Below are 52,000 nucleotides of genomic sequence, written 5' to 3'. Positions count from 1 at the left end.
CTTCAGCCGCTTGATCTCCGTGTTCTCCTCACTGCTGACACCCGGCCGCTGCCCGGCATCGATCTCGGACTGCCGGACCCACTTCCGCAGGGTTTCCGCCGACCCGATCCCCAACTTCGAAGCGATCGACTTGATCGCCTCGAACTCAGATCCATAGTCATCCCTGTGCTCAGCGACCATCCGCACCGCGCGCTCACGCAGCTCAACAGGATACGAAGACGAACGTGCCATGAGAGTCATCCTTCCAAGGAATGAGCTCTCCGGACACTCCGGGGCGATTCAGTTCGGAACTGGTCCAGGATCGGAATTCGGCGGGATGTGGTACATCCACAACTACGTACTGATGCAGCTTGCACACCGCTACGCCGACGAGTTGCTGCTGTGGGACGGTTGGGGTGCCGTGAGCTTGCCGGGCGGGCCCGACGACGCCACGCTGGACCTCGTCGACGACATCGCCAACCTGCTGATCGCGGTCGAGTCCGCCGCTTCACCTGCGGAAGCGAGTCTGCTGGATGCCGTGTTGCGCAAGCGGTACGACGATGACGAGCGGCTGCACCCTGGCACGTCCGTGACGCAGTATTCCCCGTACGGCGGTCCGCCAATGACCGTGCCGATCGCGCAGGGCCCAGCGCACCATCCGATTCGTGGGGGGTCTCTTGATGGGTGATGGCAAGCTGACGGAGGTCCAACTTTCTGCGGGTCGTGTCATCTCTCGACGCTTTGGCGAGCTTGCAGACGTTTGGCCGCACTTGACGTGGGGCGAATCAGTCGTGGTCGGCGCTCGACTCACGAACGACGAGGAAGTCGTTCTGAAAGCGAGTGGAGAGCATTCGGTCGCCGCAGAGGCCAACACACTCCGGATGGCCGCTGATGCCGGGGCTCTGGTACCACCCATCTTGGCTGAGGGCGAAGATGAGCATCTTCCCGGTGGCCATTGGATGATTCTCCGCAAGGCTCGAGGGCAGCCTTGGGCGCTGCCAGACCGCACAGCGGACGCCTCTCCTCGCACACAGGACGATGTTGGGCGGGTGTTCTCGCTGCTTCATGCTCGGGAGCTACCTGGCCGTGGTCCGCTTACCAAGAATGGCGAGGGCAGTTACGTACGATGGTCCGACTGGCTCCGCGAGTCGCTGGACCCTTGGTTGCGATTCCTGCAGTCGGGCGGACACTATGACCGCGGGCTTATCCTACGAGTGAGCCGCCTCTTCTCCAGCCGAGCAGCGATGCTGGACGAGAGGCCCGGTGTTCTTGTCCACGGTGACCTGGGAAACATGGAGATCTTTGTCGACGAGAGCGATCGGGTTGTTGACATCGTGGACTTCGGGAAATCCGCTGTCGGCGACCCGGTTTTCGATTTCGTTCGTTTCTGCGGCGGCGGTCCAATCGATGATCCGCGCCCGGACGCGCTCCTTCCGAGAGTACGGCGGTCCTACGTGGCTCACGGTGGTGTCGAGCCGGAGAACTGGGACGAACTGTTTTGGATCTACAGCGTCTTCAATGCCGTTGACAACTCGGCGTGGAGTATTCGCGAGGACTTTCCCTGGCTCCCGGGCCTTCAGAAGAAGGTCTCCTATCTGCTGGACCTTATCGAAGGTGGCCTGGAGTAACCCGGATGATCCCTCTCTGGACCGTCGTCGCTCGCCGGTGCAGGTCGTTGGGGTCGCGCGCTGGGGTCAGCCCGCCGGGGTCGGCCAGGTCGTTGCGTTCACAGGCAGGGTGGGTAGTTGCCAGTGCGCCTCTCGCCGCCAGGACCGCCAGCGTTCATCGAATGGCCCGGTCCGCTGGTCGAGCAGCGCGAGCACTTGCTCACGTGCCTGCTGCACTTGATGGTGTTCGTCATCGGTGATGATGCCGAGCTGGCGGGCCTGTGTGTACTCGCCTTCGTCCTTCCACCGATAGGACGTGTCTGGCTCGATGACCAGATCTAACATGAGGTCGAAGGTGTCGATCCCGATCGGGGTGCGCTGGAAGGGACGCTCAAAGTTGACGTACCACATCACCAGGTCGCCAGGGTCACGGAAGAAGAGGTCGACACTGAAGTAGGCGCCGGGTACCAGGAGAGTCAGCTTGGTGTTGGTCTCCCAGGTCCAGGCGGCCAGCTCCCACTTCCCGGCGGCCAGGTTAGGTAGCACGAGATTGCGAACGGTCTCCTCCCTCCGAGACGAGGAAAGGGCTGGCTGATGAGTGGGAGCGAGCCTCTCCACCCCAGGCCAGAGGGCTAGTGCGAGGAGATCGCTGCTATCACTCACGACTCGGAACGGTGTAGCCGTCCACACCTTGCCGCGGAAGATGTCACGACGCACGGCCGTGCTTCCCGCCGCGAACGTCATGTCTGTGTGCCTCATGGCGAGCCACCCTAGCGATGCGATAGCAACGGCCATCTGAAGTCGAGGGATGTTGTCGGTGGTCGCCGGTAGTGTTCGGGCAGGGAGCTTGAGGTGCTCGACGACCACGAGCCTGGCCACTCATGACCCAAGTGGCCTGAGGGCCTTCTGCCTGAGATGGACTTCAACTCGTCATCCCCTCATGGCCCGTTCGTATCGGGTGCCGCGTTCTGAGGGAGTAGCGGCACGAGCGTGAGCGCGAGCCTTCCTACTTTTCCTGCTGTCGGCGCACCATCGCGGTGATCCAGATGGGCACGAACGGAGACGTGCAGCCCGGGGGAGTCGGGTAGTCCTTGAGCACTTCCAGGCGCTCACCGATGTCGATTGCACGGGCGCGGTGCTCGGCGTGCTCGATCCCGATATGACCCAGGCACTCGTTCATCGCCCACTGCAGGCGATCCGGGGCGTCTTTCATCTCCGCCTCGATGACGTCGAGCAGTCCTGCGAGGTCGAGGCCCTCGGGCTTCTTCGTCACGCGTTCGGTGGTCAGCGCCCAGCCGGCACTCGCGACCACTGGATCCGGATCGGCGAACCAGGCCAGGCGCAGTTCTTCGGAGTGCGGGTTCTTCTTCACCACATAGTTCACGAGCCAGTCCTGCACCTTGGGTGTGCGCGCCTTGCGCAACATGACGTCCAACTCGTCACGTTCGAACGCCTTCGGGCGGCAGATCAGGATCGCCACCAGTCTCGCCGCGGTGTCACCCGTCTCCCAGAGCTGGCACGCGAGTTCCTGCTGCGTCTTCAGCCGCTTCGCGAGCGCGCGCAGCTTGCTGAGGTTCACACCGTGATCGTCACCGTGTCTCTCGTTCACCTCGCGTATCTTCGGGTCCTCGAGCTTGGTCAGCTCGGCCATCACCTCGGCCACCATCGTCTCGGCCACCTCTGCCTCCTGTCCATCACGTGCGAGATTCAGCCTACGACGGAGTCATACGGGCGACGTTGCGGGATCTCATGGCTAACACGCGACGTCGGACCCCGGAGGGAGGTCTCAAAACCGAAGGTCCACTGAGGTGAATCCGATTGAGTTGACGTGAGACGTGACAGTACATTCCAGCGATGCGAGAAGGACAGAGCTACGAAGACCTGGTGTCCGAGGCCCTCGCGGCGCCGTTCACTGGCTGGGACTTCAGCTTCGTCGAAGATCGCCTGCGCGGCGGCGATCTTCCCTGGTGCTACGACGACATGGCCAGTGCCGAGATCTCGGAATCAACCCGGCTGCTCGATCTGGACACCGGCGGCGGTGAGACGCTGGCCGGTGTGCTGGCATCGATGCTGGTGTCCGGTCGTCGTCCGGCACACGTCGTCGCCACCGAGTCGTGGCTACCTAACGTCCCCCTCGCTCGTGAACGCCTCGAACGGCTTGGCATCGCCGTACGACAGAGCACCTCAGGGTCGCCGCTGCCGGCCGACGACGCGGAGTTTGACCTCGTACTCAACCGGCACGGCGGATGTCCCCCGACCGAGCTACGCCGGGTCCTCGCGCCGGGCGGGGTCTACCTGACCCAGGGCGTGGGCCGACGCAACGACATCGAATTCAACACCGCACTCGGTGGACCCCCACCCCGATATTCCGAGACCGCCACGCTTGATCATGCGGTCACCACACTGGAGCACCACGGTTTCGAGATCGCCGAGGCTGAGGAGGTGTTCGTCGAAGTCGGCTTCCGCGACATAGGAGCGGTCGTCTTCCATCTCAGTGCCGTGTCGTGGCAGGTACCTGGATTCGATGTGACGACGTACGACGGTCCGCTGCGAGAGCTCGATGCCCGGATTCGCAGGGAGGGACCGTTCGTCGTACGAAATCACCGCTTCATGGTCAAAGCGATTCGGCGCTGAACTCACCTGGGACTCCTCGTGCCCACGCGATCGGTTGTCTGAGGGGTCTATCGGCGGACTGGTCGAGGACGGCCGTTCATGTGTCCGTCACGTCATCTCGGGTCGCCTTGGCCGGCAATGGTTGCTGGCGTTGCTGTGCTTCGTTGCTGTACGGACCCCTGCCTTGCAAAGAACCTCGCAGGCTCCCGCTCGGCTGAGCGCAAATCGTCGCCGCCACCGGGTCTGCGCGTTCTGACGCCATTGACCGCAGGGACCATGATCGGCCCTGGCTTGGGGCACGCGGAGGGCACGTCGTGGCTTCGCGGTTCGAACCACAGCGGACAGAAGACGACCGCTCACCTCGAGCAGCTCGAGCACGTCCGACGGCGTTGCGTCCTCCAGAGCGCGGGAGAAGAAGCTCACCTGGTGTGTCCGTGTCTTGCTGACGAGCTGGATCGCGTACGCCGGCAGGCAGTGCGCGGTGTGATCGGCGGTGAACCGGCAGGTCCACTCCAGGGGACCGGCCGTTGTCTGCCAGTTGTGGCTCGTTCCTGATCGCAGTGCGGCGACGGCGCTGCCGACTGCCCGATCGAGATGATCGGCTGACTCCATGGTCACTCCTCGATCGATGCGTTCGGCCCATCCCCCGACCTGGAGGCCAACTAGCTCGGCCAGACATTTGCTGGCCAGGAAAGGGCCGCCCCGCGTGGCTCGTCTGTTGTTACGGCCTCGACTGTCCCCGAGCGCACGATCCTGATTGGCCCCATGCTCGGGGACGCGGAGGTGTGAGCGACCAGGCTGCCCCGTTCGTCCTCGCAACCAGCCAGATTGACGGCCGGAGTGGCGGCCGGAGACTGGCGTGCGTGGATGAGGCGTGCACTTTACGACCCCTCGGTTATTGGCTGGCGCTGTCGGATTCTTGGTTTGTAGCGTGCCGGGATGCTGGTTCGGGACTGCACCGCTGATGACGTGGAGGCGTTGGAGCAGACATCGCCGACGGGTCCGAACCGTCACCATGCGCTGAAGGTGGAGCGGCAACGGATGGGTGAGTGCACCTACCTGGTGGCATGGGATGGTGGCGTTCCGCTCGGGCACGGCGAGGTTCTCTGGCAGGGGTGCAAGAGCGCGGAGGTCCGGGACGCGTACCCGGGCTGCCCGGAGATCAACGGCCTGCTCGTCTACTGCGCCGAGATGCGGGGCAGAGGCATCGGCTCGGCGCTTATCCGCACCGCCGAGGACCGTGCCCGGGATCGTGGCTTCAAGTGGATCGGCGTCGGCGCAGGTGACGACAATCCCCGCGCCATGGCGTTGTACGAGAGGCTCGGCTACAGCGCAGGCATCCGCTATGTCGACGTGTGGAGCTACAAGGACGATGCCGAGGTCAGGCACGTCGTCGAGGACCCGTGCACGTTTCTTGTGAAGGACCTACCCGGATAGCGCCGGGCCCTGTGCTGTCCGCTCGGCAAGCCCGAGGACGGCGCCCCGGCTACCGCCCTTGCGGGCGGCCCTAGGTCGTGCACACCACCAGGGACCCGCGGGCCGGCTAATTGACAAACTGATTTTTCTAGTGGCACCGTGAGGCCATGACCAAGGGACTTGACGTCCTGCGCGGGGCCGACTTGCGTGGGGCGCTGTCACCGCTGCGCAGGCGGATCCTCGCCGAGGTGCGAGAGCCCGCGTCAGCGACCGTGGTGGCCGCCCAGATCGGCGAGAGCCGGCAGCGGGTCAACTACCACCTGCGCGAACTCGAGAAGGCCGGGCTCGTCGAACTGGTCGAGACCCGGCAGCGGCGGGGACGCACCGAGCGGGTGGTACGCGCCACGGCGCGGACCGTGGTGGTCGCCCCGGAGGTCCTTGGCGACCTCCCGACCGACGACCAGGACCAGTTCGCCGCCGAGACCCTGCTCGCGACAACCGCCCGCACGTTCCGCGAGGTCGCCGCGATGCGCGACCAGGCCAGCGATGCTGGCAAGCGACTGGTGACCTTCACGATCACGGCCGACGTCGGGTTCTCCGAACCGGCCGACATCGCGCGGTTCGCCGAAGATCTCGCGGCGCGTGTCGCCGACCTGGCGGCCGCGTACGACGCACCACGGGCGCGCCGGCGGTACCGCGTCATCATCGGCGGCCACCCCGCGGCCAACCCGACCGAGCAACCTGACCCGAACCCCACTGGGCGCACCTGACCCGAACCCACCGACATACCCGAGTCGAAGTCACCTAAGGAGGTACCTGATGAACACCAGTAGCCCGAAAGGCGACACCAAGCGACCGATCCTCGAGTTGGTGGTCAACGCGTCACAGGGCGAGGTCTGGCGGGCGGTGAGCACCGCCGAAGCCCTACGTGAGTGGTTCGGCTACGACTACGACGACCGACACGGTGGCCGTCCGGAGCGTCCCGCCGCCGGGCTCGATGACGAGGTACGCGCCTTCGTGGAAGACTCGACGCTCTTCCCGCCCGGACGCATCGTGTTCGACGACGACACCGAACTCACCCTCACCGCCGACGGACCGCGCACCATCGTGCGCCTCGTGGTACCCGAGGTCGCGGACGCGACATGGGAGGAGCTGTACGAGGGCGTCGCAGAGGGCTGGCGCTTCTACCTGGAACAGCTGCGCTTCTGGCTGGAGGCGGCACCCGAGGGCGCTCGCCGCACCGTCTACCTGGCCGGCGAGGCGACGGGACCAGAGGTGATCGCGCTGGTCGGTCCGGGCACTCCGTGGTACGAGGCCAGCGTGGTCACCCGCGACGGCTGGCTGGTTTCCGTCGGCGCCGATCCGAACGCTGTGGAGCCCGCCCAGGTCAACGTGATCGTCTCCACCTACGGTCTCGATGACACTGCTTTCGCCGCTGTCCGGGAGGGCTGGGCGACCCGGTGGCGCACCGCGGTCAAGAACCCCGAGGTCATCACCGTGGAACGCACGACGAGCTAGCGCAGCTTCGCGGCGTTGGCTGATCAACGGCGGCGGAATCGGACGTCCCAGGCGCGGAGTGTCCGATTCCGGGATACGGCGGCCGCGCTCGGCCAACGGCGAACCCCCAGGTCAGAAAGTTGGCTCTGACGGCGTGGCGGCTTCCGGCTTCGGAGACTCCAGCAATGCCGTGACCTCATCTGGCGTTGGGCAGTACCCGTTTCGGTAGCAGGCCCGCCAAGGCCTGTAGCCACGGTCGTAGCCGGCGCGCATAGCGGGATCTTGGGGATTGAGGCCGGCGAACAGCACCTGCGGCGTCTCAGCCGTGCCAACCTGCGATCCGTTCCATCATCTGGTACGGATAGTTCGGCGTCAGCGGCGCGCTGACTTCGGTGAGCCGGGTAGTCGCCTTCTCGTCAAGGTGCAGCGCGGCTGCGGCGAGCGACTCGCGCAACTGCGCGACGGTACGCGCGCCAACGATCGGCGCTGTGACGCCCGGACGGTCGGCGACCCACGCGAGTGCCGCCTGGCCGGGCGTCACCCCGTGCGTGTGGGCGACGTCGCGGAGCACGTCGATGACTGACCACACCTCCTCGGTGTTCCTCCGGTGCCACGCCTCACTCGTCGATTCTCCGGCTTGGGCGACACGTGTGCCGGCCGGTGGCTGCTGGTCGCGCTGGTACTTCCCGGTGAGCCACCCCTGCGCCAGCGGGCCATACAACAACGTGCCCAGGCCGGCGTCCACACCAGCCGGAAGGACCTCCCACTCGACCGCCCGGGCCAGCAGGCTGTATTGGATCTGCTGGGAGACCAGAGGCGGGCCGCCCTGCTCTCCCAGTAGCCGCGCGAGCTTGGCGACCTGCCACCCGGCAAAGTTGCTGACGCCGACGTAGCGGGCCTTGCCCGCGGTGACGATCTCGGCGAGAAACTCTACGATCTCGTCGACCCGGTGCTGGTCGTCTGGACCGTGCAGCTGGTAGAGATCGACGTGATCGACGCCGAGCCGGGAGAGGCTGGCGTCGATCGCGGTGCGCAGGTACGTCGGCGTCAGGCTCGCGCCGGGATATCCGAAGCGGCCTTTGGTCGCGAGCAGTACGCGCTCGCGCACGCCGGGCCGGGCACTCAGCCACCGGCCAACGATGCGCTCCGACGCGCCGCTCCCGTAGTTGTCGGCGGTATCGATCAGAGTGCCACCCGCATCGACGTACACGTCGAGCACCTCGTGGCTCGCCGCCTCGTCCGTGTCACCACCGAACGTCATCGCCCCCAGCGCGAACCGGGACACGGCCGGACCCGAACTGCCTAGCTGACGAGTCTCCATCTGCACACCCTTTCCGTCGTCGCCGCGATACTGGCAGTTAGAGTGCGCTCGAAGTCAAGGCCGAACCCGTACCGGGGCAGGTCCCGCTCGGCTGGCCGTCGGACGCTCATGAGGGTGGCCCGTGAGTAGCCGTGTCTGCCCTTCGAAGCCGAGGCGAACAGCACGCAGATAGCACGACGGCGCGTCCACAGCGTTCGTCTGCCGTGGCAGTCTCCTTAGGGTCTGCGCGGGAATAACTTGGTTATCCCTGCGTTTGGCCGTCTCGTGTGGCCTCGGAGCCGACCCGGCCCCGGTCGTGCTGTATCGGTTCAAGCGGGCGCCAGCCGGGGTCGCGCTGTGTCGGTTCGCCGCCGTCGTAGACGTGGGCTAGGTCGTGGTAGCGGTGGTGAGCCAGCTTGGCGCCACGCGGTTTCGCAGGCTCGGGCCCGGTCGGCGATGTTGGCTGCGGCGTTGAGGTCCGCATGCGCGGTATGCGCGCAACGCTGGCACACGAACACGTCTCGGCTCTGCCGGTTGTTCTTGTCGGTGTGGCCGCAGCGGGCGCATTGCTGGGAGGTGTGCGCGGGGTCGACCAGCCAGGTGCGGCGTCCAGCTTCTTCCGCTTTGACGCACACCCATGTCGCTAGCCGTCCCAGCGCCGCGTCCTGCAGCGCGCGGTTCAACCCGGACTTGGCGGCTACGTTGCGGCCCGGGTTGTCGATCGTTCCCTTCGCCGAACGGGTCATCGACGCCAGGTCGAGGTTCTCCAACGCCATAACCTCAGCCTGTGCGACCAGCTGCCGGGCGGTCTCGCGGGCCCAGTTGTCGGTGCGCTGGGCGACCTTGCGGTACTCCCGAGCGATCCTCTTCGCCAGTGCACGCCAGGACCGCGAAAACTTCACCTTCCGGGCCTGGCGTCGCTGCAACGCGACAATCCTCTCTCGGCTCTGCCGCATCCAGGCCGGCATCACCAGCAGCTGCCCGTTCGAGGCGGCAACGCCACCGCCACACCACGATCGGCACCCACCACCTGCCCGTCACCGGGCTGCGAAGCGGCGCGGACTGGTGTGACGTCCTTGAACCCGACGCTGGCCCGCCACACCCATTTCGGATGCTCGCTGGTGCCGCCGGCACGGCGGCGGGTCACGCTCAACGTCACCGGAACCCCGCCACGCCCGGCCAGCCTGGCGAACTGACGAGCGGCGGATTTGGGTAGCCGAATCGTGCCGACACCCTGAATGCGTAACCTGCGCTGATCGACGTCGACCTTCCACGACGCCGGCTCGTCCCAGCAGGCCGTATTGAACCGGCGGCGTGACTTGAACCGCGGGTACCCCGGCGCCTGCCCCAACTTGATGCGGCGGTAGAACCCAACAAACGCCTCATCCAACCGCCGCAACGCCCCACGGATCGGTTGGATCCCCCTGGCCAGCACGTCATCGCGCACCCCGCGCAACCCGGTGATCTGGGTGAACTGATCGAACAGCGACACGCTCGTGTTGGCGCGTTGCCAGGCCTTCACGGCGTTCCTGCAAGCCGGCGTTGTACACCTCACAACATGCGCTGAGCAGCGCCAACAAGCCCCGCTCCTGCGCTGGCGACGGGTCGAACGCGAACGTCGCCTTCCGACACACCGTCGCATCCTGGCCGTCGACCACCAGACGGCCAGGGCCGTACCGCGGCGCACCCTGCTTCGGAAAGATCACGACCAGGATCATGCCGGACGGCACCGACAACACAGGACGACACAGGCTGGCCAGCCGAAAGAAGCCGAAGGTCTGGAACGACCAGCTAATTTACGGAAGTCCCCTTACCGGGGGATTCTTGGGCTTCGCCCCCCCAGACCCCGCTTACGGCTGGAAGTACTCCGACATCATGCGGCTGACCCATTCCGGCTGCTTGATGTTCACCGGGCGGAACTCCGCCATGGTCGGCTTCAGATCGATGACCGGGGTGCCCGAAACCGCGTCGAGGCCCACTACCGTCAGTTCGCGGCGCCGGACGGATTCGATGGCGCAGCACGTTGACCCGATGCGGTTTGGTCTGCGGGGGCCGCGGCCGGCGAAGACGCCGACGGGCGGGAGGTCGGAGCGGCCGCGGTAGGGGCGGGGTTCGCGGTAGTGGTCGAGTTCCGGGAACTGGTCGAAGATGAAGAGGACTTCCACGTGGGAGAAGCCCTCCAGGCCCTGGAGGCACGCATCGCCGAAGCGCTCGTCGACGGTGATCGTGCTGCGGACGGCACCCCAGTTGTCCGTGTGCTGGACGTCTGTCCGGTCGTTCCGGACCGTACCTACCGGTGTGATCTCGAAGCTCGGCATGGCTGGAGGCTATCTTCACGGCGCCCATGCCAGCGTCGAGGCGATCGGCACCGTCATGGACCCCGGAATGCCTCGGCCTGAGATGACCTCAATCAGTCGTACTGGCCATTGGGGTCACGGGCGGGCAGTGCGCATGCGGCAGACTTGGTAGGTGCCAGCGCAGCTTGTGGTTCGCAGGGTCCGCTTTGAGGTCCGTTCGTGGAGAGATGGTCCGTACCCAGAGCGGGAACTGTTGCCGTGCATCGACGGCGTGAGCCTTGTTGACATGGTGTCGGGGTATGAGCATGCTGCCGGTCACGACGTGCCAGGCCAGTACGCCGGGCTTGTGCTCGACCGCTTCAAGTTCGGCGATCTGACCGGCTACCTCTGTGGGCGGCCGGACTCCGCGTACTGGCAGCAGGTCGGTGCGATCGCCTTGCTCGGGTGCGACTGTGGGGAAGTCGGCTGCTGGCCCCTGCAGGCGCAGGTGCTCACTGGTGATGACTCAGTGATCTGGCGCAGTTTCGCCCAGCCGTACCGTCCAAGCCGGGATTACACGAGTTTCGGTCCCTTCGTGTTTCGCCGCAGTCAGTACGAAGGTGCAGCTCGCAAAGCCGCGCTGGAAGCAGAGATGGAGCAACCTTCGTAGGGCTTCTCTCCCGCCGGTCGGACAGCTCGTCCGCACCCGGAACCTGTGCAGGGCCGCCAGGCTCGACCCGTCGACCGCTCGCGGCTCCGGCCTGGCGGCCCTGCACAGGTTCCGGGTAGGTCAACTCAGCAACGCAGGGCTGTGGGGGAATGTGCTGTGCCATCTGATTCTTGACAGTCGTGTGCCACCACATGCTTGACATCGAGTGGCTTCGGTCATCCTGAGCGTCGAAGGCTCGGGGAGCGCTGAGGGTCTTGTCGGTTCTCCTTGGCGGCCGTGTGTCGGCCCGGCATCCTGGTGCGAGCCCGTGCGATGATCTCTCGCCATGTCGGTGGTGAGGATCGCGGTGGCGCAGGGTGTCGGACCAATGGGCTCGCCGGACGCGGATTCGATTCGGGAGCAGGGGCGTCGGGTTCGGGAGCTGATGGGTCTGGCGGCTGACGGCGGCGCTCGGCTCGTCGTGTTCACGGAGGGGGCGTTGTCGGGTCTTCCGGACAGGCGGCTCATGTCGAGCGATCCGGATCGGGTGGCGGAGTCGGACTGGTCTCGAGTGGACTGGCAGACGCTCGCGGCGGAGCGACAGCAGACGATCGAGCGCGCCGGCGAGCTCGGACTGTGGGCCGTTGTCGGTTCGCTGCACCGCGAGCCCGGTTTTGGACGGCCGTTCAACAGCTTGTACGTGATCAGTGATGGTGGGGTCCTGGTCGGCAGGTACGACAAGCGGTTTCTGTCGAACAACGAGTCATCGTTCATGTACGCAGCAGGTGATCACGCGACCGTCTTCTCGGTCGATGGGATGCGCTTCGGATGCGCCATATGCATCGAAGCACGCTGGCCGGAAGTGTTCATCGAGTACGAGTCGCTGGGGGTGGACTGTGTGCTGCTGGCCAGCTACAGCGGTGGATCGGCAGCAGAGTCACTGGATGATCGGCGACCGTTGGCACATGCGCTGTTGACTGAGATGTGGATCGCGTTCGCCGTTCCTGGCACTGCCCCGGGAGCTATGCCATCGGGTGTCGCGGCCCCAGATGATCGCTGGTTGGCTCAGGGCAGGTCCGATGGAACACTTCAGGTCGTGTTCGCCGACCTCGACCCGAACAATCGGACTGTGCATGCGGGCTACGACTCCGGACGAGCTTGGCGAGCACGTCACGTCACCGCAACGCGGAGTCGACTCGGCAGGCTTGAGTTGCTTGGCTCATCTGGGCCATCTGAGTGATCCGGGTGCAGCGGCTGCTAGCGACAACGCCGGCGTCATCTGAATCCTCGGCCATCGCATCGAGCTAGGACGCGACTACGCACCTGTTCGAGGCCATGGCTTGGCCCGGTATCTCTTCAGGCGACATCAAGTACTGGCGGCCCGGCAACTCGGTGAGGCGCTGTTTAACCATTGGGATTAGGCGACGTCAGGTCATCGCACCAGGTCGTCCTTTGCTGCACCACCCTCACTGTCAGCTTGGGAAACGTACATCTACGGCTCTGTAAGCCCGTTCCACGCCCGCGAGTGTCCTGGAGTGACCTGCCCGGCCCTGGGCTAATGGCCCGCTAATGGCCCGGGGGCGGCGCCGTCTGCCACGATGCCCGGGTGGCGACGTTGCTGGGTGACAAGCTCAAGTTCGCCGCCGAGGTCGGCAACTGGGACAGTCCGGAGCTTTGTCGAATCGACCTGTGGGCCGCCAGCCAGTGGTTGACCTGTGACGACAACACCGCCTTCGTCCCGCAATTCCGAATCGCGGTGAGCGACACCGCTGCCTGGGTGCGGTCCGGCCAGGGTTCGCCTCCGCCTTTTGCCGGCCTGTCTCTAGTAGCCACGCATCAGCGGCTGCTCGCCGGGTTCGCAATCGACCCGGAGGAGGACGACGGGCTGCGCGAGGAGTTTTGGATCCTCCAGTGGGGACCCACGACCGACAACATCTCGGCCCTCGGTTTTCGCGAAGGGACTCGCCTGGCGATCACGTTCCAGTTCTGGCGGGATGAGCACCTGGTGAAGCATCCCGAACATGCGGGAACGGTCTTCGTGGTCGAGATGGAGGCCGCGGAGTTCGCCGCGACCCTCGACGATCTCACCGCCGTTCTGGACCGTGGGCCCGCGGGCCACCTCTGATCAAATGACTGGACGGTTACGCACGCCATGCTCATCGGCCGACCGTCCATGGTCGCTTGAGCTACGCATTACGAGTGGGTTCTCGTGCGCAGGTCGCCGCCTCGTCTCGCTGCCGCCGAGCGTGGATCGACGCTGGCGAGTGTTGATCATTGACGGCTGTTGATGGCCGTTCGGGGGCACGTCAGGGGCACCGTCCCGCCGCGGGACAGTCTGCTCAGGAATCTGAGGTGGGGTCACGCGCGACCGGTCGCCCGACAGCACGCCTGACCATGCGCGATGCGAACTGTCGCGACCAGTCGATCAGACGTACGGCGGCCTAGAATTCCGGCGTGGGAGTTAATGTGGATGGCGAGGACGACGCCAGCCGTGCCCATGTTCACGTGTATGAACCGCTGGAGTGGACCCCTCGGCCTGAAGAGATTGACGCAGCCTTCGACCGACGTGAACCCTCAGTCGGAGTCGACCTTCTCAGGCTCGCGCTCAACCACCACGACCCGCACGACATCCTGCCCCGAGTCGCCCGAGCCCTCGGATCAGACAACCAAGGACTCCGAGTGCAGGGAGTTGTCGCGCTGGCGCATGTAGCCCGCTTGCACCGCACAGTGGACCGACGTTGCCTGGAGCTGCTCCGCACGTACCCGCGTGGCAACGAAGCAGACGACGATCTGTGGCAGTTCGTGTCTCGTCACCGGCTGCCGACGTGGCTCTGGCGCTATCACTTCACGCAGAGGGTGAGATGGCTCCTACGCGACCAGTGGCGGAACTAGCCACCTGCCTGGAGCTGGCGCCGGGATGACCAGCTTGGAAGATGTCGAAACTGTGCTCGCACCGATGGGATCGCGCGTACGTACCCGGCCTTGAGTGGCCTGGAGCGACCTCGGCGTACCTGGTCTGATGGCACGTGGATGGCACGCCCGCGTCACGCGGGCCTGGCCGGCGATCGTGGTGAGTCGCGGCTCGCCGGTAGGCGTTCGTGAGTGCTGAACGCTGCAATGATGATGCCGTGGATGAGGTGCTGCGCGAGGCGATGGAGCCGGTATTCCGTGATCTTCGAAGCACCGGCATCAGCTTGCCGAGGGTCGAGGACAACGACTGGGCGGAGTGCGGGGCGATGCTGCGGAGTCCGGACGGCACCGGGGCCGGCGTTTCGCTGGACCGTTCCGCTCCCGAGTTCGAGCGCGTCGCGATGATCGCCGATCAGGTTCAGGAGTGGGTGATCGAGGAGCTGTGGGGTCGGGCGCCGACGAACTGGCCGCGATGCCCGCATCACCCGGACAGCCACCCACTCGAGGCCTCGGTCCGCGACCGAGTGGCGGTGTGGATGTGTCCGGCCGACCAGACGCCGGTCGCACCGGTCGGCGGGCTGTAGCCGATCAACTCGCTCGCTTGCGGCCGTAACTCGGCGCCTCGGGATGACACGCGGTTGAGGAACCCATGCTCACCTGTCCAGATCAGTCCAGATTAGTCCGCCCGCTTGTTGCACGCGGGTTGCACGACAGGACCCCTGCCTTGCAAAGGACCGTCGGTCGCTCAGGCTGCGCTGAGCGTGGATCGTCCCCGTGTTCGAGGTCAGTCATCATGACCGTCATTGACCGCTGCGGACCATGATCGGCCCTGGCTTGGGGCACGCGGAGGGCACGCCGTCGGTGAGGCTCTGGTCACCAAGTCGCGACGGCGGCGACCTCTTGGTTAACATTCCGGGAATGCGGGTGCGCATTCAGGAGATCATGATCGACTGCCACAACCCAGCTACGCTCGCCCGGTTCTGGGCCGACCTGATGAAGTGCCGCTGGGGCAGCATCGACGAGCGTCTCGCGGTGGTCGAGGCCGAGCCGGTGCGGCTCACGTTTCAACGCGTCCCGGAGTCAAAGCAGGTCAAGAATCGTCTACACCTCGACGTCCAGGTGGCCGACGCCGACGAAGCCTGCGCGCGGGCGATCGACCTCGGCGCACAACGCAGTGGGCAACAGCAGCTCGATGACGCGAGCAACGGCTACGTCGGGATGCTTGACCCCGAGGGGAACGAATTCTGCTTCGTCGTCGACAACGCCGGCGGTTGGGAGCAGCTTGCCACCGAGGCGCTGGCCCAGAACGACTCACGGACCGTCACTGCCAGTAGCACATCACGGACTTTGTGACAGATCCACGTTCAGGTGAGCGGTGGATGGCAGCCGTGGAGAAGGTGGGAGTGCCGGGCCAAGCCAAAGGCCCAGGTCAGAGCCATGATCAGCTCGCCTGGGCCTTCGTCATGATCCGTCCAAGATCAGACGGAGCTACACAGCACGGCTGTGGCTGGCCCCACTTACCGCTGTTGACCACTGGTGGCCGCCCACCACCGCCCGATCGGGCACGCATCGGGCACGCTCCGTCTGCCGACCTCTACGAGATCAAGGCGCCGCTGACGCGGCGCAGCCGTCCGGCCGCCCTGCGGGCGGCACTGGCGCGCCGTCCTCGGGCTCACCGGGCCGCATGGCTGACGCTCCGGTCAATCCCAACGAGTCAGGTTGTCGCCAACCGCTCCTCCGGTCGCCAGACGTGACGGCGCACAGCTGGCGGGAGGAGTGCAGCCACCTGCACAGCGTTGAGCAACACGAAGCCGCTCAAGCGTGCATCCCAGCCCGTAGCAACCAACATCAGAAACAATGCGAAACCGCCGTGCCAGGCCAGTAGCAGACTCCACACCACGCGGCTACGACGCCACACCAGCCATGCCAGTCCCGACGCCACAAGAGTCCCGCCAATGTGCCTCGCTAGAGGCACTCCCTCGCTATCGCCGGTCCGGATGTAGATCAGAACCAGCCAATCCAGCAGCACGTACGCGGCCAGCAACGGGCCCGCCGATCGCCGCCACACCTGAGCAACATCCACGCTCCAGCGCCTCCCACCCGACACGCAGAAGGGGTTGTGTCAGGCCGAGCCGGATGCGTGGGATGGATCCGGCACCCGAGGCCGGGCTATGTGCTTGCGCACGGCCGGAGACAGAAGTGCCGCCATCTGAGTGGCGATGATCAGCACGATCGGTACCAGGTACGCGGGCCAGGTGTCACCACCCAGGACAAGCGCCACGAGCGCCCAACCGCCCAGCACGACCTTGAGGCCCCACGCGATCCGGCTGCGGCGCCACACGAGCAAGGTGAGTCCGGTCGCGATGAGCGTTCCGAACGCCTGCTCCGCCACTGGAATGCCCTCATTGATCGCTGCCCCGACTGTTCGCGTGTAGAGCAGTAGCAGCCAGTCCAGCAGGACCATGGTGACCAGCAAAGGCATTGGCGAGTGCTTCCAGATCCGGCCAACGTTCACAGCCGCGCCTCCCTCTAACTAACCACGCCGGCCACATCCCGCGTGTCCCGAAGAGAATAGGGCCAATCAGTCGACCCGGAACCCCCGCCAAGGACTTCGGGGCCTCTGCGAATCGCTAGACGCTGCAACGCCTCCGGCCTACGCTCAGGCCATGACATTTCGTAGTGTCTACAACGCCACCATGGTGGCGTTCGCTGCCGCCGGAGTAGTCGGGCTCGCGACCGGCCGCACGGTGATCGGGGGAGTACTCCTAGCGATCGCCGGTTTGATTCTGGTGGTGGGAATGTTCGCCGCGTTCCGCACCGACTAACAGGCGCCAGATGCTCTGTCTCATTCAGCTCTGATCGCGGTCGTTCATGCAGGACCCGGCGGCCACGCCGCATGCGTACGTGGTTGCCCGGACGAGCATGGTGAGCGCCATTCAGCGTTCCTAAACCGCTGCTCGTCCTGACCCCAACGACCAGCAGTGTCCGACGACGAGCACCTGGTGGACGTCGTGCGGAGCGCAAGCTAGTCCTTCAGGGACCGGGCTTGCTAACGCCGTTGCAAACACAGGGTCTTACCTGTCGATGACACGTGCGCTGTCCTCATCTGCTGGCCAGGCCTGCCCGAGGACAGGTGTCCATGCCGCCCACGGAACTTGTATTGCCCGGAATCCCCGACGACGTAGAGCGTGAACGACTCGTGGGTCGTCCTCCACTACGATGTCCACCGTGCGGGTGCGGGATAGGTCGGCAACCTGCTCTGGCTTCACATCCACCGACGAGCGAGAATCGCCCTCAGGATGCATTATCAGGGCTCCGGAGGGCATGCCATTCCTCTTCAGCCAGTCCTCAGTTACCTCGCGAATTCTCTCGGGACGACCCGTTAGCCAGACGATTTCGTGATCCTGGCTTAGCTGTCGTGCTAATTCGCGGCCCTCGGCGATTGGGATATCCGCTGTAGCAGCGGCAAAGAAGTCGATCCACCTCGTAGGAGAACCATTATTGAGAAGCGGCAGGCGGTGCTCGACATTCACCTCTGCGGTGCGTGGCGGCGAGCCGACTCGCGTCAGCCCTCTCCCTCGGTAGATCGCCAAGCGATCATGCGATCCGCGACACCGCGCCAGTCCATCGGCTCCCCGCGCTCCTCCGCATGCTCGACGTACTCGGCGAGCCGTTGAAAGAGGACTTCGGCCGTGACTCCCTGCCAGCGGCCGGGATGGTCATGAGCGTCGTCACGGAGGTCCCAAAGCTGTCCACAAGCCTGCGCTCGACGTTCGCCACGACAGGATCCTAAGCCGCCGACGTCCGGCAGCTCATCGGCAGATCCGAGCGCGGACAGCGGCATGAGAGTGCGCCCGACACCGCGCACGAGTGGAACACTCTGGGGCATGTGGGGAGAAGCAGCCGGGCCGTACCACGTTCACGCTGCCTGGAGGTCGAGCGAACCGATTCGAGACGGGACGTTGGAGGCCATTGGCTCGGGGTTGCAGCCCGATGACGAAACGTTCTGCTTCTGGGTCGACGAGAAGGATCCGCACTGCGTGATCGCGAGCTGGGACTTGCGGGCCACTTCAATAGAGGAGGCAGCCCGGCTCTGCAAAGCGGCTGTTGAACACCTGCCGCGGTCGAGCGGCTTCGAGCCTGACTTGATCGAAATCGGCGTGTCCACGGACGAGGGCTACTGGGTGTCTACCGACCCCGAGGCCGATATCCCAGCCTGAACTCAGGTGCCCGTTCATCGGCACAACAAGCAGGTTCGAGCGGATCGCGGCAGATCCGTGCGTTGCAGTCCGTCATGTGGTGGGCAGGCTTCTAGGCTGCACCAGGCCAGCCCCAGTAGGAGCCGACAGCGGATGGCGGTCCGTCGCTCGCATCGGGCACGTAACGGGCACGCAGTCGCCTTCGGACCCCTTCGACGACGAAGCCCCAGGCCGGCAATGTGCCGCTGACCTGGGCCTTTGTCTTGGAGCGGGTGAGGAGAATCGAACTCCCACTGTCAGCTTGGGAAGCTGATGTTCTGCCATTGAACTACACCCGCAGCCGGCTGCCCGAAGACAACCACCGCCACCCGAAGGCGACGAGCGCTCAGAATACTACCCATCCCCGCACACGTACCCACGGCGTGTCGAACATCGAGACGGTAGTTCGGTAAGTTGCCAGCGTGCTCCTCTCAGACCGTGACATCCGGCTCGAGATCGACAAGGGCCGGGTCGTGCTCGATCCGTTCGATCCGGCGTTCGTCCAGCCGTCCAGTGTCGACGTACGCATGGACCGCTACTTCCGGGTGTTCGAGAACCACCGATACCCCCATATCGACCCGGCGGAGGAGCAGCCTGACCTCACCCGTCTCATCGAGTGTGAGCAGGGCGAGCCGTTCATCCTGCACCCGGGGGAGTTCGTTCTCGCATCGACGTACGAAGTCGTCACCCTGCCCGACGACATCGCCGCCCGCTTGGAGGGCAAGTCCAGCCTCGGCCGGCTCGGCCTCCTGACCCACTCCACCGCGGGCTGGATCGATCCGGGCTTCTCCGGCCATGTGACCCTCGAGCTCTCGAACGTCGCGACGCTCCCGATCAAGCTCTGGCCGGGCATGAAGATCGGGCAACTGTGCTTCTTCCGGCTTTCTTCACCGGCCGAGCGGCCGTACGGCGCGACGGAGTACGGCTCGAGGTACCAAGGCCAGCGGGGTCCCACAGCGTCCCGGTCGTACCGGAACTTCCACCGCGCCGACGTCTGACGAATCGCCCATCCCAGGCGAATCACGACAGCGGACAGCGGGCCCCATCAGGGGCCAGAAGCCCTCGAAACCCCCTGGGCGGAAGGGCCCCTGAACTCCGGTCCGCACGGCTCTTTCGAGTCCTGGTGTCCGGCACAAGTCTGGTGAGAAAGGACTGTCCGAACGCCGGAGGTGGATCATGGCCGGCGGTACTCGTGCCGCGTCGAAGCCGAGCGCAGCCCCCGACCGGGTGATGGATCGTGTCCTCCCGGCACCGAGGGTAGTCGAGGTCGACAGCGTCGACCTGGCGATGTCTCTGGAGGACGCCTGGGAGCTGATCCGGCACGGCGAGATCCTCGAGCAGTCGCCGTTCGTACGCGGCGTCTTCGCGATCCGCAGGCTGCCTGCCCGCTTCAGGAGCCTCCGGCCATCACGTGGTGGTGGCGCGAACCAAGGCGAGGAGCAGCCGCGGCACCGGATCGACGATCTTCTCGCGGCCCCCGGGCGGCCAGGCTTCCACATCCTGGCTGAGGACCCGCCGCGCGAGGTGGTCGCGGGTGCCGTCGCGAGGGTACGCGGCAACCGCATGCGCTTCCTCGACATCCCGTCAGCGGACACGTTCAGGACCTTCGACGAGCCCGACTCGGTCAAGCTGGCCTGGGCCATCCGGCTGGTGCCGTTCGGACCCGAGACCACCCGGGTCACGATGGAGGTCCGCGTCGACGCGTCTGACGAGGAGGCGTGGCGGGCGTTCCGGCGTTATCTGCGGATGTTCGGATCGACCTCCCGGATGGTACGCCGCCAGCTGCTCGCTGGTCTCGAGCGTGAGCACGGCACCCGGGAACGCGAGGAAGCCGCCGGACGCGCGGCCGCCGAGCGGGCGCTGCCAGGTGACGAACTTCTGCCGGACGCCGACCACGTGGTGACCGAGAAGATCACCATCCGGGCCCGTCCCGAGCAGGTCTGGCCGTGGCTCGTCCAGATGGGCTGCCACCGCGCGGGGTTCTACGGCATCGACGTCCTCGACAACGGCGGCCGGCGCAGCGCCCGGGAGATCCATCCGGAGTTGCAGGACCTCCGGGTCGGCGACGTCCTCCCGGCGACCCCGAGGGGCGACCTGGGCTTGGAGGTCCTCCAGTTCGAACCCAACCGCGCCCTCGTCCTCGCCGGGTTGTTCGACGTCGACGGACGCCAGCAACTGCCGTTCAGTGGGCCGCGACCGGAGCGGTACTGGCAGCTGACGTGGGCGTTCGTCCTCGACCCGCTGGATGGCAGGACGAGGTTGACGGTACGGGCGAAGGGCGCGTCCGCCGGGCTGGGACGCATGGGCAGGGCCTGGAAGGGCGCACTGCGCCGCTGGTTGCAGTTCGTCCAGCTGCGGCACCTCCGCGATCGGGCCGAGGGTCGAGTCGGGCGGGACGACTGGCGGGACGTCGGTGAGGGTGTCACCGGTGCCGGCGTGATGGCGGCCGGGCTGGTCACGCCGTTCCTGCGCCCGCGCCGCCGGCGTTGGGGTGTGAACGCCGCCGCGGAGCGTGCCACCCATCCAGGGGATGAGCTTGTCGCCGAACCCCGCTGGGGTTTCACCCACGGCGTGGAGATCGACGCGTCGGTCGAGGAGGTCTGGCCCTGGGTGACCCAGATCGGCTCGGACCGAGCCGGCTTCTACAGCTACCAGTGGCTGGGCAACCTCGCCGGCGGCCGGCTCCGGAATGCCGAGGCCCTGCATCCTGAGTGGGCGCTCCACGAAGGCGACGAACTCCGCCTCCACCCGAAGCTGCCTCCGATGCGCGTGGTGACTGTGGACCCCAACCGCGCGCTGGTGGCGTACTACGGTCCCGACCAGGAAGACCTCGAGCGCGCCAAGCCCTGGGCGGCAACCAGCTGGCTCCTCCAGCTGGAGCCGCTCGACGCGCACCGCACCCGCCTCGTGAGTAGGTACCGCAGCGCGTTCTCCGACGACCGGGCGACCCGGCTCGGGTTCGGCCCGACGTTCAGGGAGCCGATCAGCTTCGCGTTGGACCGCCGGATGCTGCTCGGGATCAAGTCCCGGGCCGAGCGGGCCCACCGGAGGTTCGGCCTGCCCCGGCCGCGCCGGGGCTGACCTGGATGGCTGGACCGTTACCGATCCCGGTCGGGTCGGTGACGAAGGTGGTCGGGCGTGCCCAGAGTACGAAAGGCTGGCGGGCGTGGTGAACCGTCGTACGTCAGATGCTCAGCCGAATCCGCTCGTCGGGCCCGCCGAGGCTCCGGCCCTCCACGTGATGTCGTTCAACCTCCGGAACGCCGGTGACGGCCTGCCCGATCCGTGGGTCGAGCGCCGCCCGACGACCGCCGCGCTGCTGCGGTCGGAGTGCCCGACAGTGATGGGTACCCAGGAGGGCCTGCACCACCAACTGCTCGAGGTCGCCGACGACCTCCCGGACGGATACGAGTGGGTGGGTACGGGGCGCGAGGGCGGCAACCGCGGCGAGTTCATGGCCATCTTCTTCGACGCCCGCCGGCTCGCGGTTCGCGAACTCGATCAGTTCTGGTTGTCTGACACCCCCGATGTGGTGGGCTCCACGACCTGGGGCAACTACGTCGTACGCATGGCAACGTGGGTGAGGTTCACCGACCAGGCGACCGGCCGGGAGTTCGTCGTCCTCAACACCCACCTCGACCACGAGATCGAGAAGGCCCAGCGTCGAGGTGCCGAACTCGTCGCGCAGCGGCTCGCGGAGTTCGACGCCGACCTTCCCGTGATCGTCACCGGCGACTTCAACGTGCCGGCCGAGGCGTCCGAGCCCTACGACATCCTGGTGGGCTCCGCTGGTCTGCGGGACAGCTGGACAGCTGCGGAGGAACGCCGTACGCCGGCGTACGGCACGTTCCACGGCTACCAGCCGCCGGTCGTCGGTGGGCACCGCATCGACTGGATTCTCGCCCGGTCGGAGACGCGGGTCCGGTCCGCCGCGATCAACGCCTTCACCCTCGAGGGCCGCTGGGCCTCTGACCACTGGCCGGTCCACGCTCTGATCGACCTGGCCTAGGTCGCACCTGCCCTGTGTCGTACCTGCCCTGGGTCGCACCCCCCGCTCAGTTGGTGCGCGGGTGTTGGGTGGGGATGCGGACCAGGTGGGCCGGGCGCGACCGTGTTGGTTCGATGCGGTCGGCCAGCAGGCGCAGGCTCCGTGCGAAGCGATCTCGGACACCGGGGCCGATACGCCGCGGCGGGCCGTGGCGTACGCCGGTCCTCCGGTCCCTCCGGCCTGTCAAGCCGCCGTTGATGATCTCGTCCTGCCGTTGCCGGGCCAGGTGGTAGATCGCGTAGTCGTTCAACATGGTGATTGCTCCAGTCCTGGGTCGCTTCTGATGAACGGGTCTGGGTCAGCGTGCGCGGCTGATCGTGATGTCGCCGCTGAGCGTGCGGGCGCGGATCTCGACGGTTTCCTCGGTGTCGCCGGGCTGGTCGGCCTCGTCGAGTGCGGACCGGACGTCGCCGGAGAGCGAGGAGACGTCGAGCCAGGCGGCGGTGCCCTTCTGGACTCCGATCCGGATGTCACCGGAGGCGCCGTTCGCTGCGACCTGCCCCCGCTGGACCGAACCGATGCGCACGTCGCCGGAGGCGGTGGTGGTCTCGACCGAGTCGTGCGCCGCGTCGACAGTGGCGTCGCCCGAGGCGGTTTGCAGGCGAAGCAGGCTGTGGACCTGGCCGAGTTGGACGTCGCCGGACGCCGTGGACACCATTGCCTGGCCGTGGATCTCCCGGATCGACACGTCGCCGGAGGCGGTCTGGACCTTGGCGTCCCCAACGATCTGGCGGCCGATGACGTCACCGCTCGCGGTCTGGGCGGTAAGTGCTGCCGCCTCCTCCAGGCGGAGGTCGCCGGACGCGGTGTTGACCTCGACGTCGCCGAGCCGACCGGTCGCGCGTACGTCGGCGGAGGCGGTGGATCCGCGCAGGTGCGAACCCTTGGGCAGGGCAACCCGGATATGGAGGGACGGCGTGGAGCCGAACCAGCGGGTGCGGTCGCGGTCCTCTGGCGCCTCGATGACGATCGTGCCGTCCCGGTGCTCGACCAGGGTGTTCGCGGCGGCCTCGACGTCGACCGACTTGTTGGGGTTACCCGGACGGACCTCGACCTCGGTCTCGTTCCTCGCCGAAGCATCGATCGTGAGGTCGCCGGAGGCGAGCTTCACGCGCAGGCTGATGGGTTCTGGGGTCGCGAAAGTAGGCATGCTGAACTCCCGGTGGGTGTCGGGTGGCGCGATGGATGTGGGGCACCTGCCGGGTGCGGAGGCGGCCGCTGGTGCGGAGGCAGCCGCGCGCTCGAGGCAGGTGTGACGTGCGGACCGGCGAGCCGGCCTAGCGGGCCCAGCCGGTCAGACGCTGGCCGATGTGCGGGCCGACGCGCGAGCTGGGACCCCGTGGGGCCCGGCGTTCCGGCGGGGGCTCGGCCAGGGCGGCACTGACCGCGCGGACGAGCCAGGTGTTGACCGAGATGCCCTCGCGGGCGGCCGCCTCTTCGGCCCGGGCCTTGAGGGGTTCGGGGAGGCGGAGGGTCACCCGGGCCGTGCCCTGCTCGCCTTCCGGCATGGGCGGGACTGGCGGGATGGGTGGCTCCGGCGGGGTGGGGATCTCCGGCTCACCCGGCGGCGGCGTCACCACGAACTCCGGGTTCCGGCCGCGGAGTCTGACCTCCACCGAGCCGGGCGCCAGGTCACGGGTGATCTCTTCGGCTGCCGTCGAGAGTGCCTCCATCAGAGCAAGCCGTACGGCGGCATCCAGCGCGGCCGTCAGGCGCTCTGCTGCTGCGCGGGCATCGGCCCCCGCCACCTCCGCGGCGACGGCGAGGTCGCGGCGGATGCTTTCGATGTACGGCGTGATTTCCATGACGCCATCTTGGCGTCAACTTGGCGTCAGGTCAAGCGCCAAATGTGGCAGCATCGTGAACTCAGCTCGACACCGGCCCGCTGGAAGCCTCGTTACCCTCGCTGACCTGGGGTTTCTCCTCGCGAGGCGGGATCGTCCCGCGGCGTACCGACTCCAGGAGTAGCTGGGCGACGTCGATCACCTCGACGTCCTGGCCGGCTGATCCGTCCGCCTGCTGCTGGGTGACGCCATCGGACAGCATCACCTTGCAGAACGGACAGCCGGTGGCGATCCGCTCAGCCCCGGTGGCGACCGCTTCGGAGGTGCGCTCGAGGTTGACCCGGCTGCCGATGCGTTCCTCCATCCACATCCGGGCACCGCCCGCGCCGCAGCAGAACGACGTGCTCCCGCTGCGTGGCATCTCGCGGACCTCGACGCCGGGTAGTGCGCCGAGGAGTTCGCGCGGGGGTTCGTAGACCTGGTTGTGCCGGCCGAGGTAGCAGGGGTCGTGGTACGTCACCGGCTGGAGGGACTCGCCGCGGCGGCCGTCACCGTTGCTGTCCGCGGGCGGCGGCACTGGCGTCAGCCTGCCGTCACGCACCAGTCGGTTGAGCAGCTGGGTGTGGTGGACCACCTCGAGCTCGAGGCCGAGCTGGCGGTACTCGTTCTTGATCGTGTTGAAGCAGTGGGCGCAGGTCACGACGGCCTTCGTCGCGCCCGCCTCGCGCAGCGTCTCGACGTTCTGCTGGGCGAGCATCTGGTAGACGAACTCGTTGCCCGACCGCCGGGCCGGATCGCCAGTGCACGTCTCGGCCTGCCCGAGGACGGCGAACGACACGCCCGCCATGTGCAGCAGCTCCGCCACCGCCTGCGTGGTCTTCTTCGCCCGGTCGTCGTACGCGCCCGCGCACCCCACCCAGAAGAGGTACTCCACCTCGCCGAGGCTCTCGACGCCGCTGCCGAGTACGGGTACCTCGAACGGCAGGTTCTTCGCCCAGTCCATCCGACCCGAGGCGTTCATGTTCCACGGGTTGCCCTTGCTCTCCAGGCCGCGGAAGAGTTGGTTCAGCTCGCTCGGGAACTCCGACTCGACCAGCACCTGATGCCGGCGTACATCCACGATGTGATCGACGTGCTCGATGTCAACCGGACATTGCTCCACGCAGGCGCCGCAGGTCGTGCACGACCAGAGCACGTCGGGATCGATCACGGCGCCCGGCGAGCCGTCCGCACTGGCGTCGGTCGGGCCGACCAGCGCGCGGGCCGCCTCGGCCTTCAGTGCGGCGGGCAGGGCGTCGCGTTCGGTCTCGGGCGTCTGGAGGTAGGGGGCCTTCGCGTGCGCGTGGTCGCGCAGGCCGAGGACGAAGAGCTTGGGGGACAGCGGCTTGCCGGTGTTCCAGGCCGGGCAGACCGACTGGCAGCGGCCGCACTCGGTGCAGGTTGTGAAGTCGAGCAGGCCCTTCCAGGTGAACTCCTCGACCGCGCCGGCACCGAAGATGTCGTCCTCGCCGGGGTCCTCGAAGTTGATCGGCTGCCCCTTGGAGTACATCGGCTGCAGTGGACCGAGCGCCGTACCGCCGTCGGCATTCCGCTTGAACCAGATGTTGAAGAACGCCGTGAACCGGTGCCAGGCCACGCCCATCGTGGGGTTGGCGGCGATCACGATGAGCCACGCCGCCGAGACGGCGATCTTGATGGTCGCCACAATCCAGATCGCGTTGGCCAGCGCGGCCGGGCTCATCCCGGAGAACGCCGCGACGAGCGGATAGCTCAGGGCGAAGTGCGGACTCCACCCGGTGCCGGCGAGCGCGCCCTCGAAGCCACGCAGGAGCAGGATGCAGACCGCAACCGCCAGGATCGTGTACTCGACGTAATAGGCCTGCCAGAACGTCGACCCGGTGAACCTGCTCGATCGCCCGAGCCGGCGCGGATGGGCGCGTTGCCGGATCACGATCAGGGTGAGGATCGCCACCAGGGTCAGCACGGCGATGAGTTCGGAGGCGAGTTCGTACGGCCACCAGTGGCCGATGATCGGCAGGGCCCAGTCGGCGCCGGCGTACACCTGGCCGTATGCCGTCACCAGGGTGAAGAACAGAAACCCGAACCCCACGAACACGAACCAGTGCGCGGCCCCGATGAGGTTCCACTTGAGCAGCCGGGTGTGTCCCAGGGTTTCGCGCAGCATGGTGCGCCAGCGCTGCGCCGGTTGGTTCGTACGCCCGACCGCGGGCTGGCCGAGCCGGATCACACCGACCATCGAGGCGACGGTGCGGGCGACCAGCGCGACGGCCACAAGGGTCAGCACGGTGGAGACGATGATCGCGGCGGCTCGCATCCGGGCAGCTCCTCTGCGTCGCTGAGGTGGCAGGGCCAGGTCGAGCGTACGGCGGGCGGGGCGCCGGCCGGGGTACGCCGTTCCCAGCACTGACCTTACTCGCGGGTAACTTACCCGGGCTCTCTGTGGGCTCGGTAGTCCCGACCTCGCTGATCCCCAGCGGTGCGCGGCAAGGCGGCTGCGCCGAAGTGGGTGCGGCGGAGTGGCCTTGCCGGGTTGTCATAGGTATCTCGGCTAAGAGACCGAGATACCTATGACAACCCGGGAGGCCTACTCGCTCCTCCTGGTCGCCGCACTGCTGTGTTGGGTCCCCCGTCTCGCACCGCGTACCCCAATTGTTTCGGATGTTGAGACGTCAGGGCTCTTGTCTCATATCGTGGGCAGGCCTGGAGGTCTCGCAATGAGCACGGTGCCTGTCGGTTGTGGCGCCGCCCGCTTCAGGAAATCCGGCTGATCGCCATCGCGAATCCCGCCGCGTCGATGAGAGAACCGCCTCACCACACGTCGTCGCCAAGTTCCAAGCCGGCTTCCGCTTCGTCAGACCGCGCCACGCCGCGAGGGTGCGGCCACGACCGCGAACGCGGTTGGCTGTCCGACCACTCTGCGTCGCGGCGCGAGCGGAGGTCCGGCTGCGAGGTCCGGTCCCGAGGTCCGCCCGTTGAGGGCGATGCCTGTCGGAAGCACCTGGTTAGGGTGGTGCGCGTACGACGGCGCCCGTCGGGGGGTTCGGGTCGTGCCGTGCCCCGAGGACCGAGGAGGTCCGACGTGATCGAGTTCGATGCGGTCACCAAGCGTTACCCCGACGGCACCGTCGCGGTGGACTCGGTGGATCTGCATGTCCCTTCCGGCAAGATCACGGTGCTGGTGGGACCGTCCGGCTGTGGCAAGACCACATCTCTCCGGATGATCAACCGCATGGTCGAGCCGACCGGCGGGCGGATCCTCATCGACGGCACGGACACGAACACGAGTGACCCGGCCACGCTCCGTCGCGGCATCGGCTACGTCATCCAGCACGCGGGACTGTTCCCGCACCGCACTGTCGTCGACAACGTCGCGACCGTCCCGATCCTCCTGGGCTGGCGGCGCAAGAAGGCCCGGCAGCGGGCGATGGAACTCCTCGAGCTCGTCGGGCTCCCTCCCGAGCTCTCCGACCGCTACCCCTCCCAGCTCTCGGGCGGGCAGCAGCAGCGGGTCGGAGTCGCCCGGGCGCTCGGGGCCGACCCGCCGATCATGCTGATGGATGAGCCATTCAGCGCGGTTGACCCGGTGGTTCGCGAAAGCCTGCAGGACGAGTTCCTCCGGCTTCAGCAGGACCTCGGCAAGACCATCGTGTTCGTCACCCACGACATCGACGAGGCGATCAAGCTTGGCGACCAGGTGGCGGTCTTCCAGGCCGGCGGGCATCTTGCCCAGGTGGCCACCCCGCCAGACCTCCTGGCCGACCCGGCCGACGACTTCGTGGCGGGATTCGTGGGCAAGGACCGTGGTTACCGTGCGTTGTCGTTCACACCGGCTGACGGGCTGCCGCTGGAGAAGGAGCCGACGGTGGAGGTCGGTGCCGACGCGGAGGTGGCCAGGCGTACGTCCGTGGAGGGGTGGGTGCTGGTGCTCGACGACGCCCGCCGTCCCCAGGGCTGGCTGGATGTCTCCCGCCTGACCGGCGAGGACGAGGTGACCCCGACCGTCCTGCACCGCGGCGGCACCGTCGCGAGCGCGACCGGCTCCCTGCGCGGCGCCCTCGACGCGGCGCTGTCCTCCCCGACGGGACGAGGCGTGATCGTCGACGACATCGGCGCGCTGCTCGGCACCGTCCGGCCAGCGCAGGTGCTCGTCCAGATCGAGAACGCCGCCGCCGAGGCGGAGGCTCGCCACTGATGGACTGGCTCGAGGTCGTCGTCCTCTTCCTCCAGCATCTGTGGCTGTCGGTCGTGCCGCTGCTGCTCGGGCTCGCGGTGGCGATCCCGTTGGGGTGGTTGGCCCGCCGCTATCGCCGGCTCTACGCGCCGATGCTCGGCGTGACGGGGCTCGCCTACACCATCCCGTCGCTCGCGTTGTTCGTCGCGCTGCCGGTGATCCTCGGCACCCAGATCCTCTCGCCCGTCAACGTCGTCGTCGCGCTCACCATCTACACCCTCGCCCTGCTGGTCAGGACGGTGGCTGACGGGCTGGGCGCGGTGCCCGACGACGTACGCCAGGCGGCCCTGGCGATGGGCTACCGCCCGCTCCCGCGGTTCCTCCGGGTCGAGCTGCCCGTCGCGGTGCCGGTCATCGGTGCCGGCCTGCGGGTCGCCGCCGTCTCCAACGTCAGCCTGGTGACCGTGTCGGCGCTGCTCGGCGTTCCACAGCTTGGGGCGCTGTTCGTCGACGGTCTCAACCGCGCCTACCTTGCGCCGCTGATCACCGGCATCGTGCTGTGCGTCGTACTCGCCCTGTTGCTCGACGGACTCATCCTCCTCGGCACCAGAGCACTCACGCCGTGGCAGCGGGAGAGGGGCGCCACATGATCGGCGAGTTCCTTCAATGGTTCACCGACCCGGTGCACTGGACGGGCCAGGACGGCATCCCCAACCGCCTGCTCGAACACCTCGGCTACTCCGTCCTCGCGCTGGTCATCGCCGCCGCGATCGGCATCGCGCTTGGTCTGTACGTCGGCCACACCGGTAAGGGCACCTTCATGGTGGCCGGGTTCGCGAACGCCCTGCGTGCCCTTCCGAGCCTCGGCCTGCTCTTCCTGGTCACGCTCGTACTCCTCGACGCGCTTCCCAACACCCTCGGGCAGTTCCTGCCGGCACTCCTCGTGCTGGTGATCCTTGCCGTTCCGCCGATCCTCACCAGCACGTACGCCGGAGTACAGAACGTCGACCCGGCGGCCCGGGACGCTGCGTACGGCATGGGCATGACCGGGCGTGAGGTCCTGGTCAAGGTCGAGGCTCCGTGCGCGTTGCCGCTGGTGTTCTCCGGACTGCGCAGCGCGATGTTGCAGATCGTCTCGACGGCCACGCTCGCCGCGTGGGTCGGCCTTGGTGGGCTCGGCCGGCTTCTGCAGGACGGCCAGTCAGTTCAGGACTACCCGCAGATGCTGGCCGGAGCCGTCCTGGTGGCGCTGCTGGCGCTGGTCATGGAGGCGCTGCTCGCGGGTGTCCAGCGGTTCAGCGTGCCCCGCGGACTCACCGGACGCGGCGCCCGACGGGCGCGAGCCACAACCGCGTCGGAGGTAACGAAGCCCACATTCAGCACCGAACCGGAAGACGAACCCGTCGCGGCACGTTGACGGGTCGAATGACGAACGCCCCAACAGGAGAGATCCGGACAATGAAACCGATCAGGACGATGCTCGCTGCCCTGGCGGCGGCGGGGCTGCTCGCGCTCACGGCGTGCGGGGGTGGCGGCAATCCGCTGACTACCGAAACCACCAAGGCAGGCGAGGAACCCGCGACGAAGGCGGCGAGCGACACCATCATCGTGGGCTCGGCGAACTTCCCCGAAGCGGTGCTTCTCGGTGAGATCTACGCCGGAGCGCTCTCCGCCAAGGGCGTCAAGGTCGACAAGAAGCTCAACATCGGCAGCCGGGAGACCTACATCAAGGGCCTGCAGGACGGCTCGATCGACCTCGCGCCCGAGTACACCGGCGTTCTCCTGCAGTACTTCGACAAGAAGACCAAGGCGGTGAAGCCGGACGAGGTGTACGCCGCACTGCAGAAGGCCCTGCCTGGCACGCTGACCGTCCTGGAGAAGTCCAACGCGGAGGACAAGGACGCCGTGGTGGTCACCCAGGAAACCGCCAAGAAGTACAACCTCACGACGATCGCCGACCTGGGCCCGGTCGCGAAGGACCTCGTGCTCGGTGGGCCGCCGGAGTGGAAGAACCGCCAGTCCGGCGTTCCTGGGCTCAAGCAGGTCTACGGCCTGAACTTCAAGTCGTTCCAGCCGCTCGACGTGGCGGGACCGCTCACGGTGGCCGCGTTGAAGAGTGGCCGGGTGGACGCGGCGAACCTCTTCACCACGCAGTCGGCGATCAAGGCGAACGACTTCGTGGTGCTCGAGGATCCGAAGAACTTCTTCGCCGCCCAGAACGTCGTACCCCTGATCAGCAAGGCGAAGGCGTCCGAGACCGTGAAGGGCGCCCTCGACGCGGTGTCGGCGAAGCTCGACACCCCGACGCTGGCCGGCCTTGTCAAGGAGGTCGAGGTCGACAAGAAGGATCCCGCCGTGGTCGCGAAGGAATGGCTCACCGGCAACAACCTGGGCTGATCACGAGGCTCGGGTCAGGCCGAACGTGACCGACAGGGTGCCCGCACCAGTCGCGTGGTGAGGGCACCCTGTCGGCGGCCGCCGCTAGGGTGCCCGCACCAGTCGCGTGGTGAGGGCACCCTGTCGGCGGCCGCCGCTATCTTCACCGAGATGAGCGCCCCTCTGGACGAACCCCCCGCCGACCTGGCAGACCCGGCCGAGCTGCTCGCTGCATACCTCGACTATTACCGCGACGTCATTCTCCGCAAGCTGGACGGCATGTCCGAGGCGGAGCTGCGGACGAGCCGGTTGCCGTCCGGATGGACACCGTTGCAGCTGCTGAAGCACCTCACGTATGTCGAGCGCCGATGGTTCCGGTGGGGATTCGCCGCCGAGCAGGTGAGTGACCCGTGGGGCGATCACGGCGCGATCGAACGTTGGCATGTGGAGCCGGACGAGTCACCGCGGGAGCTGGTGGCCGCATTCCTGGAGCAGGCCGACGTTTCGCGCACCATCGCCGGGTCGGCACGACTCTCCGACCCGGCACGCTACGGCGGACGATTCCAGGAGGGTCGTGGCCCTCGCCCGACGCTGGCCTGGATTCTGTTCCACGTGTTGCAGGAGTACGCCCGCCACGCCGGCCACCTCGACGTCGTACGCGAACTCTCCGACGGGGCAGTGGGCGAATAAGAGGTCGCGCGAGCGAGTCATCGACATCAGGGCGGGGATCGCCGCCCGGCGCTGCGGGACGGCCCCAAATGACCACGTTTACGTGATCATTTGGGGGCCTGCGACTGAGGGCCATCAGGTGTCGGCGTACGTCACCGCGGCCTCGCCCATGCCGCGCACCCGGGCCATCCGCGCGGCCTCGTCCTCGACCGCCGCCCGCACCGCGCGCGGCAGGGAGCCGAACGCCTGCACCGTGACTGTCAACCGCTTCTTGCCCGCCGCGCGTGCCCGCCACGTCCCGGCGATCTCGCCGTTCACGATCAGGGCACCCGGACTCCCGAGAATCCGCCATAACTCCTTCTGCCGGGCCGGATCGGGGACGAGCAGGTCACGGTCACGCGACTGGACGAACGGGTCGTAGGTCGGCAGCAGGCGCACGTACGCCGGCGAGGGCGCGGCCCGCAGGGCGTCGAGCTGGTCTTCGGGAAGCCAGGTACGGCGCCCGTCGACCGTCACTTCGGCCAGCCCGTCCGGCCACTCCGGCCGGAGCGCCGCCTGGGAGGTTCCGAGGTAGCTGGCCGCTTCGGCGAGGGTGGCCGGGCCGTGCAGCCGGAGGTACGCGCGGATGAACGCGCCGACTCCCTTGGCGGACGTGGGAATCGGGGGCCGGCCCTCCAGAGGCGCGAGGATCGGCGGCGAGGTGTCCGGCTCGTGGCGTACCCCCGCGGGCAGCCCGACCAGCTGGAAGAGCCCGCCGTAGACGTGTCGCGCCCGGCACCCCCGACAGTCGTACGCATACGCGTCAGGCAGCCGAGCCGTCACCGCGGCGCTCACGTCGCCCTTGCCGAGGGGCTTGGTCACGACGGCCCGCACCGCCTGCGCCGCGGCGGTGAACGCGTCCAGCGCGGGAATGCCCGCCGCCTTCAGCGCCTTCCGCTCCGCGGCGAGGCGGGCCGTCGCATCGGCCTCGCTGCGAGGCCAGAGAGCGCGCGCCAGGCCGGGAAGGTCGGCCCGCCGGTGCACGTGCGGCGCACCGCGGACCGACCAGAGCAGGGCGAACGTCTCCTCGTCCGCCAGCGGGTCCTCACCGCCCGGCAACGGCTCCGGCAGCCGGGCGGCGAGTGCCAGCCGCGCGGTCCCGAAGGTCGTGTCCTGGACGCCGAGGTCGAAGACGCCGAGCTTCGCCGGATCCGCGGTCGCCCGGTCGAGTCCCTGCGCCGCCGCGCGGTAGGCCATGACCTGGGTGCGGCCGATGTCGAGCACCATGAGGAGATTCTCCGTCTCAGAGGTCTCCGTCTCAGAGGTCGCCGTCTCAGACCGACCAGCCGCCGTCAGGTGCGGCGAGTGCGGCTGTCAAGGTCGGCTTGCCTACTCGTCGAGTGGCGTGTCCCGGAATTCGCCGAACATCGTCAAAGCCGGCAGGTAAGGCGTCGCGTCGTCCACCGACCAGTCGAGCGCGCGTACCTGATCCTTCGTACGCCGTCCGCTGATCGTGCGTAGGAGTTCGAACGCCGAGACCCGCAGGGTGGCGGCTGGCTCGCCCGCACCGATGACCTGCTCCGTTGCGCCATCCACCACCAGGCGGACAGCGGCCCCGCCGGCTTCCCGGCGCTTACGGTCGACCTCCTGCAACGGCCGCTCGAGCGCGGCGCGTACACCTGGCTCGTCGCGGGCGCCCGGCTGGCCCAACGCCGTCCGGAGGTCGTGCTCATGCGACACGACCTCAGCCACCAGGACACCGCCCATGGGAGAGGCGAGGAGTTCGTCGGCGGTGGCGCGGTGCCGCTGCCACTCCGCGAGGGCGTCTTCGACGGACTGATCGCGCCGCTCGCGGACCGTCCGTTCGCCGAAGTCGTCGCCCTCCTCCACCTCGAACCTGCGGGTCAGGAAGTCGCCAAGCCCACCGGCAAGATGGCTGATGAGGTCCTTCGCGGTCCAGCCGGGGCACGCGGCGACCGGGGCGCCGGGATCGCCGGCCCGGATAAGGGCGACGATCCGAACCCGGCTCGCGTCGTAGAGTTGCGCGTTGCTCATGCCCGCCCTCGCTTTGCTGCGGGCGCGCATGAGGCACTCGAGGCGCTGTGTTGGATTGTTCGCTCGCTGCGTTCGCTCACGAAGGCATTCCTCTCAGTTGGTGACGAACTCGTACTCGAAGGTGTACGCCGTGGACGCTTCGCCGTGCTTGGAGACGAAGCCGCCCTTGCCGCGCAGGCCGGTGAGTTCGGCCGTGCCCGAACCCTCCACGACTGACCAGGTCGCCCGAACAGTGCTGTCACCGAAGTCGCCGGTGTGCTCGAGGACGAAGCTCCCGGACCGACCGCCGACCTCCCCGGTGATCTGCTCATACCCGTGGTACGTGCCCGATCCCCAACCCTCGCCCTGGCCGGAGTAATACATCACGTGGTCGGCGGTGGTGGTGCCTTCGATCACGCCGTCGAACTTGTTGGTCGTGTGGGCGTGGCTGATGCGCGGGCTTCCCCCTGGTTCCTCGGGGAGCTTCTCGTCCCAGCTGATGGGGGTGAAGGTGCCGTCCTGGGCCGTCATCGCTGATCTCCGTTCGTCAATGCCAGGTTGCGCTGTGTGGTCGCCGGGGCTTGGTGCGCCCGCCGCCCGATCCGGGACCCAGCCTGGCCGGTGAACCTGTCAGCTCCTGTCAGGTTCAATGGGGTGAAATGAAGAGGTCGCGCGACCTCTACATCGCGTGGGAGACGACCGGGAGGAGGACTGGCGTGCGCGCGAGTCGACTGCTGTCGCTCCTCCTGCTCCTGCAGACCCGGGGTCGGATGACGGCGCCTGAGCTGGCCGAGGAGCTGGAGGTGTCCGTCCGTACCGTCTACCGCGACATCGACTCGCTGTCCGCCGCGGGCGTCCCCGTGTACGCCGACCGCGGTCCTGCCGGCGGCTACCAACTCCTCGACGGCTACCGCACCCGGCTCACCGGGCTGACCGGCGACGAGGCGGAGTCGCTCTTCCTCACCGGCATGCCCGGGCAGGCCGCCGCCGAACTCGGGCTGGGTTCGGTCCTGGCGGCGACCGAGCTCAAGCTGATGGCGGCGCTGCCTCCTGAGCTCCGGTCGAGGGCCGGCCGGATCAGGGAACGCTTCCACCTCGACGCGCCGTCGTGGTTTCGCGAGATGGAGCGACCCGAGCACCTCGCCGCCGTCGCCGACGCCGTGTGGAACCAGCGGATGATCAGGATCCGGTACGAACGCTGGGGCCAGACGGTGGTCACCCGGACGCTCGAACCGTACGGCCTGGTCCTCAAGACGGGGGTCTGGTACGTCGCGGCCAGAGCAACCAGGCCCGAGGGAAGCGGCCGGCCTGACGAGGGAAGCGGCCGGCCTGACGAGGGAAGCGGCCGGCCTGACGAGGGAAGCGGCCGGCCTGACGAGGGGAGCGCCCGGCCAGACGAGGGGAGCGCCCGGCCAGACGAGGAGTCTCGGCCCGACGGGGACGTACGGACGTACCGCATCGCGCGGATCCGCACGCTCACCCCGCTCGACGCGCGGTTCGACCGGGCCCTCGACTTCGACCTCGCGGCGTACTGGCAGGACTGGTCCGAGCGCTACCGCGAGCGGCTCTACCGCGCCGAGGCCGTCGTGCGGCTGTCGCCGTTCGCTCAGGACCTGATCCCCTACTACCTCGGTCCGGTGGCGGCTCGGGCCGCCCGCGAGACGGCCGGGCCGCCTGACGAGGCCGGCTGGGTGCGCGCGGTGATTCCGGTCGAGTCGATCAGGCACGCCAAGCTCGCGTTCTTCCGCTTCGGCCCGGAGGTCGAGGTGCTCGAACCCACGGAGCTGCGCGACCTCATGCGGGAGACGGCCGAGGCCGTCCACCGGATGTACGCGGCGGACGGGCCAGACGCCGAGTAGCTGATCAGCTCCGGGCCAGGCCGGCGCGGAGCCGCTCCACCGCCTCCGACAACACCTCGTCCTGCTTACAGAACGCCCAGCGCACGAGCGGCCGCCCGGCGGTCTTGTCGTCGTAGAAGACCTCGTGCGGAATCGCGACCACGCCGCACCGGGCGGGCAGCATCCGGCAGAACTCCACCCCGTCGGAGTATCCCAGCGGCCGCACGTCCGTCGTCACGAAGTAGGTCCCCTGGGGTGCGAACACGTCCAGACCGAGGGACGCGAGCCCCGCACAGAGCAGGTCGCGCTTGGCCAGCAGGGACGCTCGCAGCCCCAGGTAGTAGTCGTCGCCCAGCCGGAGCGCCTCGGCGACCGCCGGCTGGAACGGCCCACCGGAGACGTACGTCAGGAACTGCTTGGCGGTGCGGACCGCCGCCACCAGGTCGGGCGTGGCGCAGACCCAGCCGATCTTCCAGCCGGTGACCGCGAAGGTCTTGCCCGCACTGGAGATCGTGACCGTCCGCTCGCGCATCCCTGGGAACGTCGCGAGGGGGAGGTGCGGCGCGCCGTCGTACGTCAGGTGTTCGTAGACCTCGTCGGTGATGACCAGCAGGTCCCGCTCGCAGGCGAGTTCGGCGACCGCGGCCAACTCGTCCCGCGTCAACACCGTGCCGGTGGGGTTGTGCGGGGTGTTGATGAGCAGCACCTTGGTCCGGCTGGTGACGGCCGCGCGGAGGGCGTCGAGGTCGAGCCGGAAGTCTGGCGCGCACAGCGTGATCGGCACCCGTCGCCCACCGGCCATCGCGATGCAGGCGGCGTAGGAGTCGTAATAGGGCTCCAGCGCGATCACCTCGTCGCCGGGCTCGACGAGCGCGAGCAGCGCGGCCGCGATCGCCTCGGTCGCGCCGGCGGTGACGAGAACCTCGGAGTCGGCGTCGACGTCGAGGCCGTAGAACCTGCTCTGGTGGTTGGCGACGGCGTGCCGCAGGGCGCCGATCCCGATGCCGGGAGGGTACTGATTGTGCTCACCGGACCGGATCGCGGCGATCGCGGCCTCCAGCATCGAGGCGGGCCCGTCGGTGTCGGGGAAACCCTGGCCGAGGTTGATCGAACCAGTGCTCACCGCGAGCGCCGACATCTCCGCGAAGATCGTCGTCCCGAGCCCGTGCAGGCGGGCCGCCATCCGAGGGTGCGTCACGGGCAACGAGCTTAGACGCCGCGCACCTGGGGAAGTCCCGGGCGGCGGGTGCCACTGAGTGGATTCGGGGGGTACGCGGGGCCGCTCCCGGCGCGTCCGAGGTTGGCCGCCCCGGCTGCCCACCGAAGATGGCAGGGTTGCAGTTCGGTGTACGAAGGATGTCGGGCGTACCCCGGACGTTGGGCGTAGGAATGAAGTCGGGGCGGACCAGCGCCCGCGCAGTGACCAACCGTGCGGGTAAGACGTTCGAGGAAGCGAGGACGGGCATGAGCGAGCGAAGCGAGCTCATCATCAAGCACAGCGCCTTGGGTGCCTCATGCGCGCCCGCAGCGAAGCGAGGACGGGCATGAGCGAGCGAAGCGAGCTCATTATCAAGCACAGCGCCTTGGGTGCCTCATGCGCGCCCGCAGCGAAGCGAGGACGGGCATGAGCGAGCGGAAGCCACCCGGTGAGGGGGACAAGCCCTCGCGCGGCATGCCCACCTGGCCGAGCGGCGAGGGGGACGCCGCACCGTCGCCGACCGAGAAGCCGCGGGTGGTCATGATCGCGGTGCTGCTGATGTACTTCGGCGCCGCCTTGTCGGCGGTCGGGGCGCTGTCCGTCTTCTGGTACCGGGACGAGCTGCGAGCCGGGGCCAGGCGGGCACTGCAGCAGCAGGACAAGCGGGCCACGCCCGAGGCGGTCGAGTCGTTCGCCACCAACGCGATGACGCTCATCCTTGTGTTCGGCCTGATCGCGATCGCGATCTGGGTATTCATGGCGCTCATGAACGATCGCGGCAAGGGGTGGGCCCGCCTGACCGCCACCGGCCTGGCGGTGGCCAACGTCGTGTACAGCCTGCAGACGCTGTCGATCCTCTCGCTCGCGTCGGTGCTCGTCGGCATCGTCGCGGCCGGTCTGCTGTGGACGCCGGCGGCGCGCCAGTGGTTCGACGGCGCCCAGCGGTCGAGGGTGTAGCGGTCGATGCCGACCGCGCTCGTCACCGGGCCGACCGCGGGGCTCGGGCGCGCCTACGCGGAGGCGCTCGCCGGACGCGGGTTCGACCTCGTCCTCGTCGCCCGCGACGTCGCCCGGCTGACCGCGCTCGCCGACGAGCTGACCGGTAGGTACGCCGTGCGCTGCGAGGTCCTGGCCGCGGACCTCGCCGATCGGGTGGAGCTCCGGGCCGTCGAGGAGCGGCTGGCCGACGGAACCCCCGGCGTCGACCTGCTGCTCAACAACGCGGGGTTCGGGCTGGGCGCCGGCTTCCGTGCCAGCTCGGTCGACGACGAGCAGCGCCTGCTGGATGTCCTCGCGGGCGCGGTGCTGCGGCTCACCAAGGCCGCGCTGCCCGGCATGCTCGAACGCCGGTCCGGGACCATCGTGAACGTGTCCAGTGTGGCGGGGTTCGCGCCGTACGGCACGTATGGCGCGGTCAAGGCCTGGGTGACCGCCTTCAGCGAGGGCATCACGTCAGATCTCGCCGGCACCGGCATCCGGGTGCTCGCGGTTTGTCCGGGGTACGTGCGGACGGAGTTCCACGAGCGGGCCGGACTGAGGGTGCAGGGCATGCCGAGCTGGATGTGGCTGCGTACCAACGAGGTGGTCGACGCCACCTTCCGGCACCTCGACGCCGGCCGGCGCTCGCCCGTGCTGGTGCCCACGTTGCGCTATCGGGCGCTGGTCGCCGCGACCCGGCACTTCCCGCGCTCGCTCGTCCTCGCGGTCGCGCGGGGCGTCCGGATGCGTACGCCCTGACGCGGTATCCCGAAGACAAGGCTTTCCCGGTGGAGGCCAGCGCCTGAATGATCACGTTTACGTGGTCATTCAGGTCTTCGCACGGCGGCCGGGGCGGTCCTAGGTCTCTGCATGCACCTTGGCGGGTCGTTCGTGGTGCTCTGGCGCCGGGTTGTCTCACATTGTGTACACCCTGCGGCGCCTTGCATGGCTGGTACCTGCTTCACATGGCATGGACGCCGCGCAAAGCAGGTGCTAGCCATGTGAGGCACCCGCCAGGCGTACACCATGTGAGACAACTCCTTGGATTGACCAGAGTGTGAGACGAAGCTGGTGTGAGCGGGTCCCCGCTCACACCACCGACCAGCCACTTCACAAAGCGCCCGCGCAGCGCCGCCTCGCCGGCGTGTCCGGCAGTGCCCGGCACTCCGCGGTCCGGTCGGGCGTTGTCGACGCGAGGGCCGGTACGGAGTGCGAGGGGGAGTTCGTGGCGTGGGATCCCGATCGTCCGGATAGTTCCGGCTCCTCCGCTGACCGATACCAACCGGCCAACCCTGGTGGGCGTCCCGACGCGCACCGCGTGGACCAGCACGGCGTGGACCAGCACGGCGTGGACCAGCACGGCGTGGACCAGCGAGGCGTGGACCGGCAAGGCGTCGGTCGGCAAGGCGTCGGTCGGCGGGTGGCGCTCGTCGCGGTCGCCGGCGCCCTCGTCATCGCGCTCGGCGCCATGGGCTGGGTCGCCTGGGGCTGGTTGGGGAGCGGACTTCCGCGCCTGGGTCCCCTCGAAGGCTTCGGCGTCGACGAACCCGGACCGCGACCCGACTTCAAGCTCCCCTTCGCCTGCGGACAGCGCTGGCGGATCAGCACCTACCGCGGGCACAACCCCGACGAGATGAAGCTGGACATGTTCCGGAGCGGGGGTACGACCGGCGGTGCGGTCGTCAGGGCGTCGGCGCCGGGTCGCGTCCGCCAGCTGGTGAGTCCGGGTGGAGTGAAGATCGACCACGGCGGCCGGTGGTACACGCTGTACCTCCACATGGACGACATCACGGTCCGGCCGGGCCAGGAGATCGCCCAGGGGCAGGAGATCGGCCGGGTCGGCGCGGTCGGCACCCGGGTGGCCCACCTGCACTACGAGCAGCTCTTCGACGCCAACGGTGACGGCAACGCACGGACGCCGGAGATGGTGCATCCGGTGCTCGAGGGGGTCCCCTACCAGCTCCAGCCGGGCGGGCCGTTCCCCGTCGTACGCAGCACCAACGCCTGCTGACCGCGGTCTGGCCCAGCACGTTCTAAGCTTCGACATCGTGCCCAGCGATCGTGACACCGTGACCGAACGCGCCAGCCTACTCGACCACATCAAGGCCAAGGCGATCATCCACGAGCGGGTGGTGCTGTCCTCCGGGCGGACCGCCGACTACTACATCGACCTGCGCCGGATCACGCTCGACGGGGCCGCGGCGCCGCTCGTCGGCCGGCAGATGCTCGACCTCACCAGAGATCTCGAGTACGACGCCGTAGGTGGTCTGACACTGGGTGCCGACCCGCTGGCGACGTCGATGCTGCACGCCGCGGTGTCCGAGGGACGCCAGCTGGACGCGTTCGTCGTACGCAAGGAGGAGAAGCGGCACGGGCTGCAGCGCCGGATCGAGGGGCCCGACGTGACCGGGCGGCGGGTGCTCGCGGTCGAGGACACCTCCACGACCGGCGCGTCGGTCCTCACCGCGGTCGAGGCGCTCCGGGAGGCCGGTGCCGAGGTCGTCGCGGTGGCAGTGCTCGCCGACCGGGACACCGGCGCTCGCCAGAACGTCGAGGCGGCCGGGCTCCCTTACCGGTTCGTGTACGGGCTGGCTGACCTGGGCCTCGGCTCGCACTGAGGCGCGCCGTCGGCAGCTGAACGTGGGCATAGCGGTGCACACGTCGGGCGGCGCGCGGGGCCCCGGAGGAAGGTCCGTGGTTTCGCTTCTTCGCCCGATTGAGGCACTAATATCCCCCCTGCCAGGCCGTCGACCAGCAAGGGCTCCGCGTGATCGGGATTATCGTCGCCGTCGTCATCGTCGCCATCGCACTGGCGGCCGGCTGGGTCGTGTCCCACAACCGCTTCGTGAGCCAGCGCAAGCTCGTGCGCGAGTCCTGGCGGCAGGTCGACGTCGAGCTGCACCGTCGCTACGAGCTGGTCCCGAGCCTGGCCCAGGCCGTCCGGGCCCACGCCTCAGCGGAGAGCGGGGTCTTCGACGAGGTCGCCCAGCTGCGGACCGCGGCAATGGAAGGTGACGACGACCTCGCGCGCCGGGCGCGGCAGGAGTCCGCGCTGTCAGAGGGGCTGCGGGAGCTGTTCGCGGTGGCGGAGAGTTGTCCTGGCCTTGCCTCTGACCAGCAGTTCCTCGGTCTGCGGCAACAGCTCGCCGAGACGGAGGACCGGATCGCGGCGGGGCGGCGCTTCTACAACGCCAACGTGCGTGCCTACAACACCCGGGTCGAGGCGTTCCCCTCCAGCATTGTGGCGTCGCGGTCACGCTTCGCCACAGCGGAGTGCTTCGAGGTCGAGGAGGCGGAGGTGCGGGCCACACCCGCGACCGACTTCACCGATCTTGGTGCCGCCGCGTCTAACGGCGCGCAACCGGGCCTGGCCGCGCCGGCGCCGGGTTCGACGCAGGCCTCATCAACACCCGACCGTGCTGAGGCGCAGCGCGACGCCGAGGTCGACCACGAGCGGTCCGACGACCAGGGGGATCGGCGTACGCCCGGCTTGACGTGAGAACTTCTACGGCGGGGTGGCCGCCGCTCTGGGCGGCGCGGGCGTCGATCGAGGTCAGCCGCGTTCCCGAACCCTCGCCTGGGGCTCCTCGGTGTCACCGGCCCGAGCGTGCTCGGCTCGCGCCTTCACCCGCGCCCGGAGGACTTCGATCCCGATCGGGATGACCGACACGAGCACGATCACGATCAGCATGAGTTCGATGTTGGTGCGGACGGCCTCGATCTGGCCGAGGAAGTAGCCGAGCACCGTCACCCCGGCGCCCCACAGAACCCCACCAATCGTCGTATAGGTCGCGTAGCGGCGGAAGTCCATCCGGCCAACGCCCGCGATCACCGTGATGAAGGTACGTACGATTGGAACGAACCGCGCCAGGACGATCGCCCGGGCGCCGTACTTCTCGAAGAAGCCGTGGGTCTTTTCGACGTACTCCCGCTTGAAGAGCCTGGAGTCGGGTCGGCTGAAGATCGCGGGTCCGGCGCGGTAGCCGATGCCGTAGCCGAGCAGGTTGCCGGCGCAGGCGGCCACCACGATCAGCAGGGCGACGAGCCAGAGGGGCGCCTTGATCGCCCCATTGGCGACGAGAAGCCCGGCGGTGAAGAGCAGGGAGTCGCCGGGAAGGAAGAATCCGATCAACAACCCACACTCGGCGAACACGATGATGAGCACCCCGATGAGGGCATAGGGCCCGAGGGTTTCGAGGATTTTATGGGCATCGAGCCAGTCGGGCATCAGCGCAAGCGTCGTCGGCGGCACCCAGCGAGCCTAACGGTGCTCGCTGAGCGATTCCTGAGTCCTAGGTCCCTGCTCCCGGGTGTCGGCGTCCGCAGCCTTGTCCGAAGGAACGACACCTTGGGTCCGAATGATCACGTAAACGTGGTCATCGCCCGTCTCGCATGGTGTCGGTGCCATGCAAGGCATGCAATGACCACGTTTACGTGATCATTCGGGCCTTCACGCAGCTGACCGCTGCCCGGCTGACGGTCACCGAAGGCGGTGCATCGAAGATGGACGGGTGGAACGCATTGACGACGTTCGGGAGACCGTCCCCGATGAGCCGACCGACGGGCTGAGCGCCTCCGTCGGGGTGGGACCGTGGGATGGTCCGTGGCCGAGCGATCCCCACTACGACCCTGAGCTTCTCGCGCACGGGGACCGGCGCAACGTCGTCGACAGGTTCCGCTACTGGCGCCGCGACGCGGTGGTCGCTGACCTCGACACCCGCCGGCACGATTTCCACGTCGCCATCGAGAACTGGCAGCACGACTTCAACATCGGCTCGGTCGTGCGTACCGCCAACGCGTTCCTGGCCAAGGAGGTCCACGTGGTCGGCCGGCGGCGCTGGAACCGCCGCGGCGCCATGGTGACGGATCGGTACCAGCACGTACGCCACCACGCCGACCTCGAGGCGCTCGCGGCGTGGGCCCACGAGCAAGGGCTGCCCCTCCTCGGGATCGACAACCTGCCCGGTGCGGTGCCGCTCGAGACGTACGACCTGCCGCGCAGCTGCGTCCTACTCTTCGGGCAGGAGGGACCCGGGTTGTCGGACGCCGCGTGGAACGCCTGCGACGCCGTACTCTCCATCGCGCAGTACGGCTCCACCAGGTCGATCAACGCCGGTGCCGCCGCCGCGATCGCCATGCACAGTTGGGTACGCCGGCATCTGTTCGACCAGAAGCCGGCCTGAGCGTCAGACCTGGTCCACCAGGTCGGCGATCGAGTTGACCACCAGTGACGGGCGGTAGGGGAAACGCGGGATGTCTTCGCGCCGGGTGACACCGCTGAGGACGAGCACCGTGCTGAGCCCGGCTTCGATGCCGGAGACGATGTCGGTGTCCATCCGGTCGCCCACCATCGCCGTCGACTCCGAGTGCGCCTCCACCCGGTTGAGCGCACTCCGCATCATCAGCGGATTGGGCTTGCCGATGAAGTACGGCTCGACGCCCGTCGCCTTCGTGATGAGCGCGGCCACCGCACCGCACGCCGGCAACGGGCCCTCGGGGGTGGGGCCCACCGTGTCAGGGTTCGTCGCGACGAACCGCGAGCCCTTGTCGACCAGCCGGATCGCCGTGGTGATCGCCGAGAAGCTGTAGGTGCGGGTCTCGCCGAGGACCACGAAGTCGGGGTTCCGGTCGGTGAGGACGTACCCGATCTGGTGCAGGGCGGTGGTGAGGCCCGCCTCGCCGATGACGAACGCGCTCCCGCCCGGTGACTGCGTGTCGAGGAAATTCGCCGTCGCGAGCGCGGATGTCCAGATCGCCTCCTCGGGGAGTTCGAGGCCGGCGGCGAGCAGCCGGGCGCGCAGGTCCCGCGGCGTGTAGATGGAGTTGTTCGTCAGCACGAGGAACCGTTTGTGCGACGCGTGTAGGGCCGCGACGAACTCCGGCGCTCCGGGCACGGGATGTCCCTCGTGCATGAGTACGCCGTCCATGTCGGCGAGCCAGCAGTCGATCGCCATACGTTCAAACATCGCCACCTCCGGCCTGCGGTGGGGGTGGGCCCGGACGGGCGGAGCCCGAGCGGGGCCGGAACCACACAACCCGCACCCACGGTAGTCGGCAGCCACCCGCCGGGGCGGCGTCCGTCAGACTCCGAGCCGGGCGTAGAGCCGGGCGGCCAGGTCAGCGGCGAGATCGGTGACGGGAGTGTTGTCGGACGATTCGGCGAGGAGTTCCAGGAGGCGGGCGACAACCATGGCCTCGGGCTGGCTGAGGACCGGCACCCGGTCCAGATGTGCGCTTCCACCGCTCACCCGGTCGTGCCCGGGTGCCTCGGTCATCCACCCGCGCAGCGTGGCCACGAGTTCGGCCGGCGATTGCATGCGTCCATCACGACGCGTCACCCTCGGGTGAAAGGACGACATGCACCGCCTCCCGACGTGCGTGCGCGGCTCCCTCTCCGGTGGGCAGAGGTAATTCCGGCCCCACACGGGCTTCGCCCGTCTGGGCCCACCCCCACCTCGGGAGTGAAGCCTGTTCCTGGTCAATGCGGCCACGAAGCTGGCCCGTCCCCCGTTCGGGCCAGCTTCGTGTGACGGGAACTCCTCCGGGCCGGCTCTCTGGGCATCGGACCAACGGGCCCTGCCCACCAGTGCCGTCCGGGTGGTGCGCCCGCCGTAGACCGTGGCGGGTGGCACGAGCGGATCCGCCTCCGAATCCGCTTGTGCCACCCTGCCCGGCCGGCGGAGACGCCCCCTTCAGTGGCCAGGCCGGAGCGAACATCCGCGTACACGTCATCGGGGCCAGCGGTCACCCCCCTCCTGCGACCGCTCGACCTCGAATGGTCGTGTGCGAAGACGGCTCGTCCCGTGAACGCCTGGCCGCTATCCCGCCGTGGAATGCACGGATGCGGTCACGCGTGACGGTGGTGCGCGGTAGCGCGACGAAACGCGGCTGTGTGAACGAAGTCGAATGGCCGCCGATGGGCCTGAGGGCTCGCCGTCGCGACGCCAACCGATGCGCCTGGTCGGCGTCGTGCGTCGGTGGTGGTGCCAAAGCGACCATGGAAGCTCGCTCGACACCCGACCCCCTGGATCGCAGCCATGTCTCAACGTGCTTTGTCAGGCTGCCGGGGTCTGGGGCGGCAACGCGCGACCGTTCAAAATGAACCGCCGCAGTGACGAGAGTAACGCTCCGAGTAGCCGAACCCCAACCCGGGGTCCACATCATTCGGACGTACCGGCATCTACCGGATCCGGTCACCAGCCCGGAGGACGCGTTTCCGGCGTCCGCTGGACAACCGCCGGACTACCGCTGGAAGAGCCCGACCAGGGTGCCGCGGGCGAGGGCAACCTTGTCAGCGACACGGTGTATGTCGTCCGCGCTCGGGTGCCTGGGGAGCCTCACGGGGCCGGGCAGGGCGTACAGCCGGAAGAAGTACCGATGTGCGCGATCCCCCGGCGGCGGCGCCGGGCCACCCCATCCCAGCTCGCCGAAGGCGTTCTGCCAGGCGTGGCCACCCCGTGGCGGCCGGCCCTCGGGCGCGCCGCTGGAACCCGGGTCGATGCCGGTCACCAGCCAGTGGAGGAACGTTCCCGCCGGCGCGTCCGGATCTTCGCACAGCAGGAGGAGTTCGGCTGACTCGTCGGGAACGTTCGACCATTCGAGCGCGGGGGAGATGTTGTCGCCCGCGTGCCCGTGCCGGCCAGGGATGAACGTGTGATCGCTGAACGCGGGGCTATGAAGCTCGATTACCGTCATGATCGCCACCCGTGTTGAGTTGGTTCGGCCGGCCCTCTCGCCCGCTGGCGATTTCTTTCTTTGAGCTGATATTGGCATTCTTTCGGGAATTTAGTTTTCGTTCGCCGAGCGGTGTGCGACTTGCGAGCCCGAATAAACCTGCGGCCGGTGTGGTTTTTATTATCGGTTCGCTTGCCAGGCTCTTTCGCCTGGCTGTGTCGTACGAGAGCGAGAGGCTGATGGCCGCCGAGTTGGATCCCGTCATCGCGGCCGCCACGCGCTGGTTGATCCGCGCTTACCCGCCAGGTGACGGCTTCAACACCGCGCTTGCCGAGACACAGGCCCGGCAAGCGGTGACGATTGCCGCGTGGCTGCGGTATCCGACCGCGATTGACGCCGGCCTGGTCGCTTTGACAGGTCCTGGGGGTTCTGCTCGGCTCGACTGGATCGCTGGCACAGATCATGACGATCCGCTTGACGAGGAGCATGCCTGGCGTACCTGGGTGGACGAGGTCGTCGTCAGCTGGGCCGCCTGCCTGCTCTCCGATCATCAGCTGGCGCGGACCGCGGTCGCCGCGAGCGCGCGTACTGAACACATGTCCGGAATGCACCGGGACTTCCGCCGCCTGATGGCGCCGGACGAGCACGACTGGTCCGCCGCGACGCTCCTGCGCCACCCCGACCTGGTGGCGCCCATCGCCGACCTGCACCGCGCCGAGCTGCTCGCACTCCTCCACGCCAACACCGCGGGCGCGGCCTGAGAGCCTGGTCATCGGTAGCCGCGCGCCTGGAGTTTGTAGAGCTCGGCGTAATGGCCGTTGGCTGCGAGGAGTTCGGCGTGAGTTCCTTGTTCGGTGATGCGCCCGCTTTCCAGGACGACGACGAGATCCGCGGCGGCGACGGTGGAGAATCGGTGCGTGACGAGGAGCGTGATGCCGCCATTTCTTCGGTTGGCCCTCGCAGCCGCGGCGTAACGCTCGAAGAGCGCATGCTCGGTGGTGGCATCCAGCGCGGCGGTTGGTTCGTCCAGGATCAGGAGCAGCGGTTGATGTCGCATCATGCCGCGGGCCAGCGCGAGACGCTGCCATTGACCTCCGGAGAGCCCGACGCCTCCCGGCCAGGTGGCGCCGAGTTGGGTGGCAAGCTCCTGCGGAAGTGACTGGATGACCTGCTCGGCAGCGCCTGTTTCGACGGCCGCGTGGACGCGTACGTCGTCGTACAGGCGGTCGACATCCCCGAGCCCCACGGTTTCTCTGGCGGTGAGCTCGAGTGTCGCGTAGTCCTGGAAGGCGCCCGCGATCCGGCTGCGCCAGCTGGCGAGAACGAGATCAGTGAGGTCGATGCCGTCGACGAGGATCCTCCCGGTGGTGGGTCGGTAGAGGCCCGTGAGGAGTTTCGCGAGCGTGGATTTCCCGGCGCCGTTCTCTCCAACCACGGCCACGACGAGACCGGGCCGAAGGTGAACGGAAATGTTGTCGATCGCGGCGCGCTCCCGGTTCGGATAGGAGAAGCTCAGGTTCTCCAGTGTGATGCCCCGGGACAGGTGGACAGGGGCGGGAACTCTGCCGGCGTGCTCGTTCTGAACCTTCCGCGCGTAGTCGAGAAGCCACAGGAAGCGGCCCGCGGTGCGGATCACACCAGCCACCCCACGGGTTGATTCCTGAAAGTCGGCCGCGGCCGCCTTGAGGCGGCCGATGAGCATGAGGGAGAGTACGAGCGTTCCCACGCTGGTGGTGCCGCTGATCACGTCATGGGTGAGCCAGGCGAGCACGCTACCGGCCGCTCCGAAGAAGACGGCATTGTTGACGATCTCGAGGACCGCCTGACGGCGAGCCTGAACGACAAAGGGATATCGCCATCCGCGAGCCGCATCGCGCAGTCGAGTGCGGATCTCGTCTGACAACCCGAACACCCGAAGCTCGGCGCCAGCCGTCGCGTCGAACCCGAGGCTGAGCAGATGCTGGGAGAGACGGCCCGGCTGGGCCGACGCCTTCTCCGCTTCGGCCGCCCAACGAACCTGCCATTTCACCGCGAGGACCGAAGGGACTCCTGCCGCGGCCACCAGCATCAGGCGCCAGTCGGCTGATGCCGCCAACCCGAGCACGGCGACCACCCGGGTCACGTCGGCAAGGACATTGAGGAGGGTGTTGAACGCGACGCCGAGCGATCCTTCCTGGTCGCGAAGGGTCTGCAGCTGGTCGAGGTACCGAGGCGACTCAAGGTGGTCGAGAGTCGGGATGCGGGCCCTGACCTCCGCGATGCGGGTGCTGAACGCATAGCCGACTCGCTCGAGTTGGCCTATCCGGGCATGGGCGCCGACGAGAAGCAGGATCCGCTCGACGGCGATCGACATGACGAATGCGGCTGCCGCCACCGTCACCCCTACCGCGTCACGGCTGATCGCACCGGTGATTATCCAGGTGAGGAACACCGGTTGCAGCACCTGCAGGACGTTGCCCGCCGATTCACCGAGGCAGATCAGGGACTGCCAGGGACTGACTCGTACCGCCGTTGCGACCACCAACCAGAGCGCACGTAAAGAGCGAACCATTGCCGGTCACAGCCCCTCGACGATCGGAGTCCCCGTGGAATCGCGGAGCGACTTCGTGGGGTGAGACTCGTGCGCGAATCGGGAAGCCTGCAAGGAGAACAGCTCGGCGTACATGCCGCCCCGCGCCAGGAGGTCGTCGTGGCTGCCGTCCTCCACCACCTGCGCGCCGCCATCCACGCCAGCGCCCAGAACGACGATCCTCTCCGCGTGCCGCACACTGGACAGCCGATGGCTCACCAGGAGAGTCGTGGCGCCACGAGTAACCTCCAGGAACCTGTCGAACACCGCTGCCTCGACCCGGACATCCAGCGCCGACGTCGGTTCATCGAGCACCAGAACGCCTGCTCCCGAGCGAAGTGCGGCGAATGCCCGCGACCCGCTGCCACTGGCCGCCGGACAGGTCGGTGCCTCCGTCGTACTCCGCCGACAACACCGTGTCCCAACCATGCTCGAGGCTGGCGAGCACGGAGGGGCCGCCGGCGTCCCTCAGCGCCTCCTCCACAAGCCGCTGGTCGCTGACCGCTGCGGACCCCGCGCCCATGGCAACGTTGTCGCGCAGCGGCAGGTGATAGCGGACGAAGTCCTGGAAGATCACCGCTATCCGCTGCCGCGTGCGCTCGTCGACGCCAGGGTCCGCGTCGTCGAGCCGCACGGTGCCCTGATCCGGCCGATAGAGCCCGCACAGAAGTTTGATCAACGTCGACTTGCCGACGCCGTTCACGCCGATCAGCGCGACTGACTGGCCGGCCGGGATTTCCAGGCTCAGCTTGCTGAGAGTGGGGCGATCCTCGGACGGGTACGTGAAACTCACGTCGTGGAGCGCGATCGACGCCGCCCGGTTCTCTTGCCGATTCGGAGCTACGTTGTGCTCAGGATTCTGTCCAGGTGAAGGTTCCTGACTCGGGAAGGCTCTGTGTGGAGGGCTTTGGCGTGAAGGACCTGTGCGGGGAAGTGGTGTCAACCAGTGCTTGCTTCGAAGTCGCGCGAGCTCCGACACCACGGCCATGGTGTGGGCAAGGAACAGTTGCGGGTCCTGCTGTGGACCGAAGGCGCTCATGGCCAGGACCGCCTGCGCGAGCGTCACGACCGTACCCGCCCCGATAACGCCGGTCCATGCTTCGCGAGCGAGTAGAAGGACAACCATCACGTTGACTGCCAACGGAACCAACATCACCAGGAGGGTGGTGCGGAGACCACGGGTACGGTGCGCCCAGACCGGTCGCATGGCGTTGTGCCACGTGGCTACGTACCGGTCGATCAGCCATCCTGTCAGGTCGAAGAGGCGTACTTCTTTCGCCGATGGGAGTTCGGTCAGGAGCGATCGGAGGTAACCAGCGCGCCGCCGATCGTTGCCCGTCACCTCGAGCAGGTTGTCGAAGATCGTGTTGCTCCATTGGCCAAAGGCCCTGCTCAGCAACAGCCATCCGGCGAGCAAAGTGGCAGCCACCCACCACGACCAGCCGGCCAGGACGATGAACGCGCCGACACCTCCGAGCCGGATCGACAGCAAGGTCCAACCAGCATGGACACCTGCAATGAAGAGCCAGTCCTCGGAGGCTCGGGTCACCGCGGTGAGTTCACCCGCCGAACGGGGTTCCTCAAGATGTGCCACGCCGTGGGGATGGGTGCCCACCTCTATGGTCATGTCGAGTACGGCCAGCAGATACCGTGCCGACACCGCTTGACCCACAGCGGCGAGCGCCGCCACCGAGACCGGGGCGGCGACGAACAACGCGGCAGTGGTGATCAGCCAGTTCCAGGCGACATCCGCCGCGGGCGACCCGAACCCGCCAGCCAGCGCGGCCGGAAATGACGCCACCAGACGTCCGGTCGTCACCATCGCGGCTGTGCCCGCGCCGGCCGCTACCACGGCCAGAACCAAGCAGAGCAATGGCGGCAGTGGTGCGCACTGCCAGAGCAGCAACACGTGCAACGTGTGCCGGCGGATTACCGCCAAAGAAAAGGAGCGCAGCATGCCACAAACCCTTCGATCGGTCTGTGGGCAGCTGCGGGCAACTGCCATCGCACCGCGCGGGATAGACGCGATACGAGTGGATTAGAACGCGCCCAGGATGGCACAGGGGGCCTACCTCCGCAAGCAGGCAGTCCTGGAACTCCGCGGGCGCATGCGGCTCCCCGTCACGCGACCTGCTTGGTAATGCCACCTACTTCCCCCGCCTGGCAATAGAGGGCCACCTCCGATGATCATGATCGTGATCATGAAGGTCTTCGGGAGCATTGGCCCCTTTTGGCTTCATGATCAATGGTGCGGCGATGGGGCTGGAGGCGAGGTCGAACCGACCTTCGCATGTTGGCGCCGATACTGACCTGCGTCGGGTGGTGAATGCGCGGCGGTGGCTGGCCGCGCCGCTGCCGGATGGAATCTTGCTGGAGCTGGTGTCGACGATCAGGCAGTTCCCCAGAATCGACGATTTCCGATCACGATCTTCCCCACCCAGCCAGTCACGAAGCTCCTCACGGGGACGACGATCGGACCACTCCACGAGCTTGAGTTTCGGGGTGGGAATCGCCCCCAGGGCTTCGGTCGTGGTTTCCACATGAACGACGTACACCGCGATCGCCGTCCCTGTGCGGACGAGCGTTGCCGTGATCCTGGCCTCGACGGCGTCCGGATAGCCCCGCTGCCTGAGCGTCGTTGCGTACCACCTATGTGAGACGCCGCTGGTCACGGCGCGGTCGCTTCCCGCGCGCGCACGGGCTACGGATCTTTGGGGTTCCCCTTCCGTACGCCCGGTCGAGGCTGCAGAGCAGCCAGCCATGCCCTTCGTTGACTTGCCGAGCACGTGACGGCGACCGCTGCCGGGCGGAGGCCCCGTGAGAATTTTCTGCCGGCAGCCTGTCGGATCCGGAGCGAGGCGTTCGTAGCAGGGGTGAGAAGGTGGCCGGAGGAGGCCGCCGGGACAAGGAAGTGATGAGATGACGCGGAAACTGACCTTTGGCATGAACCTGAGCCTGGACGGCTACATCGCCGCGCCCGGCGACGACCTCGGCTGGAGCGTGCCGAGCGACGAGTGGTTCCAGTGGTGGTCCGACCGGGTGGGGGCGACGGGCCTGGCGCTGTACGGGCGCAAACTGTGGGAGGGGATGAGCTCCCACTGGCCGACCGCCGACCAGCAGCCTGGCGCCACACCGGCTCAGATCGAGTACGCCCGCCGCTGGCGGGACATGCCGAAGGTGGTGTTCTCCTCCACGACCAGCGCGGTCGACTGGAACGCCCGCCTGGTCACCGGCGACGCTGTCACCGAGATCACCCGGCTCAAGAGTGAGGATGGCGGTCCCATGGACGTCGCCGGCGCCACCCTCGCCGCGGCGGCCATGCGGGCCGGGCTGATCGACGAGTACGCGATCGTCACCCACCCGGTCCTGGTGGGCGGCGGCACGCCGTTCTTCACGGCCCTGGACAACTGGGTGAACCTGAACCTGGTGGAGACCCGGACGTTTCCCGGCGGCGTGCTCCTGACCAGGTACGAGACCAGGCGCTGAATACCCGACCTCGGATCGGCGCGGGCTCGGGCCACCCAAGGATCCCGTGGCCAAGCGGGATCGGTGTACTCCGCATGGGGTCGGCGATCAAGCAGACGGGCAGGCTCGATAACCCTTCCATATAAGGGTTATCGCGCCTGCCGATGTGAGGTGGTGCGAATCCATGTACGTCGGTTAGAAGGGCGGGGGATCGGGGTCGGCGGGTTCTACGGGGTCGGTGAGGCGTGGTGGGGTGACCTTGTATTGCCGGCTGTGGGGGTCGGTGTAGGTGAGGTGGCCTGGGCTGGTTTGCTCGACTTTCCAGTCGCCCTCGGTTTTGACGCGGTGGTGGCGGCGGCATAGTGGTGCCACGTTCGCGACGGAGGCCTCACCGCCCTCGGAGTATGGCTTCGTGTGGTCGAGGTCGCAGCTGATGGCTGGGCGTCGGCATAGCATCCAGGTGCAGCGTTGGTTCAGCGACTGAACCAGCTCCGCCGGGAGACCGCGTAGGAAACGTTGCGCCATCGGATGCAGGCTCAACAACTGGCCCGTGACCGGGTGGGTGACCCCGACCGCGAACATCGCGTCAGGGTTGTCGAGGTGGTTGGCGAGTAGCCGTCTCGCCACTTCGGTGAAGATCGGACCGAACCCGCCAAGCTCTGCTGGCCGCTTCGCCCACTCCATCAGCGTCGGGAACGGCACATTCAGCTG

The 52,000-nt window shown here is 67.7% G+C and carries 58 protein-coding genes and 1 tRNA gene; 31 read left to right on the top strand and 28 right to left on the bottom strand.

What is annotated here, in order from left to right:
- A partial coding sequence (locus tag B141_RS0128325) for a transposase (protein ID WP_020578565.1) occupies positions 1 to 231 on the bottom strand: 231 nt, incomplete at its 3' end.
- An 85-nt stretch (positions 232 to 316) separates the two neighbouring features.
- Here B141_RS0128325 and B141_RS0128320 point away from each other — a divergent pair.
- Together B141_RS0128320 and B141_RS47960 are read left to right on the top strand one after the other, a co-directional pair.
- Positions 317 to 667 (top strand): hypothetical protein, encoded by a 351-nt coding sequence (locus tag B141_RS0128320; RefSeq protein WP_020578564.1) that lies wholly within the window; start codon positions 317 to 319, stop codon positions 665 to 667.
- Positions 660 to 1,607, top strand: a complete 948-nt coding sequence (locus B141_RS47960) for a phosphotransferase family protein (RefSeq protein ID WP_084678577.1) — start codon at positions 660 to 662, stop codon at positions 1,605 to 1,607. Before B141_RS0128320 ends, B141_RS47960 begins: the two co-directional genes overlap by 8 nt.
- A 66-nt stretch (positions 1,608 to 1,673) precedes the next feature.
- Here B141_RS47960 and B141_RS46260 read toward each other — a convergent pair whose 3' ends face one another.
- Positions 1,674 to 2,132, bottom strand: a complete 459-nt coding sequence (locus B141_RS46260; RefSeq protein ID WP_020578561.1) for a ribonuclease FAU-1 family protein — start codon at positions 2,130 to 2,132, stop codon at positions 1,674 to 1,676.
- A gap of 460 nt (positions 2,133 to 2,592) precedes the next feature.
- On the bottom strand, positions 2,593 to 3,264 hold the full coding sequence (locus B141_RS0128300) for a DNA alkylation repair protein (RefSeq protein ID WP_020578560.1): 672 nt from the start codon (positions 3,262 to 3,264) through the stop codon (positions 2,593 to 2,595).
- Between the two features lie 176 nt (positions 3,265 to 3,440).
- Between B141_RS0128300 and B141_RS0128295 the strand changes: the two genes are divergently transcribed.
- From B141_RS0128295 to B141_RS43280, 4 genes are all read left to right on the top strand, one after another.
- A complete protein-coding gene (locus B141_RS0128295) occupies positions 3,441 to 4,220 on the top strand; it encodes a class I SAM-dependent methyltransferase (RefSeq protein ID WP_020578559.1) in 780 nt (259 codons plus the stop codon).
- Positions 4,221 to 5,138: 918 nt separating this feature from the next.
- The gene (locus tag B141_RS0128285) at positions 5,139 to 5,636 is read left to right on the top strand and encodes a GNAT family N-acetyltransferase (protein ID WP_020578557.1); all 498 of its coding nucleotides are present in this window, start codon (positions 5,139 to 5,141) and stop codon (positions 5,634 to 5,636) included.
- A 146-nt stretch (positions 5,637 to 5,782) separates the two neighbouring features.
- Positions 5,783 to 6,385, top strand: coding sequence for an ArsR/SmtB family transcription factor (locus B141_RS0128280; RefSeq protein ID WP_020578556.1), 603 nt, complete (start codon positions 5,783 to 5,785; stop codon positions 6,383 to 6,385).
- A gap of 49 nt (positions 6,386 to 6,434) precedes the next feature.
- Entirely contained in the window at positions 6,435 to 7,133 is a 699-nt protein-coding gene (locus tag B141_RS43280; RefSeq protein WP_020578555.1) for an SRPBCC family protein, read from the top strand.
- A gap of 298 nt (positions 7,134 to 7,431) precedes the next feature.
- Here the strand turns inward: B141_RS43280 and B141_RS0128270 are convergent, their stop codons facing one another.
- The 4 genes from B141_RS0128270 to B141_RS0128255 all read right to left on the bottom strand — a co-directional run bounded on the left by B141_RS0128270 (position 7,432) and on the right by B141_RS0128255 (position 10,730).
- Positions 7,432 to 8,433, bottom strand: coding sequence for an aldo/keto reductase (locus B141_RS0128270; RefSeq protein ID WP_040422569.1), 1,002 nt, complete (start codon positions 8,431 to 8,433; stop codon positions 7,432 to 7,434).
- Positions 8,434 to 8,741: 308 nt separating this feature from the next.
- A complete protein-coding gene (locus tag B141_RS46250; protein WP_169512978.1) occupies positions 8,742 to 9,368 on the bottom strand; it encodes an RNA-guided endonuclease InsQ/TnpB family protein in 627 nt (208 codons plus the stop codon).
- A gap of 11 nt (positions 9,369 to 9,379) precedes the next feature.
- Positions 9,380 to 9,934 carry a hypothetical protein gene (locus tag B141_RS0128260; RefSeq protein WP_020578552.1) on the bottom strand — a complete coding sequence of 185 codons (555 nt, stop codon included), beginning with the start codon at positions 9,932 to 9,934 and terminating at the stop codon, positions 9,380 to 9,382.
- Positions 9,935 to 10,262: 328 nt separating this feature from the next.
- Positions 10,263 to 10,730 carry an SAM-dependent methyltransferase gene (locus tag B141_RS0128255; protein WP_020578551.1) on the bottom strand — a complete coding sequence of 156 codons (468 nt, stop codon included), beginning with the start codon at positions 10,728 to 10,730 and terminating at the stop codon, positions 10,263 to 10,265.
- Positions 10,731 to 10,980: 250 nt separating this feature from the next.
- Between B141_RS0128255 and B141_RS0128250 the strand changes: the two genes are divergently transcribed.
- The 5 genes from B141_RS0128250 (at position 10,981) to B141_RS47955 (ending at position 15,600) form a co-directional block, all read left to right on the top strand.
- Positions 10,981 to 11,358: a hypothetical protein gene (locus B141_RS0128250; protein WP_157181361.1), complete on the top strand. Its 378-nt coding sequence runs from the start codon at positions 10,981 to 10,983 to the stop codon at positions 11,356 to 11,358.
- A 325-nt stretch (positions 11,359 to 11,683) separates the two neighbouring features.
- The gene (locus B141_RS43270; protein WP_020578549.1) at positions 11,684 to 12,577 is read left to right on the top strand and encodes a carbon-nitrogen hydrolase family protein; all 894 of its coding nucleotides are present in this window, start codon (positions 11,684 to 11,686) and stop codon (positions 12,575 to 12,577) included.
- Positions 12,578 to 12,943: 366 nt separating this feature from the next.
- The gene (locus tag B141_RS0128240) at positions 12,944 to 13,462 is read left to right on the top strand and encodes a hypothetical protein (protein WP_020578548.1); all 519 of its coding nucleotides are present in this window, start codon (positions 12,944 to 12,946) and stop codon (positions 13,460 to 13,462) included.
- A 1,003-nt stretch (positions 13,463 to 14,465) separates the two neighbouring features.
- On the top strand, positions 14,466 to 14,831 hold the full coding sequence (locus B141_RS43260; RefSeq protein ID WP_020578546.1) for a hypothetical protein: 366 nt from the start codon (positions 14,466 to 14,468) through the stop codon (positions 14,829 to 14,831).
- A gap of 334 nt (positions 14,832 to 15,165) precedes the next feature.
- Positions 15,166 to 15,600 (top strand): VOC family protein, encoded by a 435-nt coding sequence (locus B141_RS47955; protein WP_020578545.1) that lies wholly within the window; start codon positions 15,166 to 15,168, stop codon positions 15,598 to 15,600.
- 361 nt (positions 15,601 to 15,961) lie between these two features.
- On the opposite strand, the gene B141_RS0128220 is transcribed toward B141_RS47955, so the two are convergent.
- Positions 15,962 to 16,330: a hypothetical protein gene (locus B141_RS0128220; protein ID WP_157181360.1), complete on the bottom strand. Its 369-nt coding sequence runs from the start codon at positions 16,328 to 16,330 to the stop codon at positions 15,962 to 15,964.
- 39 nt (positions 16,331 to 16,369) lie between these two features.
- Entirely contained in the window at positions 16,370 to 16,729 is a 360-nt protein-coding gene (locus tag B141_RS0128215) for a hypothetical protein (RefSeq protein WP_020578543.1), read from the bottom strand.
- 184 nt (positions 16,730 to 16,913) lie between these two features.
- Between B141_RS0128215 and B141_RS49780 the strand changes: the two genes are divergently transcribed.
- The gene (locus B141_RS49780) at positions 16,914 to 17,072 is read left to right on the top strand and encodes a hypothetical protein (RefSeq protein ID WP_157181359.1); all 159 of its coding nucleotides are present in this window, start codon (positions 16,914 to 16,916) and stop codon (positions 17,070 to 17,072) included.
- 249 nt (positions 17,073 to 17,321) lie between these two features.
- Here B141_RS49780 and B141_RS53245 read toward each other — a convergent pair whose 3' ends face one another.
- A complete protein-coding gene (locus tag B141_RS53245; RefSeq protein ID WP_474775229.1) occupies positions 17,322 to 17,780 on the bottom strand; it encodes a phosphatase domain-containing protein in 459 nt (152 codons plus the stop codon).
- Positions 17,781 to 17,896: 116 nt separating this feature from the next.
- Between B141_RS53245 and B141_RS49775 the strand changes: the two genes are divergently transcribed.
- Entirely contained in the window at positions 17,897 to 18,040 is a 144-nt protein-coding gene (locus B141_RS49775; protein ID WP_157181358.1) for a hypothetical protein, read from the top strand.
- Positions 18,041 to 18,134: 94 nt separating this feature from the next.
- Entirely contained in the window at positions 18,135 to 18,467 is a 333-nt protein-coding gene (locus tag B141_RS0128190) for a hypothetical protein (protein WP_020578540.1), read from the top strand.
- 243 nt (positions 18,468 to 18,710) lie between these two features.
- Here B141_RS0128190 and B141_RS0128185 read toward each other — a convergent pair.
- A tRNA-Gly gene (locus B141_RS0128185) sits at positions 18,711 to 18,784 on the bottom strand.
- A gap of 123 nt (positions 18,785 to 18,907) precedes the next feature.
- Between B141_RS0128185 and dcd the strand changes: the two genes are divergently transcribed.
- The 3 genes from dcd to B141_RS0128170 all read left to right on the top strand — a co-directional run bounded on the left by dcd (position 18,908) and on the right by B141_RS0128170 (position 22,494).
- Positions 18,908 to 19,483 (top strand): dCTP deaminase, encoded by a 576-nt coding sequence (gene dcd / locus B141_RS0128180; protein WP_020578539.1) that lies wholly within the window; start codon positions 18,908 to 18,910, stop codon positions 19,481 to 19,483.
- A 178-nt stretch (positions 19,484 to 19,661) separates the two neighbouring features.
- Entirely contained in the window at positions 19,662 to 21,566 is a 1,905-nt protein-coding gene (locus tag B141_RS47950; protein WP_020578538.1) for a hypothetical protein, read from the top strand.
- 85 nt (positions 21,567 to 21,651) lie between these two features.
- Positions 21,652 to 22,494: an endonuclease/exonuclease/phosphatase family protein gene (locus tag B141_RS0128170; RefSeq protein ID WP_020578537.1), complete on the top strand. Its 843-nt coding sequence runs from the start codon at positions 21,652 to 21,654 to the stop codon at positions 22,492 to 22,494.
- Positions 22,495 to 22,540: 46 nt separating this feature from the next.
- Here the strand turns inward: B141_RS0128170 and B141_RS0128165 are convergent, their stop codons facing one another.
- The 4 genes from B141_RS0128165 to B141_RS43235 form a co-directional block, all read right to left on the bottom strand.
- The gene (locus B141_RS0128165; RefSeq protein ID WP_020578536.1) at positions 22,541 to 22,786 is read right to left on the bottom strand and encodes a hypothetical protein; all 246 of its coding nucleotides are present in this window, start codon (positions 22,784 to 22,786) and stop codon (positions 22,541 to 22,543) included.
- Between the two features lie 45 nt (positions 22,787 to 22,831).
- Entirely contained in the window at positions 22,832 to 23,683 is an 852-nt protein-coding gene (locus B141_RS0128160; RefSeq protein WP_020578535.1) for a DUF4097 family beta strand repeat-containing protein, read from the bottom strand.
- Between the two features lie 127 nt (positions 23,684 to 23,810).
- Positions 23,811 to 24,338, bottom strand: coding sequence for a toxin-antitoxin system HicB family antitoxin (locus B141_RS0128155; RefSeq protein ID WP_020578534.1), 528 nt, complete (start codon positions 24,336 to 24,338; stop codon positions 23,811 to 23,813).
- 61 nt (positions 24,339 to 24,399) lie between these two features.
- Positions 24,400 to 26,652 (bottom strand): (Fe-S)-binding protein, encoded by a 2,253-nt coding sequence (locus B141_RS43235; protein ID WP_020578533.1) that lies wholly within the window; start codon positions 26,650 to 26,652, stop codon positions 24,400 to 24,402.
- A gap of 765 nt (positions 26,653 to 27,417) precedes the next feature.
- On the opposite strand from B141_RS43235, the gene B141_RS0128145 reads away from it, so the two are divergent.
- From B141_RS0128145 to B141_RS0128125, 5 genes are all read left to right on the top strand, one after another.
- Complete coding sequence (locus tag B141_RS0128145) at positions 27,418 to 28,530, top strand: ABC transporter ATP-binding protein (protein WP_020578532.1); 1,113 nt, start codon at positions 27,418 to 27,420, stop codon at positions 28,528 to 28,530.
- Positions 28,530 to 29,159: an ABC transporter permease gene (locus B141_RS0128140; RefSeq protein WP_020578531.1), complete on the top strand. Its 630-nt coding sequence runs from the start codon at positions 28,530 to 28,532 to the stop codon at positions 29,157 to 29,159. Before B141_RS0128145 ends, B141_RS0128140 begins: the two co-directional genes overlap by 1 nt.
- Positions 29,156 to 29,926, top strand: a complete 771-nt coding sequence (locus tag B141_RS0128135; RefSeq protein ID WP_020578530.1) for an ABC transporter permease — start codon at positions 29,156 to 29,158, stop codon at positions 29,924 to 29,926. Before B141_RS0128140 ends, B141_RS0128135 begins: the two co-directional genes overlap by 4 nt.
- Positions 29,927 to 29,967: 41 nt before the next feature.
- A complete protein-coding gene (locus tag B141_RS0128130) occupies positions 29,968 to 30,906 on the top strand; it encodes an ABC transporter substrate-binding protein (RefSeq protein WP_020578529.1) in 939 nt (312 codons plus the stop codon).
- A 150-nt stretch (positions 30,907 to 31,056) separates the two neighbouring features.
- Positions 31,057 to 31,575, top strand: a complete 519-nt coding sequence (locus B141_RS0128125) for a DinB family protein (RefSeq protein WP_020578528.1) — start codon at positions 31,057 to 31,059, stop codon at positions 31,573 to 31,575.
- A 114-nt stretch (positions 31,576 to 31,689) separates the two neighbouring features.
- On the opposite strand, the gene B141_RS0128120 is transcribed toward B141_RS0128125, so the two are convergent.
- The 3 genes from B141_RS0128120 to B141_RS0128110 all read right to left on the bottom strand — a co-directional run bounded on the left by B141_RS0128120 (position 31,690) and on the right by B141_RS0128110 (position 34,098).
- Complete coding sequence (locus B141_RS0128120; RefSeq protein ID WP_020578527.1) at positions 31,690 to 32,820, bottom strand: winged helix DNA-binding domain-containing protein; 1,131 nt, start codon at positions 32,818 to 32,820, stop codon at positions 31,690 to 31,692.
- Positions 32,821 to 32,922: 102 nt separating this feature from the next.
- Positions 32,923 to 33,588 carry a maleylpyruvate isomerase family mycothiol-dependent enzyme gene (locus tag B141_RS0128115; protein WP_020578526.1) on the bottom strand — a complete coding sequence of 222 codons (666 nt, stop codon included), beginning with the start codon at positions 33,586 to 33,588 and terminating at the stop codon, positions 32,923 to 32,925.
- A 93-nt stretch (positions 33,589 to 33,681) separates the two neighbouring features.
- A complete protein-coding gene (locus tag B141_RS0128110; protein WP_020578525.1) occupies positions 33,682 to 34,098 on the bottom strand; it encodes a DUF3224 domain-containing protein in 417 nt (138 codons plus the stop codon).
- A 185-nt stretch (positions 34,099 to 34,283) separates the two neighbouring features.
- Between B141_RS0128110 and B141_RS0128105 the strand changes: the two genes are divergently transcribed.
- Positions 34,284 to 35,426: an HTH domain-containing protein gene (locus B141_RS0128105; RefSeq protein WP_020578524.1), complete on the top strand. Its 1,143-nt coding sequence runs from the start codon at positions 34,284 to 34,286 to the stop codon at positions 35,424 to 35,426.
- Between the two features lie 4 nt (positions 35,427 to 35,430).
- Here the strand turns inward: B141_RS0128105 and B141_RS0128100 are convergent, their stop codons facing one another.
- Complete coding sequence (locus tag B141_RS0128100) at positions 35,431 to 36,588, bottom strand: pyridoxal phosphate-dependent aminotransferase (RefSeq protein WP_020578523.1); 1,158 nt, start codon at positions 36,586 to 36,588, stop codon at positions 35,431 to 35,433.
- Between the two features lie 441 nt (positions 36,589 to 37,029).
- On the opposite strand from B141_RS0128100, the gene B141_RS0128095 reads away from it, so the two are divergent.
- The 5 genes from B141_RS0128095 (at position 37,030) to B141_RS0128075 (ending at position 41,080) form a co-directional block, all read left to right on the top strand.
- On the top strand, positions 37,030 to 37,560 hold the full coding sequence (locus B141_RS0128095) for a hypothetical protein (RefSeq protein WP_020578522.1): 531 nt from the start codon (positions 37,030 to 37,032) through the stop codon (positions 37,558 to 37,560).
- 6 nt (positions 37,561 to 37,566) lie between these two features.
- On the top strand, positions 37,567 to 38,340 hold the full coding sequence (locus tag B141_RS0128090) for an SDR family NAD(P)-dependent oxidoreductase (protein ID WP_020578521.1): 774 nt from the start codon (positions 37,567 to 37,569) through the stop codon (positions 38,338 to 38,340).
- Positions 38,341 to 38,725: 385 nt separating this feature from the next.
- Positions 38,726 to 39,592, top strand: coding sequence for a M23 family metallopeptidase (locus tag B141_RS50915; protein ID WP_202805951.1), 867 nt, complete (start codon positions 38,726 to 38,728; stop codon positions 39,590 to 39,592).
- A gap of 58 nt (positions 39,593 to 39,650) precedes the next feature.
- Positions 39,651 to 40,199 (top strand): orotate phosphoribosyltransferase, encoded by a 549-nt coding sequence (gene pyrE, locus B141_RS0128080; protein ID WP_020578519.1) that lies wholly within the window; start codon positions 39,651 to 39,653, stop codon positions 40,197 to 40,199.
- Positions 40,200 to 40,348: 149 nt separating this feature from the next.
- On the top strand, positions 40,349 to 41,080 hold the full coding sequence (locus tag B141_RS0128075) for a LemA family protein (protein WP_020578518.1): 732 nt from the start codon (positions 40,349 to 40,351) through the stop codon (positions 41,078 to 41,080).
- Between the two features lie 54 nt (positions 41,081 to 41,134).
- Here B141_RS0128075 and B141_RS0128070 read toward each other — a convergent pair whose 3' ends face one another.
- Positions 41,135 to 41,833 (bottom strand): DedA family protein, encoded by a 699-nt coding sequence (locus B141_RS0128070; RefSeq protein WP_020578517.1) that lies wholly within the window; start codon positions 41,831 to 41,833, stop codon positions 41,135 to 41,137.
- A gap of 268 nt (positions 41,834 to 42,101) precedes the next feature.
- Here B141_RS0128070 and B141_RS0128065 point away from each other — a divergent pair, with 268 nt between their 5' ends.
- Positions 42,102 to 42,764: a TrmH family RNA methyltransferase gene (locus B141_RS0128065; RefSeq protein ID WP_040422549.1), complete on the top strand. Its 663-nt coding sequence runs from the start codon at positions 42,102 to 42,104 to the stop codon at positions 42,762 to 42,764.
- A 3-nt stretch (positions 42,765 to 42,767) separates the two neighbouring features.
- Here the strand turns inward: B141_RS0128065 and B141_RS0128060 are convergent, their stop codons facing one another.
- The 3 genes from B141_RS0128060 to B141_RS0128050 form a co-directional block, all read right to left on the bottom strand.
- Positions 42,768 to 43,547, bottom strand: coding sequence for an HAD-IIA family hydrolase (locus B141_RS0128060; protein WP_026257637.1), 780 nt, complete (start codon positions 43,545 to 43,547; stop codon positions 42,768 to 42,770).
- Between the two features lie 114 nt (positions 43,548 to 43,661).
- Positions 43,662 to 43,898, bottom strand: coding sequence for a hypothetical protein (locus tag B141_RS0128055; RefSeq protein ID WP_020578514.1), 237 nt, complete (start codon positions 43,896 to 43,898; stop codon positions 43,662 to 43,664).
- 925 nt (positions 43,899 to 44,823) lie between these two features.
- On the bottom strand, positions 44,824 to 45,276 hold the full coding sequence (locus B141_RS0128050) for a YbhB/YbcL family Raf kinase inhibitor-like protein (RefSeq protein ID WP_026257636.1): 453 nt from the start codon (positions 45,274 to 45,276) through the stop codon (positions 44,824 to 44,826).
- Between the two features lie 218 nt (positions 45,277 to 45,494).
- On the opposite strand from B141_RS0128050, the gene B141_RS0128045 reads away from it, so the two are divergent.
- Positions 45,495 to 46,016 carry a hypothetical protein gene (locus tag B141_RS0128045; protein WP_020578512.1) on the top strand — a complete coding sequence of 174 codons (522 nt, stop codon included), beginning with the start codon at positions 45,495 to 45,497 and terminating at the stop codon, positions 46,014 to 46,016.
- Positions 46,017 to 46,024: 8 nt separating this feature from the next.
- Here B141_RS0128045 and B141_RS43225 read toward each other — a convergent pair whose 3' ends face one another.
- From B141_RS43225 to B141_RS49765, 4 genes are all read right to left on the bottom strand, one after another.
- Positions 46,025 to 47,776 carry an ABC transporter ATP-binding protein gene (locus B141_RS43225; protein ID WP_020578511.1) on the bottom strand — a complete coding sequence of 584 codons (1,752 nt, stop codon included), beginning with the start codon at positions 47,774 to 47,776 and terminating at the stop codon, positions 46,025 to 46,027.
- A gap of 36 nt (positions 47,777 to 47,812) precedes the next feature.
- Positions 47,813 to 48,139, bottom strand: coding sequence for a hypothetical protein (locus B141_RS51780; protein ID WP_051114198.1), 327 nt, complete (start codon positions 48,137 to 48,139; stop codon positions 47,813 to 47,815).
- Positions 48,129 to 49,781, bottom strand: a complete 1,653-nt coding sequence (locus tag B141_RS43220) for an ATP-binding cassette domain-containing protein (RefSeq protein ID WP_051114197.1) — start codon at positions 49,779 to 49,781, stop codon at positions 48,129 to 48,131. Before B141_RS43220 ends, B141_RS51780 begins: the two co-directional genes overlap by 11 nt.
- A 190-nt stretch (positions 49,782 to 49,971) precedes the next feature.
- Complete coding sequence (locus B141_RS49765) at positions 49,972 to 50,496, bottom strand: hypothetical protein (RefSeq protein WP_157181357.1); 525 nt, start codon at positions 50,494 to 50,496, stop codon at positions 49,972 to 49,974.
- Between the two features lie 247 nt (positions 50,497 to 50,743).
- On the opposite strand from B141_RS49765, the gene B141_RS0128030 reads away from it, so the two are divergent.
- Positions 50,744 to 51,310, top strand: a complete 567-nt coding sequence (locus tag B141_RS0128030; RefSeq protein ID WP_020578510.1) for a dihydrofolate reductase family protein — start codon at positions 50,744 to 50,746, stop codon at positions 51,308 to 51,310.
- A gap of 174 nt (positions 51,311 to 51,484) precedes the next feature.
- Here B141_RS0128030 and B141_RS0128025 read toward each other — a convergent pair.
- Positions 51,485 to 52,000: HNH endonuclease (locus tag B141_RS0128025; RefSeq protein ID WP_020578509.1), on the bottom strand; the 516-nt coding region annotated here is incomplete at its 5' end.

The sequence above is a fragment of the Actinopolymorpha alba DSM 45243 genome, assembly GCF_000373925.1.
Taxonomy (GTDB): Bacteria; Actinomycetota; Actinomycetes; order Propionibacteriales; family Actinopolymorphaceae; genus Actinopolymorpha; species Actinopolymorpha alba.
Note: the sequence above shows the minus strand (reverse complement) of the source record. Positions and strands in the feature narration are given on the sequence as shown.

Excerpts from the sequence above, each read along its gene's own strand:
- B141_RS0128090 (WP_020578521.1), top strand. The coding sequence starts at position 37,567 with ATGCCGACCGCGCTCGTCACCGGGCCGACCGCGGGGCTCGGGCGCGCC.
- B141_RS43280 (WP_020578555.1), top strand. The coding sequence starts at position 6,435 with ATGAACACCAGTAGCCCGAAAGGCGACACCAAGCGACCGATCCTCGAG.
- B141_RS0128125 (WP_020578528.1), top strand. The coding sequence starts at position 31,057 with ATGAGCGCCCCTCTGGACGAACCCCCCGCCGACCTGGCAGACCCGGCC.
- B141_RS43270 (WP_020578549.1), top strand. The coding sequence starts at position 11,684 with ATGTCGGTGGTGAGGATCGCGGTGGCGCAGGGTGTCGGACCAATGGGC.
- B141_RS0128030 (WP_020578510.1), top strand. The coding sequence starts at position 50,744 with ATGACGCGGAAACTGACCTTTGGCATGAACCTGAGCCTGGACGGCTAC.
- B141_RS47955 (WP_020578545.1), top strand. The coding sequence starts at position 15,166 with ATGCGGGTGCGCATTCAGGAGATCATGATCGACTGCCACAACCCAGCT.
- B141_RS0128280 (WP_020578556.1), top strand. The coding sequence starts at position 5,783 with ATGACCAAGGGACTTGACGTCCTGCGCGGGGCCGACTTGCGTGGGGCG.
- B141_RS47950 (WP_020578538.1), top strand. The coding sequence starts at position 19,662 with ATGGCCGGCGGTACTCGTGCCGCGTCGAAGCCGAGCGCAGCCCCCGAC.
- B141_RS0128190 (WP_020578540.1), top strand. The coding sequence starts at position 18,135 with ATGTGGGGAGAAGCAGCCGGGCCGTACCACGTTCACGCTGCCTGGAGG.
- B141_RS0128060 (WP_026257637.1), bottom strand. The coding sequence starts at position 43,547 with ATGTTTGAACGTATGGCGATCGACTGCTGGCTCGCCGACATGGACGGC.
- B141_RS0128050 (WP_026257636.1), bottom strand. The coding sequence starts at position 45,276 with ATGACGGTAATCGAGCTTCATAGCCCCGCGTTCAGCGATCACACGTTC.
- B141_RS0128110 (WP_020578525.1), bottom strand. The coding sequence starts at position 34,098 with ATGACGGCCCAGGACGGCACCTTCACCCCCATCAGCTGGGACGAGAAG.
- B141_RS49780 (WP_157181359.1), top strand. The coding sequence starts at position 16,914 with ATGACATTTCGTAGTGTCTACAACGCCACCATGGTGGCGTTCGCTGCC.
- B141_RS0128165 (WP_020578536.1), bottom strand. The coding sequence starts at position 22,786 with ATGTTGAACGACTACGCGATCTACCACCTGGCCCGGCAACGGCAGGAC.
- B141_RS0128100 (WP_020578523.1), bottom strand. The coding sequence starts at position 36,588 with ATGGCGGCCCGCCTGCACGGGCTCGGGACGACGATCTTCGCGGAGATG.
- B141_RS0128320 (WP_020578564.1), top strand. The coding sequence starts at position 317 with ATGTGGTACATCCACAACTACGTACTGATGCAGCTTGCACACCGCTAC.
- B141_RS0128155 (WP_020578534.1), bottom strand. The coding sequence starts at position 24,338 with ATGGAAATCACGCCGTACATCGAAAGCATCCGCCGCGACCTCGCCGTC.
- B141_RS0128285 (WP_020578557.1), top strand. The coding sequence starts at position 5,139 with ATGCTGGTTCGGGACTGCACCGCTGATGACGTGGAGGCGTTGGAGCAG.
- B141_RS0128270 (WP_040422569.1), bottom strand. The coding sequence starts at position 8,433 with ATGGAGACTCGTCAGCTAGGCAGTTCGGGTCCGGCCGTGTCCCGGTTC.
- B141_RS0128115 (WP_020578526.1), bottom strand. The coding sequence starts at position 33,588 with ATGAGCAACGCGCAACTCTACGACGCGAGCCGGGTTCGGATCGTCGCC.
- B141_RS49775 (WP_157181358.1), top strand. The coding sequence starts at position 17,897 with ATGCTCGACGTACTCGGCGAGCCGTTGAAAGAGGACTTCGGCCGTGAC.
- B141_RS0128215 (WP_020578543.1), bottom strand. The coding sequence starts at position 16,729 with ATGCCTTTGCTGGTCACCATGGTCCTGCTGGACTGGCTGCTACTGCTC.
- B141_RS0128255 (WP_020578551.1), bottom strand. The coding sequence starts at position 10,730 with ATGCCGAGCTTCGAGATCACACCGGTAGGTACGGTCCGGAACGACCGG.
- B141_RS43235 (WP_020578533.1), bottom strand. The coding sequence starts at position 26,652 with ATGCGAGCCGCCGCGATCATCGTCTCCACCGTGCTGACCCTTGTGGCC.
- B141_RS0128295 (WP_020578559.1), top strand. The coding sequence starts at position 3,441 with ATGCGAGAAGGACAGAGCTACGAAGACCTGGTGTCCGAGGCCCTCGCG.
- B141_RS0128120 (WP_020578527.1), bottom strand. The coding sequence starts at position 32,820 with ATGGTGCTCGACATCGGCCGCACCCAGGTCATGGCCTACCGCGCGGCG.
- B141_RS0128045 (WP_020578512.1), top strand. The coding sequence starts at position 45,495 with ATGGCCGCCGAGTTGGATCCCGTCATCGCGGCCGCCACGCGCTGGTTG.
- B141_RS47960 (WP_084678577.1), top strand. The coding sequence starts at position 660 with ATGGGTGATGGCAAGCTGACGGAGGTCCAACTTTCTGCGGGTCGTGTC.
- B141_RS43220 (WP_051114197.1), bottom strand. The coding sequence starts at position 49,781 with ATGCTGCGCTCCTTTTCTTTGGCGGTAATCCGCCGGCACACGTTGCAC.
- B141_RS0128055 (WP_020578514.1), bottom strand. The coding sequence starts at position 43,898 with ATGCAATCGCCGGCCGAACTCGTGGCCACGCTGCGCGGGTGGATGACC.
- B141_RS0128135 (WP_020578530.1), top strand. The coding sequence starts at position 29,156 with ATGATCGGCGAGTTCCTTCAATGGTTCACCGACCCGGTGCACTGGACG.
- B141_RS0128140 (WP_020578531.1), top strand. The coding sequence starts at position 28,530 with ATGGACTGGCTCGAGGTCGTCGTCCTCTTCCTCCAGCATCTGTGGCTG.
- B141_RS0128130 (WP_020578529.1), top strand. The coding sequence starts at position 29,968 with ATGAAACCGATCAGGACGATGCTCGCTGCCCTGGCGGCGGCGGGGCTG.
- B141_RS0128160 (WP_020578535.1), bottom strand. The coding sequence starts at position 23,683 with ATGCCTACTTTCGCGACCCCAGAACCCATCAGCCTGCGCGTGAAGCTC.
- B141_RS0128095 (WP_020578522.1), top strand. The coding sequence starts at position 37,030 with ATGAGCGAGCGGAAGCCACCCGGTGAGGGGGACAAGCCCTCGCGCGGC.
- B141_RS46250 (WP_169512978.1), bottom strand. The coding sequence starts at position 9,368 with ATGCGGCAGAGCCGAGAGAGGATTGTCGCGTTGCAGCGACGCCAGGCC.